Source organism: Shinella sp. SUS2 (assembly GCF_001262505.1).
Taxonomy (GTDB): Bacteria; Pseudomonadota; Alphaproteobacteria; order Rhizobiales; family Rhizobiaceae; genus Shinella.
Window position 1 is genome coordinate 440,777 of the sequence record NZ_KQ410724.1, and the last position, 42,291, is coordinate 483,067.

Below are 42,291 nucleotides of genomic sequence, written 5' to 3' on the forward strand. Positions count from 1 at the left end.
CCGCAAGGGGGCCGGCAAGGGCGAGCGTGGGCGCGAGCGCGGCGACAAAGGTCATGCGCAACAGGGACTTCGACACGAACATTCCGTCTTCCTCCGGGCGGTTGGCGGCAGGATGCGAAGAAGCATGGCAACAGTCAAGAACGCCGCGCGGCTCGTCCGCAATCAGCTCTTCCAGAAGAGCGGGGTGAGGATGACCAGCACGGTCAGGATTTCGAGGCGGCCGAGCAGCATCAGCAGGGAGAGCACGTAGAGCGCCGCATCATGGAACCCGGCGAAGGTGCCGGCCGGCCCGATCGCCTGCGTCACGCCCGGACCGACATTCGACAGCGAGGTCGCGGCCGCCGAGATCGCCGTCAGCACGTCGTAGCCCATCAGGGCGAGCAGGATCGCGCCGACGGCCGAGATCGCGACATAGGTGATGAAGAACAGGAAGACGCTGCGCTGGAAATCGGCATCGACGGTCATCGATCCGTAGCGCACGGCGTGGATGCCATTCGGATAGATCAGGCGGTAGAGGCCGGTGCGGATGAAGTTGAAGAGGATGATCAGACGGTAGGCCTTCAGCCCCCCGGAGGTCGAGCCCGAACAGCCGCCCATGAAGGTGGCGACGAAGGCGAGCGCCACGATGAAATGGCCCCATTGCGTATAGTCGTCGCTCGAAAAGCCTGTCGTCGACAGGATGGAGGCAACGGTGAAGAAGGAATGGGCGAGCGCCTCGTGGAAGCTGACACCGTTTTCGAGCCGCTGGAACACGCTCGCCGCAATGGAGAAGAGCACGAGATAGCCGAGGAAGACGCGGATCTGCGGGTCGCGCCATGCATCGAGCCGCCCGCGCACGACGAAGAGGATCAAAACGGAGAAGGGCAGGCTGGACAGCGTCATGAAGAAGGTCGCTGCCCACAGCAGCGGCAGGCTCTTGTAGTAGCCGAAGGAGGCGTCATGCGTCGAAAGCCCGCCGGTCGCCACCGTCGACATGGCATGGTTCAGCGCATCGAACCGGTTCATGCCGAGTGCGGCATAGACGACGGCACAGAGCAGGGTGATGCCGACATAGAGGGCGAGGAAGGCGCGGGTGTAGCTTGCGATTCGGGCGAAGGGCTTGTCCGCCGTATCCGAGGATTCCAGCTTGAAGAAGGACATGCCGCCGACGCGCAGATAGGGCATGATGAACAGGCCGAGCGCCAGGATGCCGACACCGCCGAGCCAGTGCAGCAGCGAGCGCCACATCAGAACGCCCGGCGGCGCGTTGTCGAGGCCGGTAATGACGGTGGAGCCGGTCGTGCTGATCGCCGAGACCGACTCGAAGAAGGCCTGCGCGAAGGTGAGGTTCAGCGAGGAGAGCCAGAGCGGAATGGCGCCGATGATGCTGCCGGACAGCCAGAGCATGTTGACGACGAGAAAGCCCATGCGCTTGTTGAAGGGCGGCGGGCCGGACCGGGTGGCCGCGGCCGTTGCCAGAGACAGGCCGCCGGTCATGAAGGCGGAGAGGAAGAACACCTCCGAATCGGGATGGCCGTAATAGACGTCGATGAAGGCCGGGATCAGCATCGCGACGGAAAGATAGATCCCGCTGATGGCTGCGATATTGATGGCTGATCGGAAGATGGTGGCGTTCAAGTTCTGGTCTCGAAGAGGCCATGCTGGCCAGGGCGGGTGGTAACCGTCGCGTCGATATGCCATAGCCTTTGCATCGTCCAAACTCAAGGATGGCGCCCCGGCGCGGCGCCATTCCGGTTCGGACAGGTTCTGTCGCGCGGCTCTCGCGGCCGCGGGGCATCGGAAAGGTTTGAAGAATGATCGGCTTTGCCTGCCTCTGTCCTTTTCCGAAGGCAAGAAACGCAGTTTTTTGAACCCAATCTATCGAACACGGACCAGAGCATGACACCTGACGTCGACACGGCCATGGAGGCCCTGCGCGGCCTCTTTCCCGAAACGCCGCTTCAACTGAACGAACATCTTTCCGCCCGCTACGGTGCGGACATCTATCTCAAGCGCGAAGACCTTTCGCCGGTGCGCTCCTACAAGATCCGCGGGGCCTTCAACTTCTTCCGCAAGGTGCTCGCCGATGCTTCCGGTGCCCGCAGCTTCGTCTGCGCCTCGGCCGGCAACCACGCGCAGGGCTTTGCCTTCGTCTGCCGCCATTTCGGCGTGCCGGGCGTGGTTTTCATGCCGGTGACGACGCCGCAGCAGAAGATCGACAAGACGCGCATGTTTGGCGGCGACTTCGTCACGATCAAGCTCGTCGGCGACTTCTTCGACCAGTGCTACACGGCGGCCCGCGCGCATGCCGAGGCGACCGGCGCGCTGATGGTGCCACCGTTCGACCATGCCGACATCATCGAAGGACAGGCGACGGTCGCGGCGGAGTTCGTCGCCCAGCTGCCGGACGGCATGCTTCCGGACCTCGTCGTGTTGCCGGTCGGCGGCGGCGGTCTCGCCTCCGGCATAACGGGTTACCTTGACGGCCGGATCGGCCCGTCGAGTTTCATCTTCTGCGAGCCGGCGGGTGCGCCGAGCCTCCGGCGCAGCCTCGAAAGCGGCGCGGTGGTGACGCTCGACCAGGTCGACAACTTTGTCGACGGTGCCGCGGTCGGCCAGATCGGGGCGCTGAATTTCGCTGCGCTGAGCCGCTTCTCAGCCGACCAGGTGATGCTGCTGTCGGAAAATGCGATCTGCGTGACGATGATCGACATGCTGAATGTCGAGGGCGTGGTGCTGGAGCCGGCCGGCGCGCTGTCGCTGACGGCGCTCGATGCGCTTGGCCGCGAGGCGCTGGAAGGCAAGACGGTCGTTGCCGTGGTTTCCGGCGGCAATTTCGATTTCGAGCGCCTGCCCGATGTCAAGGAGCGCGCGATGCGGCATGCGGGACTGAAGAAGTATTTCATCCTGCGCCTTGCCCAGCGTCCCGGCGCGCTGCGCGACGTCCTCAACCTGCTCGGCCCGGACGACGACATCGCCCGCTTCGAATATCTCAAGAAATCCGCCCGCAACTTCGGCTCGATCCTCATCGGCATCGAGACCAAGGCGCCGGAGAATTTCGCTGCCTTGAAAAAGGCCTTCGACGGGGCGGGCCTGCGCTACCAGGACATCACGGAAAACGAGATCCTGGCCAATCTCGTTATCTAGGTCGCGTTGCCTGCTGCCCGCGCCAGTCTTCCATCAAGAGGACGTCGCGGCGGCGGGTGATGCTATCCACAGCTCTCCCCTTGGAGCGCGCCGCGGCCTGTGTTAGCAATCGGCCATGGCATCGTTCTTTTCAAAACTCTTCGGTCGCGGCGGCGACTCGGCAACTCCCGCGAAAATCGCGGAGGAAACCGAGGCTTACAACGACCTCACCTTCGTTGCGGCTCCCATTCCGGAAGGCGGGCAGTATCGTCTGGCAGGCCGGATCGAGAAGCGGGACGGCGACCGGGTCCTGACCCGCAGCTTCATCCGCGCTGATCTCTTCTCCTCGCGGGACGATACGGTCGCCTCGACCTTCCGCAAGGCGAAGCAGATCGCCGACCAGCATGGCGCCTCGCTCTTCGGCGACGGCATCGACAGCCGGCAGGTCTGAGGACCCAGGCGGATTTTTCGTCCGCCCCTGTGAAAAGTCGTACACAATTGCACGAAGGCGCTGGAGAACCGGCGCGATTGCCTGTATCCGCGGGAAAACAACTTGTTGCGACTCTCTCGGTGCGGTTAGCTGCCGGGCAGTCGAAGATGCTGCGGACAGCCCATGGGTATTGAAAACCTGATTCTGCTTCTCATCGAGGCCGGGTTCTATTTCGTCTTCATGGTGGGCCTTCTGCACCTGCGCCATCAGCTGGGCATCGGCGTGTTCATTGCCGCGCTCGGCGTCATGCACTTCCTGGAAACCTATCTGGCCGCGGTCTTTTACATCGAATTGCCCTTCGGCGTCATTTCGCCGGGCTCCTCGGTGCTGTTTTCCGGCAAGCTGATGATGATTCTCCTTCTTTATGTGAAGGAGGATGCGGCGGTGGTGCGCGCGCCGATCTACGGCCTGCTCGCCGGCAATTTCCTGACGGTCGGCCTCAGTTTCTTCCTGCGCCATCACCAGACCATCGGCGTGGTGCCCGGCCGCATCGCCGACCTTGCCTTCATCGACGAGATGGGCTGGCTGATGCTGTGGGGCACGACGCTGCTCTATCTCGATTCGTTGGCGATCATCCTGCTCTACGAGCGGCTCGGGCGAGTCTTCAAGAAGAACACGGCCCTGCGCTTCTTCGTCTCCGGCATCGTGGTGCTCACCTTCGACCAGATCGGCTTCTTCGCCGCGCTGCATTTCCTCAACGGCGCGCCGACCGAGGTGTTCTGGGGCGGCTGGATTGCTAAGATGCTGGCGGCGAGCGCCTATGCGGTGCTGATCACCGTGTACCTGCACTATTCGCGCATTTCCGCCATTCCCGTTTCACCGCGTCCGATCTCGGACATCTTTGCCGATCTCACCTTCCGCGAGCGCTACGAGGACCTGCTCGACCGTTCCGGCCGCGACGCGCTGACCGGCGTCTACGATCGCAGCCGCCTGGAGTTCGAGGCGCCGCGCATGCTGTCGGCCATGTTGGCCGAGGGAAAGCCGATGACATTGATGATCATCGACGCCGACCATTTCAAGGACGTCAACGATCGCTTCGGGCACCTTGCCGGCGACGGCGTTTTGAAGGATATCGCCGCCAGCCTGCAGCGGGCCCTGCGCACCAGCGACCGGCTGTTTCGTTTCGGCGGCGAGGAATTCGTGGTCATCTGCGAGGACATTTCCCCGGCGGTCGGCACCGAGCGGGCGCAGATGCTGCGCCAGGCCGTCGAGGCCGAAATCCGCCGGCCGGACGGCGTGCCGGTGACGGTCAGCATCGGCATCGCCAACAGCTACAGCGACGGCACGACGCTGAATGCGCTGCTCTCCGCTGCCGATGCCCGGCTCTATGCCGCCAAGAACGGCGGGCGCAACCGCGTCATCTCCAGCGAAAGCGTCTAGCGGTTTTGCATCCGGAACCGCGTGAAACCGGAACGACCTAGACCCCGACATTCGGCCGATCGATGATCTCGCGCAGGGCGAAGCTCGAATTGATCTTCACCACATGGGGAAAGGCCGACAGCCAGTCGCGGTGGATGCGCTCGTAGTCCTCTAGGTCCTTTGCGGCGACGCGCAGGATGTAGTCGTATTCACCCGACATCAGGTAGCAGACCAGCACGTTGGGACAGAGTTTGACCGCCGCCTCGAATTCCGCGAGCGTCTTGGCGAACTGGCCGGACAGCGAGATGTGCACGATGGCGATCATCTTGTAGTCCAGCGCCTTTGGCGAAATGCGGGCGTGGTAGCCGGTGACGGTGCCGGATTTTTCGAGGATGTCGAGGCGGCGTGAACAGGCCGATGGCGACAGGCCGACACGCTCGGCAAGCTCGGCATTGGAGATTCGCCCGTTCTGCTGGAGAGCCTTGAGGATCGCAGCATCGATTGCATCCAAGTGCGCCATTCGAATTTCCTTCGAAAATTCCGCTAATATCAGGAGAATATTCGACGTGTGGCCGTTTCGCAAACCGGCTTTGCAAGGACATTGCGTGCGTCCTCTGCTTCCATGGTGATCCCCGCCGGGAGCGGCGGCAATGAAAACGGGAACACACTGGGAAAGGAACGCGCATGCGTGTCGGTTGTCCGAAGGAAATCAAGAATCATGAATATCGGGTGGGTCTGACGCCCGGTGCCGTGCGCGAATATGTGGCCCACGGCCACGAGGTTCTCGTCGAGACCAAGGCCGGCGCCGGCATCGGCGCAGACGATGACGCCTATCGCGCCGCCGGCGCGAAGATTGCCGCCACCGCCGCCGATATCTTCCAGAAGTGCGACATGGTGGTGAAGGTCAAGGAACCGCAGCCCGCCGAATGGGCGCAGCTCCGCGACGGACAGATTCTCTATACCTACCTGCATCTTGCGCCCGATCCGGACCAGACCAAGGGCCTTCTCGCCTCCGGCGTCACCGCCATCGCCTATGAGACGGTGACGGACGAGCGCGGTGGTCTGCCCCTCCTTGCGCCGATGTCCGAGGTCGCCGGCCGCCTGTCCATCCAGGCGGGTGCGACGGCGCTGCAGAAGGCCAATGGCGGCCGCGGTATCCTGCTCGGCGGCGTGCCCGGCGTGCTGCCGGCCAAGGTCGCGATCATCGGCGGCGGCGTCGTTGGCCTGCACGCGGCGAAGATGGCCGCGGGCCTCGGCGCAGATGTTTCGATCCTCGACCGCTCGATCCCGCGCCTGCGCCAGCTCGACGATCTCTTCGGCGGGCGCATCCATACCCGCTATTCGACCATCGACGCGCTGGAGGAGGAGGTCTTCTCCGCCGATCTCGTCATCGGCGCAGTGCTGATCCCCGGTGCCGCGGCCCCGAAACTCGTCACCCGCGAAATGCTCTCGGGCATGAAGAAGGGGGCGGTCATCGTCGACGTCGCCATCGATCAGGGCGGCTGCTTCGAGACCTCGCACGCGACGACCCATTCCGACCCGACCTACGAGGTCGACGGCGTGGTGCACTACTGCGTCGCCAACATGCCGGGCGCCGTGCCGGTCACCTCCGCCCATGCCCTGAACAACGCAACGCTGCACTACGGCCTGCAGCTTGCCGACAAGGGCCTGAAGGCGATCGCCGAGGATCGGCACCTCCGCGCCGGTCTCAACGTGCATAAGGGCCGCGTGACGAACCGCCCGGTCGCCGATGCGCTCGGCTACGAGGCCTATGCGCCCGAAGCGGTGCTCAACGTCGCCTGATCGGGGTCACGGTACGGATAAAGGAGGCCCGGAGCGATCCGGGCCTTTTTCATGCCCGCTCGACGCGGCACTGGTAGCAGTTGTTGCGGGCCGAGCGGATGTGCAGATAGGCGACGTCCTGCCGGGCGAGCAGCACTGCGGCATAGGCCGGGATGCCGGATGTCGGCACCACGGCGCCGGTGCCGTAGAGGATGCGGTCTTCCGCCGAATAGCCGCGCACGATGTAGTCGCGGCTGGTCAGCATTGGCGGCGGGCTTTGCGAGGGCTGATGGGCCGGACAGGGCTCGGCGTGGAGGAAGATCGGTCCGGTTTCCGCATAGGGCTGCATGGCCGGGAAGGGGCGGTGCGCCAGGACGAGATAGGGCTCCCCGGCGCCGACCAGCCGCAGGCAATGGCGGCAGGGCACGCCGGTACCGTCGGAAACATGCCGTTCCGGCTCAAGGCCGTAGGCATCCTTGCCGCCGGTCCAATAGGCGGCGGCGGTTTCGGTCGGCATGGGCAGGAAGCGGATGGACATGGCACAGGGCTCCGGTTGACGTGCCGGTAGCCTCCCGTTTTTGCCACGATCGCGACACCCGTTTCCTGCGGTTCAGCCCGGTTTGCGGAAGAGTTTGTCGCAATGTTCCAGGAGATGCACGGGGTCGATCGCCGGCTCGGCGAGGCAGAGGCCGACCATGGTCCGGGCGATATGCAGATAATAGGCCTCGTTCTCCCGGGCAGAGGCGATGTTCTTGGCGATGGCCGTCCGCCGATCCTTCACCCGCTTGCGCATCGACGACGGCAGCACGCGTTCGCCGGCCGCCAGCAGGCGATCACGGATGGTGAGGTGACGAATGCGCCTCTGCCGCGCGGCAAGCAGTCGCGTCGCTGCGGCAAAGACGAAATCGGGCGCATGGCGCCGCCAGATATCGGCAAGGGCCGCGGGGCAGGCCGCGAGGTAACCCTCAAGCAGGCTCCGCCGCTGCGCGCCCTGGCGACAGAAGGGGCGCATCAGCGTGGCTGCAAGCTCGATGCCCGACACGTCATAGGTCATCAGCTCGTAATCGATGAGGCCGATCGCGTGGTGGTCCTGCTCGATGATGTTGCTGCCGTAGAGATCGCCGTGGGTCAGCTGGTTTGCGGGCAGGCGGCGCATGCGGGCAAGGCTTTCCTCGATCCAGCGCCGCTCCTCGGGTGTATGCGCCGCGCCGGCGAAGGAAAGATAGGCCTCGTGCGGCAGGACGGGCTGCCGCCGCTCGAAGAGCGCGCCCGAAGCGGCGCCTTCGATCGCGTTCAGCTTCGCCAGCGTTCCACCGAGCGCGGCGAGGGCCTTCGGATGGGCTTTCCGCGACAGCGGCGTGCCCGGCAGGAAGGAGAGCGCCAGCCAGTGGCCGCCGGCCCGCAGGGCCTCGCGCCGCGAGCCGGTGCCGGCACAGACATGCTGGGCGGAAATGCCCGACTGCTGGAGCTTGCGCACCGCCGCCTCGAAGCGGTCCTTCGTCGATTTGCGCAGGAAGAAATGCAGCACATAGGTTTGCTGCTCGAACTCTACGATGCGTTTCTGGATGCTGAGGCGCCGCTTGGTGTGCAGGACGCGCACCCGCTTGCCGAGCAAATCGCGAAGGTCGGGCGTGCGGCTGTCCATGCGAGCGAGAAGTTCCGTTTGTCTGCCGATCGATCCGTCCAGCGGATCCATCGCCCCCGGAATTGCGCGTGACAGTCATATGGCACAGCTGTGACAGCGTTTCCAGCGGCGAATTGGTCCGGACCAGTTGCCCGGAAGGCGATCACCGCGGTGTCCGGACGGCCGGTCCGCGGTGATTTTCATGTGTTTCCAGCGGGCTTCAGCGCACGAACTCATCGATGCGGCGCAGCGTCACACGCCGGTTGCGCCATTCCTCGTTCAGCGTCTGGACGAGCAGGTAGTCCTCGCCATAGCCGACGGTTTCGAGCGCACGGGAGGGAATGCCGAACTCCTGCACGAGCACCCATTTCAGCGATTCGGCGCGACGCTCCGACAGGATCTGGTTGGAAGCGGCCGACCCGACGGCGTCCGTATGGCCCTCGATCAGAAAAACGGCGCGGCGGCGGCGGTTCAGCAACTGCTCCATGGCGCGGGCGATCTGGCGCACCTTGCGGTATTCCGAGCGCGGGATATCCGCGGAGCCGAAGGCGAAGTTGATCGACTGGATGTTGATCGACGGTGCCGCGCTGCGCAGGTCCGGCCGGCGCTTGAGTTCTCGCACCGTCACCCGTTCCTCTTCGCGCAGGCGGCGTGCCGGCGCCGCATCGAGCCGGCGCAGGATGATTTCCGAGGACGGGGTTTCCTGTGCGACGGCGAGGCCTGAAAAGGCGGGAACGGCGAGGGCGGTGGCGAACGCGGTCAGAAAGGCGCGGCGTTGCATGGCGGTGTTTCCTTGCTCGGTTGATCGTCTGTTGGCTGGAAAGTGCCACAGGCGATCTGAAGCGGACCTGAACCGCCTGTTAGGTTCCGTTCAGAGTGATTAACGCACCTCGCCGGGCAAAAGACAGTCGCGCTTGGCAAGCGCAAGCAGCTCGGCGTCCGACAACGGCACGAGGTCGGTGTCCCGCGTGCCGACCGGCGAGAAGCCGAACATCTGGTAGAGCTGCAACGCGCGCGGATGATCGAGATTGTTGGTATCGACCGTGACGCGCGTCGGGCCGGGCGCCCAGGCGGCATAGAGCGTCTGCAGCAGGAACCACTTGCCGATGCCAAGACCGAGCGCCCGCTCGAACAGGCCGAAATGCGACAGTTCCACCACCGTGTCGTCCACCTGCAGAAGCTCGAAGAAGCCGGCCGGCGCACCGTTCACATAGAGCACCGTGACGCTGTTGCGCTTGTCGTGCAGCGTCGCGGCAAGCGTTTCGTCGTCCATGCGCAGCCGGTCGACCCAGTGCCAGCGCCCGCCGACCTGCCGATAGAGGAAGCGGTAGAAGGCGAGCGGGATGTCGGGCGCGCTGAGGATGGCAGTGTGCACGTTGACCGGCACCGGCAGGCTCTGCTTCGGCGGCGCGGTCATTTCCAGCGTGGTGACATGCACCGCGATCGGCGCGGGCCGGGACTTTTTTGCCATCAGTCTTTCCCCGTCGCCACGGGCGTGTCGTCCCGGCCGCCCCATTCGGACCAGGAGCCGTCATAGAGCGTGTTGTTCTCATGGCCGAGCGAGTGCAGGGCCAGCGTGATGATGGCGGCGGTGATACCCGAACCGCAGGTCGTGACGACCGGCCTGGAAAGGTCGATGCCGGTTTCCTCGAAATGCCGACGCAGACTGGCGAGATCCTTGAACCGGCCACCCTCGGAAAAGGTGCCCGACGGCATGCTTTTTGCGCCCGGCATGTGGCCGGCGCGCATGCCGGCGCGCGGCTCGGCTTCCTCGCCGGTGAAGCGGCCGGCGCCGCGCGCGTCGGCGATCTGCCTGGCGCCGGTCGTGACGATCCCGCGCATCTCCTCGAAGGAGGTGACGGCATAGGGATTGAAATTGGTGTGGAAGACGGCCGGTGCCGGTTCGGGCAGGTCGGTCTCAAGCGGCCGGCCCTCCTTCTTCCAACCGTCAAGTCCGCCGTCGAGAACGAAGACGTTCTTTGCGCCCATGGTGCGGAGCAGCCACCAAACGCGCGGTGCGGTGAAGATGCCGGGGCCGTCATAGACGACGATGGTGTCCGTATCGGAAATGCCGAGCTTGCCGACTTCGGCGGCGAAGAGTTCCGGCGAGGGCACGGTGTGCGGCAGCGTGCCCGAATGATCGGCGATCACGTCCTGGTCGAAGAACACGGCGCCGGGAATGTGGCCTGCCGCATACTCGGCCGCGCCGTTGCGGTTCTGCGCGGGAAGATACCAGGCGGCATCGACGATGCGGAACTGCGGCGCGCCGAGCTGCTTTTCCACGAAGTCCGCCGAGACGACGAACCGGCTCTTGTCGTTGGACATGGTCTTCTCCCTGTCAGGCTGGCAGTGCCCGGCAGGTGTACTCTGCGTGATGGGCACTGCAATAAATTGAATATGCTGGAAAATATCCTAGATCGATTTTGCCGCGGAGCCTATCCCGTCAGGCCTCCGGCGCCCCGAATCGGATGCGGAACCGGCGGTTCTCCTTGCCCTTCTTCTCGATCTTGGCGATGTGGATGGCACCCACTTCCTGGGTTTCGGAGACATGGGTGCCGCCGCAGGGCTGGCTGTCGATGGCGGAGTTCTCGCCGATACACACGAGGCTGACCCGGCCAAGGCCCATCGGTGGGCGTACATTCTTCGATTTCACGATGCCGGGATTGGCGGCAAGCTCCGCGTCGGTGATCCACTGCACGAAGATTGGATGGTTCTCCGCAACGAGCGCCATCAACCGGGCCGTCACCTCGTCCTTGTCGATCGTCTCCGTCATGTCGAAATCGACACGGCTGTCGTCCTCGCCGACGGCCGCGCCGGTGATCGGATAGGGGCAGACGACGGAGAGCAGGTGGCAGGCCGTGTGCATGCGCATCAGCTTGTAGCGGCGCGCCCAGTCGATATGGGCGACAACAGCCTCGCCGACGATCGGCAGCGCCTCGCCCTCCAGCGGCCGGTGGAGGATGATGTCCTTGGTCGCGCCGGTCACCGCCGGACCGAGCGTGATGCGGCTGCCGTCGGCGCGCTCCAGGAAACCGCTGTCGCCGGGCTGGCCGCCCGACGTCGCGTAGAAACAGGTCTGGTCGAGCTCGATGCCGCCGTCCTGGTGCACCGCCGTCACCACCGCCTCGTTCGTCGAAAGATAGAAATCGTCGCGGAAGAGGGCAGTGGTGGTGAGGGACATGAGACCTATTCGACCGGCTGGTAGGGGACCTTGATCCCCGATTTCGCCTTCAGCCATCCCGGAACGGGCAGGCCCTTCGAATCGAGGAAGTCCGCGTTGAAGAGTTTCGACTGGTAGCGGTTAGCATAGTCGCACAGGATCGTCACGATCGTGTGGCCGGGGCCGAGGTCGCGGGCGAGCCGGATCGCGCCGGCAATGTTGATACCCGAGGAGCCGCCGACGGCGATGCCTTCGTTCTCGATCAGGTCGAAGACCAGAGGGACGGCCTCGGTATCGGGGATCTGGTAGGAATAGTCCGGCGTAAAACCTTCGAGATTGGCCGTGATGCGGCCCTGGCCGATGCCTTCGGTGATGGAGCTGCCGGAGGATTTCAGCTCGCCATGCGCATAATAGTTGTAGAGGGCGGCGCCATCCGGATCGGCAAGGGCGATCTTGATGTTCGGATTCTTCGCCTTGAGGCCGGCGGCGACGCCAGCAAGCGTGCCGCCCGAGCCGACGGCCGAAACGAAGCCGTCGACCTTGCCGTCGGTGTCGCGCCAAATTTCCGGCGCCGTCGTCTCGATATGGGCGTCGCGGTTGGCGACATTGTCGAACTGGTTCGCCCAGATCGCACCGTTCGGCTCGGTCTTTGCGAGCTGCTCGGCAAGGCGGCCGGAGAGTTTTACGTAGTTGTTCGGGTTCTTGTAGGGAACGGCCGGCACCTCGACGAGCTCGGCGCCGAGCAGCCGCAGCGCGTCCTTCTTCTCCTGGCTCTGGGTTTCCGGAATGACGATGACGGTGCGATAGCCGAGCGCCTGCGCCACGAGGGCAAGACCGATGCCCGTATTGCCCGCCGTGCCCTCGACGATGACGCCGCCCGGCCGCAGGGCGCCCGAACGCTCCGCCGCCCGGATGATCGAAAGCGCCGCGCGATCCTTGACCGACTGGCCGGGGTTCAGAAATTCCGCCTTGCCGAGGATTTCGCAGCCCGTCGCCTCCGAGGCTCCCTTGAGCCGGATCAGCGGCGTGTTGCCGATTGCATCCAGAACGGACGGAAGAATTGCCATGGGACCCGAGCCTCGCTTCATGTGCCTAGATTGGAAAGCGTCTTTTCGGCCGGCAAGCCGCGCTTTGCAAGAAATCGTGTTCCCATGGAGCGACCTTCCAGAGGGATTTTTTCCATGTCTTGCCCTCAGGCGGCAGGCCGCGTGTAGACCACCTGGCGAACGTCGATGTTTCGGGCCCGAAAGCCCGCCTCGCAATAATAGAAGTAGAACTCCCAGAGCTTGCGGAAGCGCTCGTCGAAGCCGAGCGGGACGATGCGCTCCCAGGCGGCCCAGAAGCGGTGGCGCCATTCGGCGAGGGTGCGGGCATAGTCGTGGCCGAAGCCGATGTCGGAGGCCGTCGCGAGCCCGACCTGTCGGCCGAGGGAGGCAAGGTGCTCGCGGGTCGGCAACATGCCGCCCGGGAAGACGTATTTCTGGATAAAATCCGGATTGGCCCGGTACTCGGCATAGGCCTCCTGCAGAATGGTGATGATCTGCAGGCCCGCGCGGCCGCCCGGCTTCAGGCATTCGCTGAGTTTTGAGAAATAGGCCGGCCAGTAGCGTTCGCCGACCGCCTCGAACATCTCGATGGAGACGATGCGATCATAGGTGCCGGTCTCGTCGCGGTAATCCTGAAACTTAAGCTCGACCCGGTCCGCAAGCCCGGCCTTTGCCATGCGCTCGCGCGCGAAGGCGAGCTGCTGGCGGCTGATCGTCAGGCCCGTCACCTTGCAACCGATCTCGCTGGCGGCGAATTCCGCAAAGCCGCCCCAGCCGCAGCCGATCTCCAGCACATGGTCGTTCGGGCCGATGCCGGTCGCCTCGGCCAGCGCGCGGTATTTTGCGACCTGGGCCGAGGTGAGGTCGTTTGCGCCGCGGGAATAGAGCGCGGACGAATAGGTCATCGTCGGGTCGAGCCACTGCGAATAGAACTCGTTGCCGAGATCGTAATGCGCCGAGATGTTGCGCTTCGAGCCGCGGCGGGTGTTGGCATTCAGCCAGTGACGGAATTTTTCCGCGAGGAGGAAGAGTCCGCGCGGGCCGTTGGTGTAGCTGCGGCCGACAGTCGTATTGACGAGGAAGAGTTCGAGGAAGGCGCCGGCATCCGGGCTTTCCCAGTCGCCGTCCATATAGCTTTCCGCAACGCCGATCGTGCCGGCACTGACGGCGCGGTTGACGAGATTCCAGTTGTTGAGCCGGACAGCGGCGCTGGGCCCCTGTGTCCTGCCGCGGATCAAGAAGGTCTGCCCGCCGGGGACGGTCATCGCCAGTGCGCCGGTCTCGAGGTCCAAGAGGCCCCGCAACACCATCCTGGCGCGCAAGGGCAGCCGTCTGGTGCGTTCGGCAAAATTGGCGGACGTCAGTGCATCCTGGTCTGAAAATGCCTTTTCTGAAATCATTTCAGTCGTCATCGATTGCCCCTCTGCCAACCCGACGTTGGATGAAGGCTATCGCCAATGGCGGCGTACGCCAAGACGTGAATCATGACAGGCCGGATCAGGAAGAGGCCTGTCGCCGATCGCAAAAAGCGAGGGCTTTAACGACCTGTTAGCAAACATGGTTAATTTTGCGTCTATCCGGCGCGTCGGAGGGAACGCAAACCCCGATCGGCCGTTTGGAGAGAAACTGGAGACAGCAGGATGTTTTTCGGATTTTTTCAGGTGAGCCCGGCCACGCCCGAGGACGATATTGCAACGGGCACCTACGCGGATGGGGCGATCGGAACGCCGCTCGCCGACCTTTCGGCCCTGCCGCGCGACCGCAGCCAGACCTTCCGCCGCCCGCTGCAGGACCGGGATTACGGCCTCTCCCGCAAGGCTGGCCAGTCCGGCGCCGGAATGGTTGCCTGACACGACGGGCGCCGGGAACAAAGCCATGGCCCGGCGCATTCTTCCTTGGTTCGGCTACCGAACGGAGGAGGCATCCGATGACGCATCCCATCGACAATCGCCAGTTCACGCCCCGCCAGACCCGTCATGTCCTCGACGTCATCGAACATTGCCGCAGGAACGGGCTGGACAAGGCTGAGGAGCGCAAGCTGCTCCTGCTCTTCGGCCGCTTCGCCAGCCGCCACGAACTCCAGATGAACACGAAGCGCCCACCGCTCAGCCCACGCTAGGCTGTCGGGTTTCAACGGCTGAAAGTGTCTGGTGGCTGAAAAGCAGAAGGGCTGCGCTATTCAGCGCAGCCCCTCAAAATCTGGCTCCCCGGGCCGGATTCGAACCGGCGACCTGTCGATTAACAGTCGAATGCTCTACCGCTGAGCTACCAGGGATCATCCGCTCGCTGCGGAGTGAGCGCGTAATACAAACGCCTGATCGATTTGCCAAGCGCTTTTTGACAAAAAAATGCACGAGACTTGATTGATTGTGGACAAGTCTCCAACTGGGAGATGGAAGAGCCTTGGAAAACCGGGCGTTTGCGTGAAATGGACGACGAATGACGACGCGAAAAACAAATATGCATTTTGGCATCGACCCCCGCACGCGGGAGATCGTGATCGGCTCTTTCCGGATGAAACTGCCGGAATCGCGCTGGCTTCGCACCGTGATCGGCGTGCTTCTCATCGTCGGCGGCCTTCTCGGCTTCCTTCCGGTGCTCGGTTTCTGGATGGTGCCGCTCGGTCTTCTCGTGCTTTCGCACGATTCCCCCTTCGTCCGTCGCCAGCGCCGCCGCCTCGCCGTCTGGTGGGCGACCCGAAAGGCACGGCGCAATCCGCGCTGACGGGCTTTGTTGCGTCGCTCCTGCGGACCTGCTCTAACCGGGCAGGCAATGCTTGGGCGAGGGGACTATATGGAACTGCTGTTGAAGGGCGTGGCGATCGGCATCGGCGCCACGGTATTGATGGACCTCTGGGCCGTTCTGCTCTGGAAGGGCTTTCGCCAGGCGCGGCCGAACTGGGCGCCGGTTGGTCGCTGGTTCTGGCACTTGAAGAACGGCACCGTCTTTCATGACGATATCGGCAAGGCGGACCCTTTCGCGTCGGAGCTCGCGCTCGGCTGGATCGGCCACTATGCCGTCGGCATTCTCTATGGTGTGATTCTGGCGCTAATCGTCGGCGGGGCCTGGTTCGCCGCACCGACCTTCCTGCCAGCCTGGATTCTCGGCATCGTCACCGTCGGCGCCGGCTGGTTCCTGCTCCAGCCCGGCCTCGGGATCGGCGTGGCGGCGTCAAAGCTTCCGAATGCCAACATGGTGCGGTTCCTCAATCTGGTCGCGCACACGGTGTTTGCCCTGGGGCTCTACGGGACGGCATTGCTGTTGCGGTGAGTTCAGGGGCGCCGGATCAAAGCGGCGGGCCAAGCAATCGCTCTTGAGGATGGGTATGGGGACGGCCAGCGTGGTCTCGCGGCAGCAACGTGACGTCAATCGGTCGCCCGACCCCGATCTAAAGTTATCGGCAGTCGCGTCCCGCGCCGCTTCTGACAGGTCGCAGTGCGTTCGTCTACCCGTTTGGCGTTTTTCCGGATATCGAACCGTTTATCGTCCGTTACCGAACTCGATGATGTCGATCCTGCGCCGAGAGAGCAGCTCCAGCGACCGGTCCGGCGCGATCCGGTAGACTTCCACATAGTCATCGCCGAACTGATCGCGGAAGTGGTGTTCGAACGTGCTGCCGATCGGCGCCTTGGTCAGCTTCGTGCGCGGCTGGCCCTTGTAGGTGATGCTCCCCGGGACCGGCTCAAGCGCGGAAGCGGCTGTGCAGCCCACCAGGCCAAAGGCAAGGACGATCGCCGCGAAGGTTCTGAGACTGGGCATCGGATTCTCTCCTGTTGATCTGGCGTGCATCGGCCGTATGCCGCAATCCGGTTCCGGCAGCGCATGAGGGCGTGCCCAATATATACCTGGTATATTGGGCAGTGAAATCAAGAGAGTAGATTGACGAAAGAAAGCGATTGAAGGCCGCGACGGAGCCTTCAGATCGTTGCTCTCCAATATCCTACGTCTCTCCCCGCACTTTCTCCGCGCCTTCATCGCTTGCGAGAAGTTTCATGTCGGTGCCATTCCAATGGATTCTGGCGACCGTTTCCCTTCACGCCTTGTGTCGAACAACCGGCGCAAGGCCTCCAACCGCCCGTCTGCAGCGGAAGGGACGCTTGCATCAATTGCTACGGCAGCCATCAGCACGATCGGGGCCGAGGCGAGGGACCGGGTGGGTGAAGTCGATGCGGTTCATTCCCGCCGCTCCGGTGGCGAGGGTTTCACAGCCATCCCATGCGCAACGCAGAACAGCACATAGAGGTCTTCAATGCCGTGAGCGGTTTCGGCCTGCTCCGTCGCGAAGCTGGCCAGATCCTTGAAAATGGCCGAGCCCGGCCGGCACTTCCAGCCGTGGCGGGTCCTGAAGTAATCGATGAAGCTCTCGGTCTCAATCATGCTGCGGTTCCTTCTCCAGCGCAGCCCGGCCGGTGAGGGGGATACGATCGCACTCCCGCCGTTGAACGCGGTGCGAAGACGTTCTACAAGCCATTTTTCTCAAGAACCGAAATCTTGCCGGTAGACCATCGCGCAGTGTGCCCGAGGACCTTGCCGGTCTCGGCATGTGCCCTCCCATGCTGCGCCGCCAATCGAGACCGATCGGCATGCACGATCGCCAGCGGTCAAGCCGGGAGTGTGGCCCGGCATTTTATCGATGCGGAAAGGCCGAACGTCTTGCCAGATTCATGACCTGAAGGCCGCAGGTTCGAACCGATCTGGCATGGGCGTGATGGACGCGATTGCTTGGCATGGAACGTTTGGTGCGCCCCGCACAATCCCATCGGCGCGAGCCATGATCTGTTGCCACACCGGGAAAATACACTCGTATTTTCAATCCATTACGGTGATGGTTTGAAGGGGGTGGAGGCCTCGCCGAGAACCATCAAGTCCTTATTTTACCGTATCTTACCTCACTGTCTGCCACACTTTCCAGCAAATATTCTCCAAACGAAATCAATCAGCGGCGCCACACCCTGCCACACCTTCGGCCGCTTCATCACTCACGAGCAGCTTCGTGCCGATGCCATCCCAGTTGATCCTTGCTACCGTCTGGCGCGACAGCCTCGCCCGTTCGGCGTTGCGTGTGTAGATCTTCGACGTTTTCGCATCGCGCCAGCCGAACATTGCTTCCATCATGCTATCCGTCGCCTCATTGTGAGCAACGTCTGTGGCCAGCCCCTTGCGCACTGAGTGCGATGTCAGGTGCGGCATCCCGGCCTGGCGCCACCAATCCGACACTCGATTGCCGAGCCCCTTGATGGAGAACGGCTTTCCATATTCCGTGACGAGGTAGGTGAGGGCGGTTACCTTGTGACGCGCGAGGACGCCTTCGAGGATCGGGTGGATCGGAACCACGAGATCGGTCGGTGTCCGGTTGCGGTTTTTGAAGAGCCGGAGCCGAAATTCGTCGCCGCGGCGATGCTGCGGGCCAAGTACCGATAGGTCGGAAACACGAAGCCCGGTGTACATGCCGATTGAGAGATAGAGGACGGCCCTCGAATCCACGCCGTGATGAGCGATGAAGCGCTCAAGGTCGGACGGCGTGGCGGTTTCGTGGCCGTCGGAATGGACGCCGAAAGGTTCAACCGCGCGCGCGACGTTGCTCGTGATCGGTTTCCCTTCGCGCTTGGTGTCGAACACCTGGCGCAGCACCTTGAGCCGTTCGTCGGCGGCGAATGGGACTTCTTTCTTCCGATCGCGAAGCACCTCGACATGTGCGATGTTCATTTTCGACAAAGGGATGTCAGCGAAAAGCCGATGATCCTGGGTGCTTAAAGCTTCCGCCCACATCGATTCCATGATGCTGCGCCTGCGGGCCTGAGTGGTTTTGTCGAGGCCGGTGAATGCGTGCGACCGCATGTACTCCATGCAGAGCCAGCGAAATGTATTGGGCTTCACCATCGCTGAAATGGCTTTCGGCTCGACTTTTCGCTCAAGGAGCGCCTGAGCCGAGTTTCTGGCCTTCCAGTAGGCAGCGATGAATTCTTCGGAGTTGATATCGTCCGGGAGCCGGCAAATCCGCTTCCCGTCAATGCGCAGATAGTAGCGCACCGTCTTGTGCCGGCTTTTGTTGGTTTCGACGTATGGCAGATCGATGTTGGCCACGCCTGTCACGCAGACGCCCGCCAGTCATCCCCGTCGTCAGCGCCTTCCCTATGATTGAGTAGCCCGTCGTCCGGCCAATCAGCCATCGCTGCGACGATGTCGGACACGAGCCATACCTTACGAGTATGCCATCGTCTCGGCCTCGGAAGGAAGCCCTCCTGGACCATCTGGTCGACTGTGCCGACGCTGACGCCGATAGCAACCGCGACCTCTGCACGGTTGAGCCCGAGGCGAGGGACCGGACGGGTGAAGTCGATTTGGTTCACTCTCTCGGCTCCTTCTCCAGCGCAGCGCGGCCGGCGTCTATCTCCGCCAAAACACTCAACGCCTTTTCGTACCGAGTCGTGAGGTGGGGCGCGCCCGGGCGAAGGTTGTCTCGAAGATCGGCAATCTTGACCTGGCGGGCAATAGGATTTCGGCCGACACGTACGATGAAATCCTCATAGGTCTCGCCCGGCCGGCGCGTGAGAGCATCTACGGCGTTCACGATGCCCTGCGGTAAATGTGCGTCCAGATCGCTCAGGGTGAGCGCGGTGTCCTCGACCACGTCATGCAACACAGCAATCGTCTGCAATGTTGCATCCGAGAACGTTGAAGCTACCCTGAGCGGATGGAAGATGTAGGGCGCGCCTGCCTTGTCGGTCTGACCGTCGTGTGCAAGCGCCGCCATCGTGATTGCTTCACGCAGCATTGTCATGCTCGGTCCTTTTCGGATGTCGGGAGGGCGGCCGCAGCGCATGCCTGCGTGCAAAATCTAGCTATTGCAACTCTTTGGTGATCGTGGCACGATTTTCCACGCGCACCTTGGAGGGCTTGAGATGCGTAAACATCAAGAGCAGATTCGGTTTGCGCTGGTCGTCGTCCGTGAACTTGCGGCCCGAGACGGTAGGTCCCTTCTCGTACGCCTCGCTGAGGAGGCATTGTTAGAGAACGAGGTCGGCGACACCAATTCAATGGCGCAGCGACAGGCTGATAGCGACCGCATGCATTGAGGTGCGCCGGAGATCCTTGGATTTTACCCATCAGACCGAACCCTCCGCTTCGCTGGCGGCCCGGCCAGTATCATTCTCCAACATGGCTTTGATCTCATCAGCCGCCGCCTTCGCCTCGGAGATGCCGAGATGCATTGCATTCGCGTTGTCGGAATCCTCAAGCGACAGTGCGGCTAGCGCCAGCAGGCGCAGACGGTCGCGAAGGCGGTTGATGTGGTCGATCAGATCCGTACGGTTAACCATGGTTGTCTCCTGTTGCTGTGGTGGGGCCGGGCAGCGGAGAGTGCTTCGGCTTGGCGGCCTGCTTGGCGCGGATCGCCTCGACTTTCGTCCAGACGCGCGCCAGCTCGGTTTCGCCGGCCTCGTGCATGTCGAGCGCATTGGCGAGGCAGAGCGCGGCGAGCGTGACCATAACGCCGCCGGCCTCCTGATGGGGTTCGCCTATATCGCGGCCATAGACATAATCGACGAGCTGGTGCGCTTCGCTGGCGGTGCAGCCGCAGGACTGGACAAGCTCCAGCGCCTCTTCAAGGAAGCGGTGGTTCCGCTCCTCTCGATCTCCGGCGATCATAGGGCCGAAGCATTCCATCATCCACGGCTGAACCCGGTCTTGGAATGGCTCGGCGGCTTTCGGCTCTGCCGGCGAAAGCAGTTCGGCGGCCAACTCCTTGATCAGCGGGCCGGTATCGAGCATGAACCGGCGATGGTCTATACCGCCATGGCGCGGCTTCATGTCGGCTGCATAGGAAAGGTCGGTGCTGACGAAGATGGCCAAGCCGTTCAGCGAGCCGGAAACGCCCCACTTTCGACCATCACTCACGGTCAGCTCGCCGATGTGATCGGTCATATAGAGGCTGTTCGGGCTGCACTCCGTCCAGTGGCCAGCGAAAGCCGGGCCCTGCCGGTCAGGGTTGTTGGACATGTTCAATCCTTTCCGGATGTGTTTAGGGCGACGACGCACGAGCTGACCGACGTGCCGGCCGATTTGAACGACGCATCCGGCAGCAATTCGATGGTTCCGCCATGCTCGCCGACGAAGCGCCGGAAGTCGTCGGCGAGCTTGTTTGCCCGGAACATGGTGCTGGCCGACATGATCGAGACGAGGCGACCGCCCGGTTTCAGGAATTTGAAGGCGTGAAGGACGTGACGGATGTCATCCTGCTTCGCAAAGGGCGGGTTCATCACGACGCGGTCGAAGATCGGCTCCGGGTCCACCGCGAGGAAATCGACAATCAGGAAGCCGCCTTCGAAGGCGCAACGCCCCTTCGCAATGTCGCCGCGCCGTGGGTCAATCTCATAGCCGTGGACAACCGCGCCGAAGCCCTCGGCGGCAAAGGCCAGATTGCCTAGACCGGCATTCGGTTCAAGCACGATCGCACCGGGAAAGATATCGGCTCGCATGGCGATGTCTGCTGCCAGAAAGCCGGGCGTGTCGAACTGGCCGAAGTCCTGCTTGGTGCGGCTGTATTCGCCAGTCAGGATGATCGGCTCCAGCACCTCGGCTGCGTCACCGTCGAAGACATGGGCTTTTGCCGACCGGTTCCACTTGCCGCCGGCTGCCTGAAGCACCTTATCAGTTTCGCTATAGAGCTTGCGGTCGAGCTGGCCTGTGAGGATGACCTTGGAACCCTCGACAATGGCGGCGTCGAGCACCTTGAGTACGTCTGTCGCGATCTGCGGCATGGTGAAATCCTTATTTGTCGAGGGGAGTTGCGGCGCCCGGATCGGCGCCACTCGTGTCTAGGGCGACTAGCGCGCAATGCCGCCAAGTCAATCGCGTGGGTGGGCAACGCGACATGCTAATTTTCAATGGTGAGTTATGCTCTTGCGATGCAATCGATCCGAGCGCAGAATTCTCAAGCTTCAACTTTCGGGGGATTGCTGATGCCTGGGTCCAATAAGGCGATGATTCGTTACCATCTTGGTGTTGCCCTAGAGCTTGCGAAGGAAGCAGACCAAGGGATGCTGGAATACTTGATCGCAATGGCCGGCATAGAAAACGAAAAGCCGAGTGGCGCGATCGAGCGAGCGGCGGTGCGGAACATTCCACGCGAGAACATTGCTTCTCTCGAAGAAGCGTTGAAAGCTGGATAGCGATCATTCGCCACCCCCGGTGCCACTCGTGGATAGGGCGGAACCCACCTCGGCAGGGCGGAGGGAGCGAAGGGTGGCCCAAGCTGTTGAAGCCCCGCGGTCCGCGAAGAGCTTCGCACGCTCGAACTGGTCGTAGATGTCACTGGTCTCAGTAACGCGCGGCACGCACGATATTCGGTCGAGTTCTTCAGCGGCGGCCTTCAGCGCTTCCTTCAGCCTCTCCACCACATCCGCATCGGCTTGTGCATTGACGAGAGCGGAGAGGATACGGGTCTCGTAATCCTGCTGGGCGGCGGCTTTGGCTTCCGCGACGCTCGGGTAGCGTTTCTCGGCATGATCGCGATGGAGCCATGTCCCGCTGCTGCTGGTAATCTGACGGACGGTATAGACCCCGCCGATCGCCATAGCAGACCACGCGGTCTCATCATCGCTGCTATAGCTCAGAGACCACTCCAGTGCCTTCACCTTCACCGGCTCCGTCTGTTCGATAGAGAGAGCTGCGGAGAGGGCTGCGGCAATTCCGGCCCGCCTAGCGTCTTCCGCGACGGTCGCAATCTTGCTGTAATCGCTCATGGCGGCGGAAACGACTTCCTTGTGTGCAGCCACGTATGCAGTAAGCATACCGTTAGTTACCTGCATCGGAGCCTCCATTGAGGAGAGCGCGGGCGCGGCGGTCTTCGAGCCTCGCGATGAATTTCGAGAACTGGCTGCCGTTTCCAAGCCGGAAACCAATAGCGTCGGGCTCGTTAATGTGGATGTAGCAATCCTTGTAGAAGCTGCTCTCAACGCAGGTTAACTTGAAGGACGCAGCAAAAGCGCGAAGCTCCGCCAAGTCAGCCTTGAGTTCCGCAATCTCCCGCTTCATAGCCTCCGCCTTACGGGCCTCTGCGAGGAGGGCGGACATGGCGACGGGGTTGCAGGCCGCTATGTAGGCGGCGTTGGCGGCATGGGTGCCGTGCATGGTGCGCGGCGGAATGTCCGCCACGACCGGGTGGCCTCGATCTTCGATGTTCGGCCCAAGGATTGTTGCGGCGTAAGCAATCCCGCCCTGGCTATCATCGACACGATACGACCACGGCCCCGGCGTCACGCCTTCCATTGCTTTCTCGATAGCCTCGACAGCGGATATGTTGTCGGAGGTGGTCATGCTTCCGGTCCTTTGGCTGGAGCCGGCAGGAGACCTTGCGACATGATCCTGTCGTGCACGGTCTCGCCGGTCGGGAGGAGGATTTGGCCGAGAAACGCGCCCTCGAAACTGAGAATGCCGGTTTCGACTGCTGTCAGCTGGCCCTTGATCCAGTCGCGAAGGATCGACCAAACGGCGATCTGACCTTTTTCGAGAGCGCGTTTTTCGTGCTCGACCTTGGAAAGGCGCATGCGGCTGGAATACGGGTTTTCTCGAAGCCACGCCGCCGCATAACCCTTGGCGCTTGCTGTTACCTGCACCATCCGACCGCGGTACTCGAACTGGATAATGACCGTGCCGGCGGTGAAATCTTCCATCGGGGCGAACTTCGAACAGCCGAACGCCTGGATGGTCTTACGAATATCATCCATAGCCGACCGGCCCGACGTGCTGCTGGCGTAGGGAAGGGTCATGGCTGTTGCTCCCGATAGAAGGTGCACGGCCGGTAGACGACGGCCTTCTTCGGCTTGTCGGATTTCGGGAATGGGGCGGATTTCATCTTTCCGGCCGGGCGAGCGCTACCGTTGTGGCGCATGCGGATCTTCGCCACCTTTGCCTTCTCCGCGACGTCACGGGCCGTCTTTTCCTTGTGGCACTTGACATGCGCCGGCCTGAGATTGGTTTCCCGGTTCTCTCCGCCATTGATGAGGGCCGTGACGTGGTCAAGGTCCCAGCGCTGGCCTGCCTGGATGGGCTGGCTGCACAGGTGGCAGCGGTTGTCCCGCTCGATGATGCGGTCACGGACCTTCTTCGGGGCGCGGTGATCATCGGTCTTCCCGATCCATTCAGCGACGGTGCGGGCCATCAGATAAGGCCCTCCGTTGTGCCGGCGAGCATTTCGGGCCGGGCGGCAACCCGCTCTTGAAAGCGCTGCAGCGTCTCAACGGCCTGCATGACGTCGCGCTCGACGGCTGCCGATCGGCGCCGGGCGACGAGAAGCTGGATATCCTGGTGGAAGGGGTCGAGGGGCTTGTCGGCTGTTCGGCGGTCGTGTGCCTTGACGTGGGTGATGGTCATGCTGCGCTCCGCTTCTGCTCTTTCCGCTCTTCGGGAGTCGGCGCGACGAAGCCGAATTCCCGGGCGAGCAGTTCCGTCGCCGCGTTGAAGAACGCGATCATCTCGGGCTCTTCGCACTCGCGGGTGTTGATCGCGCGCGGAACGCCAACAAGGAAGCCGTTGGCGAGCCGGATCGTGTCGACGAAGTTGACGGCCGGCCGGATATACGCGTCCAGCGCCTCCTTGCTCGGCGCGCAGCCGGTTGCATCGATGCATTCCTGCAGCGTTGCCCAATAGGCTTTGAGCCGGTCCAGATTGCGCCACTGCTTGATTTCGAGCTTGACGCGCTGGCCTTGCTGGATTCCATCGAGCGCCTGCAGGTCGTATTGCATTTCCGGCACGAGCGAATGGCCACGGCGGATGAAGGCGTATATGGGCTTTTCGGTGCGCTTCGCCATGATCAGCCCCCGTTATAGGGTTCGAGCTTGGCATAGGCCCGATCTCGGATAGCGTAGGCGGCATCGATCATGTCGGCGTGACCATTACTTTCGAGGATGGCCGGCGCGTCATAGTCGTTCCAGATTTCGGCGGCCGACGCGGAATCCTTAGCCGTTGCCAGCGACGTCTCCAGCTCTTCGAGGAATGAGCCGAGGTCGAAATCGGGTTCGGATTGGTGCTCCTCCGTTTCCGGTTCCGGCGTCGGTGCGGCTTCGATTGTCTTGGAGGTCGGCGGCGCGGGCGGGGCAGGTGGCTTCGGCGGCGCGGGGCGCCCGGCGGGCGTTATGTCGCGCATCTCCTCGGCGTCGGCGATCTCGCGCGCCTCGAATTCATCCCGGATGCCGCCGAGAACGTCGCCGAAAAGTTCGCGCAGGCAGTAGCCCGCCGCGCGCCATGCCAGCATGCGCTTTGGGAAGCGAAACCAAGGGCTGTCGTTGTCCTTTTCGTAGGATCCGCCGCCCTTGTTGTACTTTGTCACCTTCGGGCTATCGGTCCAGAGCTTCGCGCGAACCGCGTCTTCCTGGCTGAACTCGACGCGCTTGTCCTCTTCGGTGTCGTTTCGCTTAGCCTCGCACCAGCCGATCAACTGTCCGCCGATCACGTCGCATCCAGTGCGCAGATAAGCGACCCGACCCGATTGCCGGACAACGTTGATCAGCCCGTCGCCATACAATGCCGGCCGCCCGTTGATCACTGTGAAGCTTCGCAAGCTCACCATCGGCTTCAAGCCAAGCTCGGCGCCCGACATGATCGCCACGGCAACAGCTGCTGCGGCGTCATCACCAACGAGATTGTTGATCAACGCGGCGGGTGCGAGCCCAGAGGCAACGACCGCGCGGGACACCCGCATAGTCTCCTCAAAGGTCTGCGGTACAATTGCGATGACATTGCCGCCGCCGGCGAGTGCAGGAACGTGAGCGTTCATCAGGCGGCCCTCTGCTCGGAGCGAATTGCCATGCCAGCCAACTGGACGCCGGAGCGTGCCGCGCGGTTGGCGAGCGTATCGACCAGTTCGCGGATCTCGGGGCGATCCTTCAGCGCCATCAGGAGCGCATCGAAGTCGGTAATCTCGGCGAAGGTGAAGGTGCGGAGCGCGACACGCGCACCGGTACGGCCGGCGCTGGCGTTGCGAGCCTGAGCGTCGCGCTCGGCATCGGCCGCCTCTTGCGCAAGGCGATCAACCTCGGCGACACGGTTATTGTGCTCGGCGATCGCCATCGCATTGGACATGCCGTCGGCGATTTTCTTGACGGCAGCCTTTTCGGCTGCAATGCGAGCCTCTTCAGCCTCGAGTGCCTTCCGCTGCGCTTCCTCGCGCGCCTTCCGCTGGCGCTCCTGTTCGAGGCGCTGCTGCTCCTGAAGGTAGGCGTCCAAGTGCCGCTTGAGCTTTTTGCTCAGGTCGGCCGGGTCATCTTTCAGCCCGCGCCACTTGTCGTCCACGCGGCGGCCCTCGTCGAGCGACGGCTGTTTTTCGACCTTGTGCAGGTCGGTGGCCTTCCTGGAGATCGTAGCGAGCCTCTTCGACCAGATCGCGGCCTTGTCGGCCTGCTCCTGGGTCGTGATCGGCGTCTTCATGAACGCTTCGGCCTGCTCCTTTTCGGATTGATATTCGAGCGTGAGGGCTTCGAACGGATCGGACGGAAGGTTGTGGCCGATGGCCGGCGCCGGCGGCTCGTCGTCCCAACCCGCACCCTCGATGGCCTTCTGATAAGCCTCGTAGGATACGGGGTGCGTCCGGCAGAAGTTCCAGGCGTCGGCGGCGTCAACCATGCGCTCTCCGCGCTTCGCCAGCCACTCACCATCATCACCGCGCCACAGCGCCACCGGCTCCCACTGGCCGCCCTTGAAGCGCGTGCGGTAGTATCCCTGCTCGGGCTGGCCTTCGTGCATAGGGCCGAAATTGCCTTCCAGAGCGGCTTGCCACCAAGCCCATGGGTTTTCCTGAGACATGCGCTGCTCCCTAGATTGCGGCTGGCACGGCTTGCGTGCCGAAGCCGATGATGATTGCGAAAACGATGATGGAGAGGAGGATCAGCGCGCCGTTGAGATCGCGCGCCGTCTCGGGATACCCATCCAGCGGACCGGGGTGCTTCGTCCCGGTGAAGACGCCGAGATCAAGCGGGGCCTGAACCTTGCAGGGGACGTTGGAGGCGAGGCAGGAGCATTCGCCGTGGGCGTTGAGGTCGCAGCGGCTCATGCCACGTCCTCCAAATCAGCGCCGGAAAGCGTCCACTCAAGAAGGCAATCCTCGCAAAGAGCCTCGCCGTCGTCGTTGAACGCGACTGCATTCTCTGGGCATCCGCGCGCGTCGCAGACCATGTTGCCGGAGCCGCCGCAATCTTCGCAGGGGCCGACACGCCAGACGTCAGGATCGTTGCCGCCGTAGCGGCTGGCATAGATCGAACCTTCACCTTCGCACTTTGAGCAAGCCAGGATCATCGTGCGACCTCCAAACGGCGCGCGGCGTGAACCACCTCGCGATTGCGCTGGACGAAAACGCCCGTGTAGGTCTCGACGAGGAAGGCATCATCAGATGCCGACAGGATCGCGTCGGCGACGGCCTTCTGGTGTTCAGCGTGCGAGCGGATCATCGTGATCATTTCCTCGCGCGACTTCCGGCCGTGGTCAGCGAGGCCGACATGCTTAGAACCGGGGAGGCGGATGCTGGTCATACGGTCAGCCATGGCGGTCACTCCGCAGCTTCGAGGAAGCGAACCGGTTCGACAGCCGGGCGGTCGCGGAGGAAGTCAGAGACGCCGTACCACTCGCGCGCCTTGCGCCGGGTCTCGGACAGACCGACGAGGTCGGTGATGTACGGAAGGGGCGACAGATTTTCGAAGGCGGAGACATCCGCGCCAGCCAGCTTGCCGGCTGCGAGGTTCGCGTAGTTCCGGCGAAGCTCCTGGAGATATTTCGCAGCCGATGCGCTTGCGTCCCGGCCGCGACGGTTGTGACCACGCACGTTGCAGATGAGCGTGCCGATCTTGTTCGTCGTCAGCTGCAAGCCTTCGGAGATGCGGTCTGCTTCGGTCTGCATGGTGGGTGATCCTCTTCGGTCCCGGTGTCGTCCGGCTATGAAGAGAACGTACATTATGTACGATGCAATGTAAAGCCAAAATCGTACGATTTGTACGATAAGAGGGATTGTCCCGAATCGAAAGAATCGACTCGACTCACGTCCCCCATTCTGGCCTCATAAGAACGAAAGGAGAACAGAATGGGTTATGCAGTTCTGAAATCGACGGCGCCGTTCACGCTCCATCTGAGGTGCGACAACTGCATGAGGGAGAGCACGCGAGACATTGAATTGCCCGTCGGGGACGACATCCCGCGGGACGCTGACGAGCTTATCGAGAGCGCTTTCCTCGGAAGCCTAAAGTTCAACTGCCGCCCGTGTGGCGGCGTCATCGGCCGACTGATCGGCATCGAAGGAGGAAACCCCTATGGGTATTGAGCGGGAAGTTCTGGAATTCATCATCGTTCCGTCGTCCGCAAAGCGTGCGGAGGTGCTGGCGGCAAAGGAGAGGATGGAGGCCTATCTGGGCAACCGGTTCCCTGGCTATAGCTTCAAGGTTGCGCAGTTCGCACCGGTCGGCGACGAGGAGGAGTTTTGCATCCTGCCGGTCATGAACTTCCTTGACGGGGAGGGTGTATCAAGGATGTGCACGCCGCCCTAGTCGTGGTTCGTTGCCGAGATCGGGGCGGCGTGTCGTGAGTTTGATGCGGCGGGGCGGCGGTCATTCGCCGCCTGATAGGGCGCTCGTCAACCATTTACTAGCGTCCCGGCCTTTCGAGCCCCCCGGATCACGGCCGGATTGGCCGTTACCAATTCCAAGCCGCATGTCGAAAAGTCACCATCATCTGAAACGAGAATGTATCCACTACGAGCGCAATGCTCCCGGATAATTATGTCTGACAGATCAAGATCACCTAACGCCGCCTCTTTAATGTGCTTCGGTATTGGGCATTGCGCTGTAACTGCACTTTCGAATGTGCAGTCTGTCAGAATATCAATGCATATGTCACGAACAGCGCTCATGTATGCATTCAAAGCGCCAGCTTTTCGGCGTGACTTGTAGCGCTTGCCGCGATCTGTTTCAGTAGCATATTTTATGTCGTATTGAATCTTGCACGCTCTGTTAAAGTATTCTGATATGACATAGTCATTTGTGACTAGTTCGTTGTCGCTCTTTAATATTTCCCCGAAAAGATTGCTGTAGTTTATGTGGTGTGGACGTGGATCGTTGCCATCGATGGCGATCCATATATTTGTATCGAAAAGTATCTTACGCTTGTTGAATGCAACACCCTTCGACGCGTCGTATATTTTTGTCATCTACGCCGTCCTGCATGATCGCCGAGAATGCTTTCAACGTTCTCCTGATTACGGAAGTACACCTTTGCTCTATCAACTACCATTTTGAGTCTCGCGAGGTGCCATTCCTCAAAGTCAACTGGTGGGGCCAGCCTCTTTCGCAAAGTACCTTCGGAGAATTCACCGTATAGCTGTCCGACTGCCGCATTAAGAAATGCAGTGGTCATCCTTGATACGCCAGAAAAACTCAACGTAACCCTGTCTCCGGATTGCACGGCTTTCTGGACATGCTCATAAACTTTCTGGCCATCACTTGCGGAGACGCATATCCCGCCACCGACGATGCTTGAAATAGAAATCTTGGTTTCCTTCATTGTTCATCACCAAATGTTGCGAGGATCGGTAACCTGCTTGAGATCATACCGCTTTTTATCCGCTGTGTTTATCTCGAGAATGACCGAGGTGCCGGGAAAGGGGTTCCGCAGCGATCCTTTAACGACGTCGCTCCCGGATTGGATCCAAACGCCTTTCGTCGATGCGACCGTCAACTTCCCATTGTTGGCTTCCACAAACTCACGGAGGAGCCTCAGTCCGAGCCCCCCTGGTATGTCGCCCTTTCTTGATGTGTTATTCGACTGCATCGCCCAATCGATAGCGTCGGCCGCTCTTGCAAAATTGTATCCCGCGTTACGAAGTGAACCCGCGATACCAATGCCGCCATCCGATACGGTAAATGATAACTTTTCAGTCCGAGGGAAAAACTGCCCACATACGCATACCTCGACTGTAGATTTTGAGTGAAGTGAACAGTTCGCGAAGAGCTCATCAATCCCTTCGTAAAATTTACTTCTAAGTGGGCTGGACATATTAGGCATTTCTGGTCGGTCGATATGATCTCTCGTGTATTTTGCGAAATCCACCTCCTTATGCAGGCCGAAGCGAGTTAGAGGCATAGTTGTATGATGAGTGTCTTCTTCTTTTTTCTTAAGCGTGTTGTTCTTCCTAAGAATATGCCGAACTTTTTCGTTTAGTTTGTACATCTGATGATTGTTTCGTTTCGCCCTACTGTGCTCAATCACGGTCATAAGCGGTGCGGCCAGATGCGCGTCAAGCCAATTCAACGTACTGCAATCAATATGGATCTCTTCATCTTCATATTGCTCTAGAGCGTTGTGCAAATCGGAAAGAACTCGAAACCCGGCGAGGTTGGAGCGAAGCTCGTAACATCCAATGGGGAGAGTGATTGCCATTCTAAAAACCAGGCATCTCGTTGGTGATCCGCCGCACCAGCGCAATTACCTGAACCGTCACGCCATCGTCGGCATCATGGTCACGCTGGATGACGATCGGCTTGTGCTTCTGGTTCGTCGATCGCGGGTGGAATTCTGTCCGATCCGGGTAAAGCTCGATCTGCTTCACGGACCACTCGCGGAAATGTCCGCCGTCGCGCTCGCGCTGGACGACGACCACCATACCGGATTTCAGCTCAACCAGGTGCTCGACATCGTCATATGCGATGCAGACAAGGCGATCACCTTCCAGGATCGGCCGCGGCTTCAGGTCGTTCATGCTGTCGCCGCTGCAGTCGAAAAGAAGCTGGCGAGCGTTCGGGAATTTCTCGTCGCGCGGGATGGCGACCATTTCCTTTTCGGATTGATCGAATTCGTCTACCTCGCGGAAGATGCCGGCCGCGACCACGCCGGCGATGAGGCCGGCACCCATGCCGACGCGTGAGAGGACGACCTCGCTCGCGGCGGGCATCCCGTCGTCCTCGCCGTCATTGAACAGTATCCAGCCAGCGGCGACGCCAAACAGCTCGCCGTATTTCTCGGCGGCCTTCTTTGAGATCGGGCGGTTGCCGTTCTCGTGGCTGATCAGCGTGTTCTTGTTGATGTCCCTTGGGAACGCGGCGGCTGCCTCGGTCGGGCTTTCAAACCCAGCCGCTGCTCGCGCGCGCTTCAATCTGTCTTTAGGCATTTCCATTCGTACATTATGGCCGATAATCATCGTGCGAAGTGTACGAATAAGGCTTGCTCTTTTGTCGTACCTTTTGTACGATAGCTTTCATGAGCAAAACACCCACCTCCATTTCAGCCCTTATTGATGCATGGGAAACCATCGGCGAATTCGCGACCGACGTAGGTTGCGGATACGAGGCAGCCAGGCAGATGCGGCTCCGCGAGAGCATTTCGCCTCGGCACTTCGATGGCGTTATTGCGGCGTCAGCTCGGAAAGGGCTGAGAGGCATCGACTGGAAGTGGCTGTCAGCTCGCCATGCGTCCTCGCGGAAGGCGGTGTCCGCATGAGCGCCGATATCGTCGCCGCCGACCAGCTCAAGGCCATCGTTCAGCGCGTCGAGCGTCTCGAAGCCGAGATTGCCGACCTGAACGCGGACAAGTCCGAGATCTACAAGGAAGCCCGCGCCAACGGCTTCGACGTCAAGGTCCTCAAGAAGGTCGTCTCGAAGCGAAAGATCGATGAGCACGAGCGCGTCGAGCAGGATCATGTCTTCGACATCTACTGGGATGCGGTTCACGGGCTCAACCTCGTGCATGCACACGCACGAGAAAACATTGAGGAATTTGACGCGGAAACCGGCGAGGTGTTCGGCAACGACGTCAGCGCCAAGCTGGTCGCGACCGTCGCCACCGGCTTGCAGACCGAGACCGGTCGCAAGGCACTGGTGAAGGCTCTCGACATCATGATCGAGCGTGAAGAGGAAGATGAGCGCCGTTCCGACCTCGGCCTCAACATCCTCACCAAGCACGAAGACATCAGAACAGCGCCGGAGACGGCAGAAGAGATTAGCCGGCCCGCGGCCTCGGCCGTTTCCGGTGGCGAACGGAGCGTACCAAGTCCCGATGCCGGTAGCGTAAAAATGGATGGTTGCAGCCATCCTGGCCGGTCCGACGAACAGTCGGCTCATCTGAACGCCAAATCGGGGCAAGCCACCAACATCAATTCCGAGAAAGCCACCGTCGCCACTCAAGGCGAAGCGACGGCACCAACCAGCGACGAGCGCGTAAGTCTCCCGGTTGACGATAGGAGCGATGCCGCCGCCAACGCAGGAGGCGACGATGTAGAGAGCAGCGCACCGCGCGCGGGCATTGAGACCCAGACCTCGAACACAGGGGAGGGTGCCGCATGCGCTCTCCCCAATCCAGACCGGTTCATCGAAGACGTTCCGCCGACGCCAATGAAGCGGCTGCACTATGCCCATTGCTTCCCGGAACTCACCAAGGCCGAATACGGGCGCCTGGAATTCAGCATCATCGGCATTGGTGTCTCCAGACCGATCATTCGCATGGGCGATGTGATTGTTGACGGCTGGGCTCGATACAACATCTGCCGGGCTCTCGGCATCTCGTACCCGATCAAGAACTACAGCGGAAACGACGTGCTCCTCGACGTGATCGAGTGGCAGCGCGCCGCCCGCAATTTCACCCCGGCACAGGAAAAGAAGATCGCCGCCGAACTGGCGAAAGAAATCCCGCATCGTGCCGGCGACATCATGGCCGCCTTCGGGCTGGTCGAAGCTCTGGAGGCAGCAGAATGATCCGGAAATCTTCATGGTGGTCTCGCGCCTCGATTGAACAGAAGCTCGCCCAGATCGACGGCGGCATTGAATGCGGAATGAGCGGCCGCTTCATCGCGATGAACGTCGGCACGACGCGCGCGGCGGTCCTTGAGTTCGGGCGCAGGCATGGCCGGAGGTTCATCGCCCGTGCCTCCGCCGCGAACAACCGATGGGCCGGCCGGATCTCTGGCGTTGAGCGTGCTCGCCGCCTCGGAAAGATGGATTGCGAAATTACCTCAGCCTTCACGATCTTTGACGACCTGCCGGCCGAGCGTCCGTTCATTGACGAGGTGCCGGCATGAGCGCGCCTCGTTCCATCATCACCACCGAAGATGGCACCACCATCATCGTGGACCCTGATCTCGGCGCGGTCTCTGGCCGAAACCGCGAAGCCGCCGAACGCGAAATCGCGCGGCGGAAGGAGGCGAGGGAAGCGGCATGATTGAGATCGGCCTGGGCATCCTTGCCATCCTCATCGCTGGTGCCGGTGTCGCCTTGATGATCATCGCGCTCAACGCCGATCGCCGCTTGGAGGCGGCAGATCACGATTCCTGTTTCGGTCAGCCCGGTTCCCCCTCTTCAACCGGCTGACTGAACGGCCGGCGCGCTCGCACCTCCTCCCTCGGCGCGTCGGCCAACACTTTAACTCTCGGAAAGCCGCCTTGCAGCCGCAGGATAACCGGGCTGATGGCGCTTCCCAGGCTGACGAATGACGAGGACGCCGAAGCCGGGGGAACCCCGGCGTCCTCTCTGGCCCCAGCGAGTTTTGCGGCGGGGCTGGGGAACTGGATGATGGCTTCGCTCTGCGGCGGACCGAGCGGAGAGGTGGATACGCCGGCAAGCGCGCCCGTCTCTCCGCCGAATTTTGAAGGTCGCTTCATGTGCAACTCCTTCGGGCTTGAACAATCCGAAGATCACATAGAGGCGACGGAATGTACGGAAATAATATTGGCAAATCCGGAAAGAATGTCTCCGAGGATGAAATGAGCAGCGTCGCATTGATAGAGGCGAAGAACTGGGCAGATGATCTTATGTCGCGCGAATTTAAAGGCCGCGGCGACAAGGAGTATCTGGCTCGCTACCGCCTATCTGAGCGCACTGGCGTATCCGAGAGCTATCTATACCGTCTCCAATACAAGACGCGCGACATGAAGGACGTGGCCGGATCTGTCTACCGGGCGCTGAAACTCGCCTACGACGAGGCGTGCCGCAGGAACGAGGAAGCGGCGGACAGGCATCGTGCCGAACGCCTCAGCATGGACGGTCATCATGAAGCGGCTGACGAAAAGCTTGGCGCGGCGGCTGTGGGAGTGGCTTCGGCTTCTCTGGAAGCGCCGAAAGAGGCGGAGAGATAGGTGATGCAGCAACTGGAGCTCAGTTTTCGTCCTCTCCGTATTCTCGTCGGATGCGAGACGAGCGGAATAGCTCGCCGGGCATTCGCGGACCTCGGCCACGATGTTTGGTCCTGCGACATTCTCCCGGCGGAAGATCGCTCCAATAGACATATCATCTGCGACATCCGCGGCGGCGTCCTAAGAGACGGCTGGGATCTGCTCGCCGTCATGCATCCCCCATGCACCCGCCTTTGCCGATCCGGCCGGCGCTGGATGTCGGGCCCCGGCAAATGGACCGAACCGAAACAGCTCCCGAAGGGTCGCACCTGGCAGGACATGAAAGACGAGTTCGAGGAAGGTGTCTCGATCTTCGAAGCCTGCTGGAACGCGCCGATTGATCGTATCGCTGCCGAGAACCCAGGAATGAACGATCTGGCTCGCGAGCGGATGCCTGAAGACCTCCCTGAGCCTCAGATTGTCCAGCCGTTCTGGTTCGGCCATCCCGAGTACAAGGCCACCGGCTGGTATCTGCGGAACCTCCCGAGGCTTGAGCCGACTGATATGTTGCTGGAGCCCGAGCGGGGTTCTCCCGATTGGATTGCATGGAACCGTGTCCACCGGATGCCGCCCGGACCCGAGCGCGCCCGGCTGAGAAGCAGATCCTTCCCCAACATGATGAAAGCGGCGGCAGCTCAATGGGCTGGATATGCCGTGGAACACTTGAGGACTGCAGCATGATCGATTCCGCCGGGATGATCTCACGCCACGACGGCAACATTTGCCTCACGAGCGGCAGCAAGGAAGGCCAGCCTCGCACGCGACGGGGAGCATTTGCCCTCGATAGCACGAGCGCAGAAAGCAAGGGCTCGCTGGAAGGCCCGGCCGTATGTGACCGGCCATTTCTCAGCCAGGACGAACATGGCGTTTCGAACGTCTTTGATCTCCATCGCGCGGGGCATACCCGGAAGCAAAACGGCAAGAGCGCGGTCCCAAGTCACAGAAAGCATTTCGTATTTCCCTGTCTATCCGGGGCCATGAATGCAGATCGTGCGCGGGTGGTTCCGTGTCATTCCGATGAAATTTCGCCGTTCTCATTCTCGACGAGCGCTACCCATTCTAGGGAGTTAGCATAGCCATGGCGCAGCACCTGTTGTTCAGCGAGCACCTGACGGCGATGGAGGCCCACAAGCCCATTGCCGACACCTATCTTGGACAAGCGCATATCGCCGGCACAGGCCCGGAAGGCCGAACCTGCCGCGAATGCCGCTTCTGGCACGCCTGGAAATGGCGGAAGCTGGTAGGGGGGGGCAAAGAGCTTGTGGCCGGAGACCCCGGCTACTTCGGAAAGCGGCACAAGCTCCAGCCGCTCGGCCTCAAAAAGGCAAAGTGCAATCGACCTATTCTAAACAAGGCGAACCGGCTCATCCCGCACTGCGCCAAGGCGTGCCGCCTTTTCGAGCCGGCCGAGCGTCCGTTGCCAGAGCGGAGGCCGGATAATTGACCGACGCGGAACTTCTCCGAGAAGAAATCGCTGAGCTCGAGGCGCAGATTTTCCGCCTTAGGGGAAGCATGGGTAAGGCAGACAATGGCGTGAAGCTTCAGCGGCTCGCCATTGTCACGCGCCTTTGCAACCGCTGCAAACGCGCGCTGGCGAATCTGTCGGCGCGCGGGGAGGCGGCATGACCTCAGCGGATCATCTTCGACGGAATTTCCTCGCCCGGTATGGGCGTGACATCCGGTGCCTCTTCAGGAACGACATCTGGTCCCGGTTCCTCGATCGGACGTTCCGGAATGTCCGGCAGATCGTCTGGAGTCTCTTCCGGAGGAACTTCCAAGGGCTTCTTCGGATCGTTTGGGTCATTGGCCATATCGCTCTCCTCTACGCATGTGCAACCGGGGTAGGTGGTCGAATGTTCCGTGAGGTGACGACATGAGCCAGAACACCTCATCGGCCGTGATGCAGCAGCGCACCGAGGCGCATGACAGCCTCGACGATTTCCCGACCCAGCCGTGGGGTACGCGGGCGCTCTGCACCCATGTGCTTTCCGGTTGCTACCTCAAGAGCAAGACCGCGTGGGAGCCAACGTGCAATCGCGGTCACATGGTTGACCCTCTTGGCGAATTCTTCTCCGCGGTATGGGCGTCTGATATCCACGACTACGGCTTTGAAGGCGCATTCCAGCACGATTTTCTGATGCCGTTCCTGCCGCAGGTCTTCAAATGGTGTGGCGATGGTCCTGACTGGATCGTCGCGAACCCTCCATTCCGCCTCGCAGAGCAGTTCATCGCCCGCGCGCTGGACGTTGCCACCGAAGGCGTGGCGATGATCGTCCGCACCTCGTTCCTTGAGGGCGTCGGCCGATACGAAAACCTCTACAGCAAGCGCCCGCCGAACATCGTCGCGCAGTTCTCCGAGCGCGTCCCGATGGTCAAGGGCAGGTTGACCGCAACCGGCTCGACGGCAACGTCCTATTGCTGGCTGGTCTGGCTGACCGGCGTGACAGGCACGAAGCTGGTGTGGATCCCGCCATGCCGCAAGCAGCTTGAGCGCCCCGAGGACTACGCGGCCTATCGCAAGGTGGCGGCATGATCTGTCCAAATCGAAAGAGAGGCCGCAATCGCCGCCTCTCCAGATCGCTAGAGGTTCTACGCGGACAAGCGTCCGCCACCGGATCGCGAGCGGATCATCCACGGCATGATGCCAGCAGATTTCACCAGAATGCCCTTCTTCTCCCCAAAGGAGCGGATGGCGTCGCGTCCGACCTTTACAGGTTTGAGGCCGTCAAAGGCCATGTAGCAGGTCTTCAAGGTCGCATCGTGAATTATGTCACGATCGCGCTCAGGCCACTCTTCCAGAAAGTCGATGGCGTCTTCCAGACACGTTATCTCCCGGATCAGCTCTTTGCGTTCCTTCAGATATACGGGCCTATCAAATACCTTCGAGTTCATCTCTACCTCACTGAAAACGTTGGTGATCAACAAGGATGGCGTCGGAATCGGACGCCGACCACCAATCTATTTTCGAGGTTTTCTGGTTTCAAGAATGTACCGGCCGCCAACCTCAAAAAATTTGGTGAGGTGGCGGCATGACCATCACCTTCCTCGAGGCCTACGCCCTTCATGGCCGGAACAGCATGGCGATCGCCGAGGCTTGCGGCATCGACGAGAGCGATGCGTACAATCTCATGGCTGCCCGCGCTGATCTTGATCATGGCGTGACGCCCTCAAGCACCGCCGTTGGAAAACGTCGCAGCGCGCCGGCTTTGCTCCGTAGCGGCGGCGATACCGCGGCTCCCTCCCAATCGAACGCGAGAGGGGAGTTTCAGTGAGCCGTTGGGTGCGCATCCAGGTCGATATCCACGAGCATAGCGTTTTCGCGCCGGAACCCTTCACCGAGCGCGAGGCCTGGCAATGGATGATTTGCCGGGCAGCGTGGAAGGAGACCGCTCACCGGGTCGGCGCTTCGGTCCACAAGGTGCCCGTGGGCAGCTTCTTTGCGACCGTCCGCGAGATGCAGGCGGTGTGGAAATGGACGTCCACGCGGCGCGTAGCGCAGTTTCTCAACCTGCTTTCCGAGCAGAACATGATTGAAACACGCTCTGAAACAGGAAAGACGCTCGTAACTGTCTGTAATTACAACAGATATCAGAATGTTGAAACACCTTCTGAAACACCACAAGAGCCAAATCCGAAACAAGAACGAAACACTAAAGACACCAGTTTACCAGAACACCAAGGTTCTCCTGGGCTGCTTAGCGAGCGCGAGGATTGCGATCTCGATCCGACGACCCTCGAAAGCAAATTGCGGGATGCTGCCGGCGAGAAGATGCAGCCGCATGGCGGGTTCGTTGTCGGCCCGGTGATGGAGCTCGTCCGAGCCGGCGCCGATATCGACCTCGATGTCCTGCCCGCCATCCGCGCCGTCGCCGCCCGCCTTAACCGGCCAGCCCGATCCTGGGATTACTTCGTCCCGGCGATTCAAGACGCGATGGACAAGCGCAAAGCCGCTGCGACCTGGGAGCACCGCGCTCAAGCGCCGCCAGGGTCGAAGCCGCCCAGCGCGGCGATGCAGCGCCACGAGCGCCTACGGCAGAACTTCAAACGCGAAATCAACGGTGATGAAAATGCAGACAGCGCCAGCCCTATCATCGACCTTTCAGAGCGAGATTACCGCCCTCACTGAAAAGCTGTCCCCGTCCGGCGCCGACGAGGTGGCGAAGTGCATCAACGCCCTGCTCGACGCCGGCCTCATGATCCCGTCGGCGGTAAGCGAGAACGACGCGATCGACCTCTACCGCGAGGCGCTGTCAGCAGCGCCGATCGACGGCCTGCGCAAGGCGTTCATCAAGCTCAAGCGCGGCGGCTACTCGAAGTATCTGGCGTTCCTGCCGAACCCGTCGGAACTGGCCGCTCTGGCCAATGGTGAGGCCCAAAGCCTTCGCGACGACCGCGCCCGGATTTCCGAGCGGGCCAGGATGGTTCGCGAAAACGCGCAGATGAATATCAGATCGGGGAAGTATGCCCTGCTGAAGAACCTCGGCGACGACGCGCGCCGGAAAGCCGAGGAGCTTTCGCTCGACGGCTGGTATCTCTTCGAAACCTGCCCGTCTCAAGAGGCATGGGTGGGTCGCGTCAAGAAGGGCCTGCCGGTTGGCGCGATCTTCCTCTACGCCATCGGTGAAATCTGGGCGCCGCCGGCCGCCACCATGGCGGGGAGGGCCGCGGCATGAACATCCAGGTGTCGGCCAAGACTTTCACGAGCTCGGCCGCGCTTCTGGCCGACCACGCTGCGGTGCGGCGCCGGCTGTTTGGCCGGGCACCGGTCAGCCCTGTAGGTCCCGAGCCGGTGGACGCGGAACGTCTAATCACCGTTCGCCGCCGGCTGCCGGCCGTGAACCTGCATTTTCACGATGCCCATGTCAGGGCTTTCCGCCGGTGGCAGATGATCGCAGCAAACGGGCCCTGCACGGCGCATATCCTGAAACGCTGCGCAGAGGCGAGGGTGTCGTTCGAGGCTGTCATCGGTCCCTGCCGCAAGCACAGGGTCGCTCAGTTCCGGCATCTCCTCATGTGGGAGATCAAGACCATGGTGAAACCATCGATCAGCTACCCGGAACTTGGGAGGCTCTTCGGCGGGAGAGACCATACGACGGCGCTGCATGGCGTGAGGGCGCACGCGGAACGCATCATGAGCAAGGAGCGGTAGTTCAATGGCAAGACGAGGACGGAAGGCAAAGGTCGGCGCGATCACTTTGGCGGGAATCGGGCATTGCCGAGCCGAGCCAGCACTGAGCGAGATCGATAACCCGCTCTACAACCGGGCGCATGACGGCGAGACATGGAACCCGAAGAAGACCATGGCGGTGAAGAACATGAAGGAAAGTGCGCTCGTCGTGCTTGAGCAGCGGAAGCTTATCGACGAAGCGCAGGCCAAGGCCGGCGAGCGGTTCCGTCGGATTTGGGAGGCGCTTGGCGGCGCTGGCGCCGGATCGTTCGATTACAGCCGGGAGCCGGTTGATGGTGGCGGTCCGCGATCGGCGCTGTCCGACCGACAGATCCAAGCGGGCATTGACCTTGCCGATTGCCGGCGCGTCCTTGGCATCGGCTATGACGTCATGGTGAAGGTTGCGGGTGAGGGAAGGGCGGTTGCCGACCTGACCCAGAGCAAGAATCTTCAGCGCGCCTATGTAGAAATGCTGAAGCAAGGGCTTACCGCGCTTGCTATCCATTTTGGCTATGAAAATCACGGGAAACTGCGGAAAAGTGCTTGATCCGGGATTCCACTCGAAACCCGAATAAGCTATACGAAATCTATAGTGGTGATTTGCGCTCAAGGGCGACTTAACCATCAGGGCGCGGATGACAGTTAGAGCGTAATCGCTGCTGAAAGCCGGTTCGCACCGGTCGCGCCCGAAAAGAATTCAGCCATACGAGGGGAAGCCGCTGCGCCCCGCACTACTAGGAGCCATGGCCACCTGAGGGTGACGACGCCAAGGCCCAGCGGCCAAGCCGGGAGGCTAGCCCGGCATCTTGTCGGTGTAGAGCAGCCCGGTAGCTCGCTTGGCTCATAACCAAGAGGCCGCAGGTTCGAATCCTGCCACCGCAACCAATTCATCTTTCGCGGCAAATTGTGCCAGCGACCCCGTCGCGGTCTGTCACCCGAGGCGGGGCCGCTTCCCTCACGCAGTCGGCATCGGCGCCGCGCCATCATAAGACTTGTTGGCTAGCCATTCATCTCGGTGGTGGCTTGCTCCGCATTGGCACTCGACGACTTCATCATCGTCAGCGTCCCATACCGCCGGCTCTTCGGCTCGACAACTCGGGCAGCTAGGCAGGTAAATGCTCAGTGACACGCGCATAGGCTATCTCCTTCAATCAGATTGGGGGGGCGCCCGCTCCTGGTAGCGATGAAAGCGATAGCAGCTGATAGGCATGGCATCGCGGGCACAACAAGTGTGAGCCTAAGCGCGCAGATTTTCAACCCAGCAGAAAGGAACCAGCATGCGCATGATCCGAAGTCTTGTCTGTGCCGGCCTCGCCCTCGCGGCCATGGCCCTCACAATGTCGGCGCCCGCGGTCGCGGCCACGCCCACCGACCCCGGTATCTACGAAGCCGTCAAGGCATCGATCGACGCTCCGGCCATCCTCCAGGTTCACGAAGACGCCGTCGCGCTGACCTGCGAAGCCCCCGCCGCCACGCTGAGCCGCGCCGACGGGCGAAGTTCGTTCCCGGGCGAAACGATGAACGTTGCCGATGCCACCGGCGCCCGCCTGCACTTCGTCGAGGTGCGAAGGCGTTGCTGATCCCGCATGCCTGAAACGAGAGCCGGGCTTCGGCCCGGCTTCTCAAAACCAATGCCACGCGATCCAGAAGCAGGCGTAGGCAATCACCCCGATCACGAAGAGCCAAGCGATCTGTCGAGCGGCCATGAACGCCTCCTTCGGTTTGAACGACTGTTACCGGAACGCAACCATAGATGATAGGTTCAGATGCTTCCCTCTGTATCCTCGGTGAAGGGTAGAGGCAGGTCTTCAGTAGGTTTCGAGTTCTTCCTTGGTTTCGTAGCCACATTTATGGCAGCGCCAAGTGATGAAAGCCCCAACGGCCAATCCGCCCGCCTCCCATCCCGGCGAGCCATTTTGTTTCATTGCGCTGTCATGCCCAAAACGCTTGGTGACCATTTCCATCTCGCCATGTCCTTTTGGGCAACTCCGCTCGCTCATCAAATCCTCCCAAGGTTAGCCCATGCCAGTCCTGAAAAATGTCCGGCATGAGAAGTTCTCGCAGCGCCTATCCGAAAGCAAGCCATGATTGAGCGCCCACAGCCGCCAGAAAGCATGTTCGGTGTCGACGGCTCGCCGTTCACGCCAGCCCTCGACATGTCGGAGTGGGTGCGCGTCACTTTCCTCGATGAGGCGTCTCCCGTCTCTAATCCCGAGCATGCTCATCTGGCAGAAGCCCATATCGGCTATCTCTGGGCAGCCGTGGAGAACACTCGCAAGGGCAAGCGCGTCATAGGTCAGTGCGAGACCGGAACGCCACAAGGCGCCATGGGTAAGTGGGCAAAGGCTCGCGTCGAGCAGCAGATCACGGAATGGTTCGGCTCAGTGCCGGATTTCATCATCACGCTCGATGCCCATTACTGCGCCCAGTGTGGTGATGCCGAGTTCATGGCGCTGGTCGAGCACGAGCTTTATCACGCCGCCCAGGATTTCGATTCATTCGGCGCTCCGAAATTCAACAGCCAGACTGGTCGCCCGGTCTTCACCATTTGCGGGCACGACGTAGAGCAATTCATCGGTGTCGTCCGTCGCTATGGGGCAGATGCTGCCGGTGTTCGCGAGCTTGTAGACGCCGCCAGCCGGCCGCCGGAAATTGCCCGCGCGCACATCGAGCATGCATGTGGCACCTGCAATCTGCGAGTGGCCTAGCCGACGACGATCTGGCCTTTCTGAACTTGCTCCGTAACATCCAGATCAAAGCGTTCTGCCTTGGCGGGATCACGGCCAAAGCGCGGTGGTACGAAGTGCAAGAAGTAGGACGCATTCCGGCTCTTTGAGCGTTCGATCTCAGTGTCGGACAGCTTTTGCCCGACATAGATCCCGCCTCCGATATGATGGCCCTCGACCACAACCTCTCTTTTCAAGGTGAACTTCACGGGGGTGATGGTCATCGCTTTCCTCCATTTGACTGGACTTTGACACGGCCATGGCGAAAGCGAAACTCTCGGACGAGATAAAGACGTACATCGTGCAGGCTCTGGCATGCTTCGATAGTCCTTCGATCGTCGCTGCTGCGGTCAAGAAGGAGTTTTCCATCGAGGTCAGCCGGCAGCTTGTCGAGAGCCATGACCCGAACAAGAAGGCTGCTTCCGGCCTGGCGCCCAAGTGGCGCATTCTCTTCGAGGAGACCCGGAAGACATTTCTGGAGGATACCGCTTCCATAGGGATCAGCCATCGGGCCGTTCGCCTTCGCGCGCTTCAGCGCATGGCCGACAAGGCGGAGGGGCAGGGCAACATGGTCCTGGCATCCTCCCTCCTAAAGCAGGCGGCGGAAGAGGTCGGTGGGAGCTGAGAGCGGCGGTGGAAAAGTCGGCCACGGTAGCGGCGGAATAGTCCAGCCGCGGGCGGAGTAAAAACCGGCCACCT

66 protein-coding genes, 2 tRNA genes and 2 pseudogenes (1 of these 70 running past the window's edge) are annotated in these 42,291 nt (G+C 61.5%); 30 read left to right on the top strand and 40 right to left on the bottom strand.

All coding sequences use genetic code 11. The features are described 5' to 3' along the window. A protein-coding gene (locus AKG11_RS04855) for a hypothetical protein (RefSeq protein ID WP_050743092.1) crosses the window boundary here: on the bottom strand, positions 1-82 show its 5' portion. The gene continues 497 nt to the left of window position 1, outside the view; only the first 82 of its 579 coding nucleotides appear in the window; the start codon lies at positions 80-82; its stop codon lies beyond the left edge, outside the window. An 80-nt stretch (positions 83-162) separates the two neighbouring features. Next, the gene (locus AKG11_RS04860; RefSeq protein ID WP_023516135.1) at positions 163-1,617 is read right to left on the bottom strand and encodes a TrkH family potassium uptake protein; all 1,455 of its coding nucleotides are present in this window, start codon (positions 1,615-1,617) and stop codon (positions 163-165) included. A 261-nt stretch (positions 1,618-1,878) separates the two neighbouring features. Here AKG11_RS04860 and ilvA point away from each other — a divergent pair, with 261 nt between their 5' ends. The 3 genes from ilvA (at position 1,879) to AKG11_RS04875 (ending at position 4,975) form a co-directional block, all read left to right on the top strand. After that, positions 1,879-3,126, top strand: coding sequence for a threonine ammonia-lyase (gene ilvA / locus AKG11_RS04865; protein ID WP_050743093.1), 1,248 nt, complete (start codon positions 1,879-1,881; stop codon positions 3,124-3,126). Between the two features lie 115 nt (positions 3,127-3,241). Continuing rightward, positions 3,242-3,556: an HlyU family transcriptional regulator gene (locus tag AKG11_RS04870; RefSeq protein WP_050743094.1), complete on the top strand. Its 315-nt coding sequence runs from the start codon at positions 3,242-3,244 to the stop codon at positions 3,554-3,556. Between the two features lie 162 nt (positions 3,557-3,718). Continuing rightward, complete coding sequence (locus AKG11_RS04875; RefSeq protein ID WP_050743095.1) at positions 3,719-4,975, top strand: GGDEF domain-containing protein; 1,257 nt, start codon at positions 3,719-3,721, stop codon at positions 4,973-4,975. 37 nt (positions 4,976-5,012) lie between these two features. Here AKG11_RS04875 and AKG11_RS04880 read toward each other — a convergent pair whose 3' ends face one another. After that, positions 5,013-5,474: an Lrp/AsnC family transcriptional regulator gene (locus AKG11_RS04880; protein ID WP_023516139.1), complete on the bottom strand. Its 462-nt coding sequence runs from the start codon at positions 5,472-5,474 to the stop codon at positions 5,013-5,015. A 164-nt stretch (positions 5,475-5,638) separates the two neighbouring features. Between AKG11_RS04880 and ald the strand changes: the two genes are divergently transcribed. Beyond that, entirely contained in the window at positions 5,639-6,757 is a 1,119-nt protein-coding gene (gene ald / locus AKG11_RS04885) for an alanine dehydrogenase (RefSeq protein WP_024270452.1), read from the top strand. Positions 6,758-6,806: 49 nt separating this feature from the next. Here the strand turns inward: ald and AKG11_RS04890 are convergent, their stop codons facing one another. The 8 genes from AKG11_RS04890 to AKG11_RS04925 all read right to left on the bottom strand — a co-directional run bounded on the left by AKG11_RS04890 (position 6,807) and on the right by AKG11_RS04925 (position 13,978). Further along, entirely contained in the window at positions 6,807-7,274 is a 468-nt protein-coding gene (locus tag AKG11_RS04890; protein ID WP_050743096.1) for a DUF1203 domain-containing protein, read from the bottom strand. A 72-nt stretch (positions 7,275-7,346) separates the two neighbouring features. Beyond that, positions 7,347-8,381, bottom strand: coding sequence for a phosphotransferase enzyme family protein (locus tag AKG11_RS04895; protein WP_157255811.1), 1,035 nt, complete (start codon positions 8,379-8,381; stop codon positions 7,347-7,349). Between the two features lie 199 nt (positions 8,382-8,580). Further along, a complete protein-coding gene (locus AKG11_RS04900; RefSeq protein WP_023514342.1) occupies positions 8,581-9,141 on the bottom strand; it encodes an OmpA family protein in 561 nt (186 codons plus the stop codon). A gap of 99 nt (positions 9,142-9,240) precedes the next feature. Continuing rightward, the gene (locus AKG11_RS04905) at positions 9,241-9,831 is read right to left on the bottom strand and encodes a GNAT family N-acetyltransferase (RefSeq protein ID WP_050743098.1); all 591 of its coding nucleotides are present in this window, start codon (positions 9,829-9,831) and stop codon (positions 9,241-9,243) included. Further along, entirely contained in the window at positions 9,831-10,685 is an 855-nt protein-coding gene (gene sseA, locus AKG11_RS04910) for a 3-mercaptopyruvate sulfurtransferase (protein WP_050743099.1), read from the bottom strand. The genes AKG11_RS04905 and sseA overlap by 1 nt, the downstream gene beginning before the upstream one ends. 118 nt (positions 10,686-10,803) lie before the next feature. Continuing rightward, complete coding sequence (locus AKG11_RS04915) at positions 10,804-11,541, bottom strand: alanyl-tRNA editing protein (RefSeq protein ID WP_050743100.1); 738 nt, start codon at positions 11,539-11,541, stop codon at positions 10,804-10,806. 5 nt (positions 11,542-11,546) lie between these two features. Beyond that, positions 11,547-12,587, bottom strand: a complete 1,041-nt coding sequence (locus tag AKG11_RS04920; protein WP_023514346.1) for a cysteine synthase A — start codon at positions 12,585-12,587, stop codon at positions 11,547-11,549. 125 nt (positions 12,588-12,712) lie between these two features. Then, positions 12,713-13,978 carry an SAM-dependent methyltransferase gene (locus tag AKG11_RS04925; protein ID WP_050743101.1) on the bottom strand — a complete coding sequence of 422 codons (1,266 nt, stop codon included), beginning with the start codon at positions 13,976-13,978 and terminating at the stop codon, positions 12,713-12,715. Between the two features lie 228 nt (positions 13,979-14,206). On the opposite strand from AKG11_RS04925, the gene AKG11_RS04930 reads away from it, so the two are divergent. Continuing rightward, positions 14,207-14,416, top strand: a complete 210-nt coding sequence (locus AKG11_RS04930) for a hypothetical protein (RefSeq protein WP_023515544.1) — start codon at positions 14,207-14,209, stop codon at positions 14,414-14,416. A gap of 77 nt (positions 14,417-14,493) precedes the next feature. Continuing rightward, a complete protein-coding gene (locus AKG11_RS04935) occupies positions 14,494-14,685 on the top strand; it encodes a hypothetical protein (RefSeq protein WP_023515543.1) in 192 nt (63 codons plus the stop codon). A gap of 81 nt (positions 14,686-14,766) precedes the next feature. On the opposite strand, the gene AKG11_RS04940 is transcribed toward AKG11_RS04935, so the two are convergent. Continuing rightward, positions 14,767-14,841, bottom strand: a tRNA-Asn gene (locus tag AKG11_RS04940). A 185-nt stretch (positions 14,842-15,026) separates the two neighbouring features. On the opposite strand from AKG11_RS04940, the gene AKG11_RS04945 reads away from it, so the two are divergent. Both AKG11_RS04945 and AKG11_RS04950 read left to right on the top strand, forming a co-directional pair. Further along, positions 15,027-15,290 carry a hypothetical protein gene (locus AKG11_RS04945; protein WP_245290098.1) on the top strand — a complete coding sequence of 88 codons (264 nt, stop codon included), beginning with the start codon at positions 15,027-15,029 and terminating at the stop codon, positions 15,288-15,290. Positions 15,291-15,359: 69 nt separating this feature from the next. Then, a complete protein-coding gene (locus tag AKG11_RS04950) occupies positions 15,360-15,836 on the top strand; it encodes a DUF2938 domain-containing protein (protein WP_050743102.1) in 477 nt (158 codons plus the stop codon). Between the two features lie 210 nt (positions 15,837-16,046). On the opposite strand, the gene AKG11_RS04955 is transcribed toward AKG11_RS04950, so the two are convergent. The 7 genes from AKG11_RS04955 to AKG11_RS04995 all read right to left on the bottom strand — a co-directional run bounded on the left by AKG11_RS04955 (position 16,047) and on the right by AKG11_RS04995 (position 21,325). Beyond that, the gene (locus tag AKG11_RS04955; protein WP_050743103.1) at positions 16,047-16,325 is read right to left on the bottom strand and encodes a hypothetical protein; all 279 of its coding nucleotides are present in this window, start codon (positions 16,323-16,325) and stop codon (positions 16,047-16,049) included. A gap of 414 nt (positions 16,326-16,739) precedes the next feature. After that, positions 16,740-16,943 carry a hypothetical protein gene (locus tag AKG11_RS04960; RefSeq protein ID WP_023515539.1) on the bottom strand — a complete coding sequence of 68 codons (204 nt, stop codon included), beginning with the start codon at positions 16,941-16,943 and terminating at the stop codon, positions 16,740-16,742. Between the two features lie 555 nt (positions 16,944-17,498). Continuing rightward, positions 17,499-18,650, bottom strand: a complete 1,152-nt coding sequence (locus tag AKG11_RS04965; RefSeq protein ID WP_156334059.1) for a tyrosine-type recombinase/integrase — start codon at positions 18,648-18,650, stop codon at positions 17,499-17,501. A gap of 262 nt (positions 18,651-18,912) precedes the next feature. Beyond that, a complete protein-coding gene (locus AKG11_RS04975; protein WP_050743106.1) occupies positions 18,913-19,347 on the bottom strand; it encodes an HD domain-containing protein in 435 nt (144 codons plus the stop codon). A 325-nt stretch (positions 19,348-19,672) separates the two neighbouring features. Beyond that, positions 19,673-19,885, bottom strand: a complete 213-nt coding sequence (locus tag AKG11_RS04985; RefSeq protein ID WP_050743108.1) for a hypothetical protein — start codon at positions 19,883-19,885, stop codon at positions 19,673-19,675. Then, positions 19,878-20,564, bottom strand: a complete 687-nt coding sequence (locus AKG11_RS35355; RefSeq protein WP_245290099.1) for a hypothetical protein — start codon at positions 20,562-20,564, stop codon at positions 19,878-19,880. Before AKG11_RS35355 ends, AKG11_RS04985 begins: the two co-directional genes overlap by 8 nt. Positions 20,565-20,566: 2 nt before the next feature. After that, positions 20,567-21,325: a hypothetical protein gene (locus AKG11_RS04995; RefSeq protein ID WP_050743109.1), complete on the bottom strand. Its 759-nt coding sequence runs from the start codon at positions 21,323-21,325 to the stop codon at positions 20,567-20,569. Positions 21,326-21,526: 201 nt separating this feature from the next. Here AKG11_RS04995 and AKG11_RS05000 point away from each other — a divergent pair, with 201 nt between their 5' ends. Continuing rightward, positions 21,527-21,736 (top strand): hypothetical protein, encoded by a 210-nt coding sequence (locus AKG11_RS05000; protein ID WP_050743110.1) that lies wholly within the window; start codon positions 21,527-21,529, stop codon positions 21,734-21,736. A gap of 3 nt (positions 21,737-21,739) precedes the next feature. Here AKG11_RS05000 and AKG11_RS05005 read toward each other — a convergent pair whose 3' ends face one another. Genes AKG11_RS05005 through AKG11_RS05060 form a run of 12 tightly spaced genes read right to left on the bottom strand, consistent with a single transcriptional unit; the run spans position 21,740 to position 27,453 of the window. Continuing rightward, positions 21,740-22,309 carry a hypothetical protein gene (locus tag AKG11_RS05005; RefSeq protein WP_197283956.1) on the bottom strand — a complete coding sequence of 190 codons (570 nt, stop codon included), beginning with the start codon at positions 22,307-22,309 and terminating at the stop codon, positions 21,740-21,742. A 52-nt stretch (positions 22,310-22,361) separates the two neighbouring features. Beyond that, on the bottom strand, positions 22,362-22,883 hold the full coding sequence (locus tag AKG11_RS05010) for a hypothetical protein (protein ID WP_050743112.1): 522 nt from the start codon (positions 22,881-22,883) through the stop codon (positions 22,362-22,364). After that, entirely contained in the window at positions 22,880-23,335 is a 456-nt protein-coding gene (locus AKG11_RS34405; RefSeq protein WP_050743113.1) for a hypothetical protein, read from the bottom strand. Before AKG11_RS34405 ends, AKG11_RS05010 begins: the two co-directional genes overlap by 4 nt. After that, the gene (locus AKG11_RS05020) at positions 23,332-23,727 is read right to left on the bottom strand and encodes an HNH endonuclease (RefSeq protein WP_050743114.1); all 396 of its coding nucleotides are present in this window, start codon (positions 23,725-23,727) and stop codon (positions 23,332-23,334) included. The genes AKG11_RS34405 and AKG11_RS05020 overlap by 4 nt, the downstream gene beginning before the upstream one ends. Beyond that, a complete protein-coding gene (locus tag AKG11_RS05025) occupies positions 23,727-23,939 on the bottom strand; it encodes a hypothetical protein (RefSeq protein WP_050743115.1) in 213 nt (70 codons plus the stop codon). Before AKG11_RS05025 ends, AKG11_RS05020 begins: the two co-directional genes overlap by 1 nt. Next, a complete protein-coding gene (locus tag AKG11_RS05030; protein WP_050743116.1) occupies positions 23,936-24,376 on the bottom strand; it encodes a hypothetical protein in 441 nt (146 codons plus the stop codon). Before AKG11_RS05030 ends, AKG11_RS05025 begins: the two co-directional genes overlap by 4 nt. 2 nt (positions 24,377-24,378) lie before the next feature. Further along, on the bottom strand, positions 24,379-25,341 hold the full coding sequence (locus tag AKG11_RS05035) for a recombinase family protein (protein ID WP_050743117.1): 963 nt from the start codon (positions 25,339-25,341) through the stop codon (positions 24,379-24,381). Continuing rightward, on the bottom strand, positions 25,341-26,366 hold the full coding sequence (locus AKG11_RS05040; RefSeq protein ID WP_050743118.1) for a hypothetical protein: 1,026 nt from the start codon (positions 26,364-26,366) through the stop codon (positions 25,341-25,343). The genes AKG11_RS05035 and AKG11_RS05040 overlap by 1 nt, the downstream gene beginning before the upstream one ends. Before the next feature lie 10 nt (positions 26,367-26,376). Beyond that, a complete protein-coding gene (locus AKG11_RS05045; RefSeq protein ID WP_050743119.1) occupies positions 26,377-26,613 on the bottom strand; it encodes a hypothetical protein in 237 nt (78 codons plus the stop codon). Next, positions 26,610-26,855 carry a hypothetical protein gene (locus tag AKG11_RS05050; RefSeq protein WP_050743120.1) on the bottom strand — a complete coding sequence of 82 codons (246 nt, stop codon included), beginning with the start codon at positions 26,853-26,855 and terminating at the stop codon, positions 26,610-26,612. The genes AKG11_RS05045 and AKG11_RS05050 overlap by 4 nt, the downstream gene beginning before the upstream one ends. Beyond that, a complete protein-coding gene (locus AKG11_RS05055; RefSeq protein ID WP_050743121.1) occupies positions 26,852-27,100 on the bottom strand; it encodes a hypothetical protein in 249 nt (82 codons plus the stop codon). Before AKG11_RS05055 ends, AKG11_RS05050 begins: the two co-directional genes overlap by 4 nt. A 5-nt stretch (positions 27,101-27,105) precedes the next feature. Further along, positions 27,106-27,453, bottom strand: coding sequence for a hypothetical protein (locus AKG11_RS05060; RefSeq protein ID WP_050743122.1), 348 nt, complete (start codon positions 27,451-27,453; stop codon positions 27,106-27,108). A 180-nt stretch (positions 27,454-27,633) separates the two neighbouring features. Here AKG11_RS05060 and AKG11_RS05065 point away from each other — a divergent pair, with 180 nt between their 5' ends. After that, positions 27,634-27,870, top strand: a complete 237-nt coding sequence (locus tag AKG11_RS05065; RefSeq protein WP_050743123.1) for a hypothetical protein — start codon at positions 27,634-27,636, stop codon at positions 27,868-27,870. After that, positions 27,860-28,093 carry a hypothetical protein gene (locus AKG11_RS05070; protein ID WP_245290298.1) on the top strand — a complete coding sequence of 78 codons (234 nt, stop codon included), beginning with the start codon at positions 27,860-27,862 and terminating at the stop codon, positions 28,091-28,093. The genes AKG11_RS05065 and AKG11_RS05070 overlap by 11 nt, the downstream gene beginning before the upstream one ends. 86 nt (positions 28,094-28,179) lie before the next feature. Here the strand turns inward: AKG11_RS05070 and AKG11_RS34410 are convergent, their stop codons facing one another. From AKG11_RS34410 to AKG11_RS05080, 4 genes are read right to left on the bottom strand one after another with little or no spacing between them, the layout of a single operon-like run. After that, the gene (locus AKG11_RS34410; protein WP_156334061.1) at positions 28,180-28,752 is read right to left on the bottom strand and encodes a PIN domain-containing protein; all 573 of its coding nucleotides are present in this window, start codon (positions 28,750-28,752) and stop codon (positions 28,180-28,182) included. Beyond that, positions 28,749-29,105 (bottom strand): STAS-like domain-containing protein, encoded by a 357-nt coding sequence (locus AKG11_RS33605; RefSeq protein WP_082342332.1) that lies wholly within the window; start codon positions 29,103-29,105, stop codon positions 28,749-28,751. The genes AKG11_RS34410 and AKG11_RS33605 overlap by 4 nt, the downstream gene beginning before the upstream one ends. A 6-nt stretch (positions 29,106-29,111) precedes the next feature. Then, positions 29,112-29,981, bottom strand: a complete 870-nt coding sequence (locus AKG11_RS05075) for an ATP-binding protein (RefSeq protein WP_050743124.1) — start codon at positions 29,979-29,981, stop codon at positions 29,112-29,114. Position 29,982: 1 nt separating this feature from the next. Continuing rightward, on the bottom strand, positions 29,983-30,714 hold the full coding sequence (locus AKG11_RS05080) for a helix-turn-helix domain-containing protein (RefSeq protein ID WP_050743125.1): 732 nt from the start codon (positions 30,712-30,714) through the stop codon (positions 29,983-29,985). Positions 30,715-30,797: 83 nt separating this feature from the next. Between AKG11_RS05080 and AKG11_RS33610 the strand changes: the two genes are divergently transcribed. From AKG11_RS33610 to AKG11_RS05105, 7 genes and pseudogenes are all read left to right on the top strand, one after another. Further along, positions 30,798-31,037, top strand: a complete 240-nt coding sequence (locus AKG11_RS33610) for a hypothetical protein (RefSeq protein ID WP_082342333.1) — start codon at positions 30,798-30,800, stop codon at positions 31,035-31,037. Next, positions 31,034-31,264 (top strand): annotated as a pseudogene (locus AKG11_RS35360) (DUF2312 domain-containing protein); the annotation flags it as partial. The gene AKG11_RS33610 and the pseudogene AKG11_RS35360, both read left to right, overlap by 4 nt. Positions 31,265-32,283: 1,019 nt before the next feature. Beyond that, complete coding sequence (locus AKG11_RS05090; protein ID WP_050743126.1) at positions 32,284-32,610, top strand: hypothetical protein; 327 nt, start codon at positions 32,284-32,286, stop codon at positions 32,608-32,610. After that, the gene (locus tag AKG11_RS35090) at positions 32,607-32,750 is read left to right on the top strand and encodes a hypothetical protein (RefSeq protein ID WP_197283957.1); all 144 of its coding nucleotides are present in this window, start codon (positions 32,607-32,609) and stop codon (positions 32,748-32,750) included. Before AKG11_RS05090 ends, AKG11_RS35090 begins: the two co-directional genes overlap by 4 nt. Next, positions 32,747-32,899 (top strand): hypothetical protein, encoded by a 153-nt coding sequence (locus AKG11_RS34415; protein ID WP_156334062.1) that lies wholly within the window; start codon positions 32,747-32,749, stop codon positions 32,897-32,899. The genes AKG11_RS35090 and AKG11_RS34415 overlap by 4 nt, the downstream gene beginning before the upstream one ends. 341 nt (positions 32,900-33,240) lie before the next feature. After that, on the top strand, positions 33,241-33,663 hold the full coding sequence (locus AKG11_RS05100; RefSeq protein WP_088016595.1) for a hypothetical protein: 423 nt from the start codon (positions 33,241-33,243) through the stop codon (positions 33,661-33,663). 3 nt (positions 33,664-33,666) lie between these two features. Further along, positions 33,667-34,380 (top strand): hypothetical protein, encoded by a 714-nt coding sequence (locus tag AKG11_RS05105; protein ID WP_050743129.1) that lies wholly within the window; start codon positions 33,667-33,669, stop codon positions 34,378-34,380. A gap of 20 nt (positions 34,381-34,400) precedes the next feature. Here AKG11_RS05105 and AKG11_RS35830 read toward each other — a convergent pair whose 3' ends face one another. Beyond that, positions 34,401-34,649 carry a DUF982 domain-containing protein gene (locus AKG11_RS35830; protein ID WP_050743130.1) on the bottom strand — a complete coding sequence of 83 codons (249 nt, stop codon included), beginning with the start codon at positions 34,647-34,649 and terminating at the stop codon, positions 34,401-34,403. Positions 34,650-34,777: 128 nt separating this feature from the next. Between AKG11_RS35830 and AKG11_RS05115 the strand changes: the two genes are divergently transcribed. Both AKG11_RS05115 and AKG11_RS05120 read left to right on the top strand, forming a co-directional pair. Then, complete coding sequence (locus AKG11_RS05115; RefSeq protein ID WP_050743131.1) at positions 34,778-35,143, top strand: hypothetical protein; 366 nt, start codon at positions 34,778-34,780, stop codon at positions 35,141-35,143. Further along, positions 35,140-35,325: a hypothetical protein gene (locus tag AKG11_RS05120; protein ID WP_050743132.1), complete on the top strand. Its 186-nt coding sequence runs from the start codon at positions 35,140-35,142 to the stop codon at positions 35,323-35,325. The genes AKG11_RS05115 and AKG11_RS05120 overlap by 4 nt, the downstream gene beginning before the upstream one ends. Positions 35,326-35,327: 2 nt before the next feature. Here AKG11_RS05120 and AKG11_RS05125 read toward each other — a convergent pair whose 3' ends face one another. Continuing rightward, a complete protein-coding gene (locus tag AKG11_RS05125) occupies positions 35,328-35,510 on the bottom strand; it encodes a hypothetical protein (RefSeq protein WP_050743133.1) in 183 nt (60 codons plus the stop codon). A 62-nt stretch (positions 35,511-35,572) separates the two neighbouring features. Between AKG11_RS05125 and AKG11_RS05130 the strand changes: the two genes are divergently transcribed. Further along, entirely contained in the window at positions 35,573-36,232 is a 660-nt protein-coding gene (locus tag AKG11_RS05130; protein WP_050743134.1) for a class I SAM-dependent methyltransferase, read from the top strand. 56 nt (positions 36,233-36,288) lie between these two features. On the opposite strand, the gene AKG11_RS05135 is transcribed toward AKG11_RS05130, so the two are convergent. Further along, positions 36,289-36,591 carry a DUF982 domain-containing protein gene (locus tag AKG11_RS05135; RefSeq protein ID WP_050743135.1) on the bottom strand — a complete coding sequence of 101 codons (303 nt, stop codon included), beginning with the start codon at positions 36,589-36,591 and terminating at the stop codon, positions 36,289-36,291. A 137-nt stretch (positions 36,592-36,728) separates the two neighbouring features. On the opposite strand from AKG11_RS05135, the gene AKG11_RS05140 reads away from it, so the two are divergent. The 7 genes from AKG11_RS05140 (at position 36,729) to AKG11_RS05170 (ending at position 40,446) form a co-directional block, all read left to right on the top strand. Then, positions 36,729-36,971 carry a hypothetical protein gene (locus AKG11_RS05140; RefSeq protein WP_050743136.1) on the top strand — a complete coding sequence of 81 codons (243 nt, stop codon included), beginning with the start codon at positions 36,729-36,731 and terminating at the stop codon, positions 36,969-36,971. Further along, positions 36,968-37,825, top strand: a complete 858-nt coding sequence (locus AKG11_RS05145) for a hypothetical protein (protein WP_050743137.1) — start codon at positions 36,968-36,970, stop codon at positions 37,823-37,825. The genes AKG11_RS05140 and AKG11_RS05145 overlap by 4 nt, the downstream gene beginning before the upstream one ends. Further along, positions 37,767-38,372, top strand: a complete 606-nt coding sequence (locus tag AKG11_RS05150; RefSeq protein ID WP_156334063.1) for a hypothetical protein — start codon at positions 37,767-37,769, stop codon at positions 38,370-38,372. Before AKG11_RS05145 ends, AKG11_RS05150 begins: the two co-directional genes overlap by 59 nt. Then, complete coding sequence (locus tag AKG11_RS05155) at positions 38,369-38,848, top strand: helix-turn-helix domain-containing protein (RefSeq protein ID WP_050743139.1); 480 nt, start codon at positions 38,369-38,371, stop codon at positions 38,846-38,848. The genes AKG11_RS05150 and AKG11_RS05155 overlap by 4 nt, the downstream gene beginning before the upstream one ends. Before the next feature lie 4 nt (positions 38,849-38,852). After that, a complete protein-coding gene (locus AKG11_RS05160) occupies positions 38,853-39,413 on the top strand; it encodes a hypothetical protein (protein ID WP_156334064.1) in 561 nt (186 codons plus the stop codon). A 260-nt stretch (positions 39,414-39,673) separates the two neighbouring features. Further along, positions 39,674-39,751: transfer RNA gene (locus tag AKG11_RS05165), tRNA-Met, on the top strand. Between the two features lie 398 nt (positions 39,752-40,149). Beyond that, complete coding sequence (locus tag AKG11_RS05170) at positions 40,150-40,446, top strand: hypothetical protein (protein WP_156334065.1); 297 nt, start codon at positions 40,150-40,152, stop codon at positions 40,444-40,446. Between the two features lie 228 nt (positions 40,447-40,674). Here AKG11_RS05170 and AKG11_RS34420 read toward each other — a convergent pair whose 3' ends face one another. Beyond that, on the bottom strand, positions 40,675-40,830 hold the full coding sequence (locus tag AKG11_RS34420) for a hypothetical protein (RefSeq protein ID WP_197283958.1): 156 nt from the start codon (positions 40,828-40,830) through the stop codon (positions 40,675-40,677). A gap of 120 nt (positions 40,831-40,950) precedes the next feature. Here AKG11_RS34420 and AKG11_RS05175 point away from each other — a divergent pair, with 120 nt between their 5' ends. Continuing rightward, positions 40,951-41,574, top strand: a complete 624-nt coding sequence (locus AKG11_RS05175; RefSeq protein WP_050743142.1) for a putative metallopeptidase — start codon at positions 40,951-40,953, stop codon at positions 41,572-41,574. Here the strand turns inward: AKG11_RS05175 and AKG11_RS05180 are convergent. Continuing rightward, entirely contained in the window at positions 41,571-41,816 is a 246-nt protein-coding gene (locus AKG11_RS05180) for a hypothetical protein (RefSeq protein ID WP_050743143.1), read from the bottom strand. The genes AKG11_RS05175 and AKG11_RS05180 overlap by 4 nt on opposite strands. 35 nt (positions 41,817-41,851) lie before the next feature. Here AKG11_RS05180 and AKG11_RS05185 point away from each other — a divergent pair. Then, positions 41,852-42,214: pseudogene (locus tag AKG11_RS05185) on the top strand (DUF2280 domain-containing protein); the annotation flags it as partial. Between the last annotated feature and the right edge of the window lie 77 nt (positions 42,215-42,291).

Bases quoted from the DNA above. Each gene is read 5' to 3' on its own strand.
- ilvA (WP_050743093.1), top strand. From the start codon at position 1,879: ATGACACCTGACGTCGACACGGCCATGGAGGCCCTGCGCGGCCTCTTT.
- AKG11_RS04870 (WP_050743094.1), top strand. From the start codon at position 3,242: ATGGCATCGTTCTTTTCAAAACTCTTCGGTCGCGGCGGCGACTCGGCA.
- AKG11_RS04875 (WP_050743095.1), top strand. From the start codon at position 3,719: ATGGGTATTGAAAACCTGATTCTGCTTCTCATCGAGGCCGGGTTCTAT.
- AKG11_RS04880 (WP_023516139.1), bottom strand. From the start codon at position 5,474: ATGGCGCACTTGGATGCAATCGATGCTGCGATCCTCAAGGCTCTCCAG.
- ald (WP_024270452.1), top strand. From the start codon at position 5,639: ATGCGTGTCGGTTGTCCGAAGGAAATCAAGAATCATGAATATCGGGTG.
- AKG11_RS04890 (WP_050743096.1), bottom strand. From the start codon at position 7,274: ATGTCCATCCGCTTCCTGCCCATGCCGACCGAAACCGCCGCCGCCTAT.
- AKG11_RS04895 (WP_157255811.1), bottom strand. From the start codon at position 8,381: ATGGACAGCCGCACGCCCGACCTTCGCGATTTGCTCGGCAAGCGGGTG.
- AKG11_RS04900 (WP_023514342.1), bottom strand. From the start codon at position 9,141: ATGCAACGCCGCGCCTTTCTGACCGCGTTCGCCACCGCCCTCGCCGTT.
- AKG11_RS04905 (WP_050743098.1), bottom strand. From the start codon at position 9,831: ATGGCAAAAAAGTCCCGGCCCGCGCCGATCGCGGTGCATGTCACCACG.
- sseA (WP_050743099.1), bottom strand. From the start codon at position 10,685: ATGTCCAACGACAAGAGCCGGTTCGTCGTCTCGGCGGACTTCGTGGAA.
- AKG11_RS04915 (WP_050743100.1), bottom strand. From the start codon at position 11,541: ATGTCCCTCACCACCACTGCCCTCTTCCGCGACGATTTCTATCTTTCG.
- AKG11_RS04920 (WP_023514346.1), bottom strand. From the start codon at position 12,587: ATGGCAATTCTTCCGTCCGTTCTGGATGCAATCGGCAACACGCCGCTG.
- AKG11_RS04925 (WP_050743101.1), bottom strand. From the start codon at position 13,978: ATGACGACTGAAATGATTTCAGAAAAGGCATTTTCAGACCAGGATGCA.
- AKG11_RS04930 (WP_023515544.1), top strand. From the start codon at position 14,207: ATGTTTTTCGGATTTTTTCAGGTGAGCCCGGCCACGCCCGAGGACGAT.
- AKG11_RS04935 (WP_023515543.1), top strand. From the start codon at position 14,494: ATGACGCATCCCATCGACAATCGCCAGTTCACGCCCCGCCAGACCCGT.
- AKG11_RS04945 (WP_245290098.1), top strand. From the start codon at position 15,027: ATGCATTTTGGCATCGACCCCCGCACGCGGGAGATCGTGATCGGCTCT.
- AKG11_RS04950 (WP_050743102.1), top strand. From the start codon at position 15,360: ATGGAACTGCTGTTGAAGGGCGTGGCGATCGGCATCGGCGCCACGGTA.
- AKG11_RS04955 (WP_050743103.1), bottom strand. From the start codon at position 16,325: ATGCCCAGTCTCAGAACCTTCGCGGCGATCGTCCTTGCCTTTGGCCTG.
- AKG11_RS04960 (WP_023515539.1), bottom strand. From the start codon at position 16,943: ATGATTGAGACCGAGAGCTTCATCGATTACTTCAGGACCCGCCACGGC.
- AKG11_RS04975 (WP_050743106.1), bottom strand. From the start codon at position 19,347: ATGACAATGCTGCGTGAAGCAATCACGATGGCGGCGCTTGCACACGAC.
- AKG11_RS04985 (WP_050743108.1), bottom strand. From the start codon at position 19,885: ATGGTTAACCGTACGGATCTGATCGACCACATCAACCGCCTTCGCGAC.
- AKG11_RS35355 (WP_245290099.1), bottom strand. From the start codon at position 20,564: ATGTCCAACAACCCTGACCGGCAGGGCCCGGCTTTCGCTGGCCACTGG.
- AKG11_RS04995 (WP_050743109.1), bottom strand. From the start codon at position 21,325: ATGCCGCAGATCGCGACAGACGTACTCAAGGTGCTCGACGCCGCCATT.
- AKG11_RS05000 (WP_050743110.1), top strand. From the start codon at position 21,527: ATGCCTGGGTCCAATAAGGCGATGATTCGTTACCATCTTGGTGTTGCC.
- AKG11_RS05005 (WP_197283956.1), bottom strand. From the start codon at position 22,309: ATGAGCGATTACAGCAAGATTGCGACCGTCGCGGAAGACGCTAGGCGG.
- AKG11_RS05010 (WP_050743112.1), bottom strand. From the start codon at position 22,883: ATGACCACCTCCGACAACATATCCGCTGTCGAGGCTATCGAGAAAGCA.
- AKG11_RS34405 (WP_050743113.1), bottom strand. From the start codon at position 23,335: ATGACCCTTCCCTACGCCAGCAGCACGTCGGGCCGGTCGGCTATGGAT.
- AKG11_RS05020 (WP_050743114.1), bottom strand. From the start codon at position 23,727: ATGGCCCGCACCGTCGCTGAATGGATCGGGAAGACCGATGATCACCGC.
- AKG11_RS05025 (WP_050743115.1), bottom strand. From the start codon at position 23,939: ATGACCATCACCCACGTCAAGGCACACGACCGCCGAACAGCCGACAAG.
- AKG11_RS05030 (WP_050743116.1), bottom strand. From the start codon at position 24,376: ATGGCGAAGCGCACCGAAAAGCCCATATACGCCTTCATCCGCCGTGGC.
- AKG11_RS05035 (WP_050743117.1), bottom strand. From the start codon at position 25,341: ATGAACGCTCACGTTCCTGCACTCGCCGGCGGCGGCAATGTCATCGCA.
- AKG11_RS05040 (WP_050743118.1), bottom strand. From the start codon at position 26,366: ATGTCTCAGGAAAACCCATGGGCTTGGTGGCAAGCCGCTCTGGAAGGC.
- AKG11_RS05045 (WP_050743119.1), bottom strand. From the start codon at position 26,613: ATGAGCCGCTGCGACCTCAACGCCCACGGCGAATGCTCCTGCCTCGCC.
- AKG11_RS05050 (WP_050743120.1), bottom strand. From the start codon at position 26,855: ATGATCCTGGCTTGCTCAAAGTGCGAAGGTGAAGGTTCGATCTATGCC.
- AKG11_RS05055 (WP_050743121.1), bottom strand. From the start codon at position 27,100: ATGGCTGACCGTATGACCAGCATCCGCCTCCCCGGTTCTAAGCATGTC.
- AKG11_RS05060 (WP_050743122.1), bottom strand. From the start codon at position 27,453: ATGCAGACCGAAGCAGACCGCATCTCCGAAGGCTTGCAGCTGACGACG.
- AKG11_RS05065 (WP_050743123.1), top strand. From the start codon at position 27,634: ATGGGTTATGCAGTTCTGAAATCGACGGCGCCGTTCACGCTCCATCTG.
- AKG11_RS05070 (WP_245290298.1), top strand. From the start codon at position 27,860: ATGGGTATTGAGCGGGAAGTTCTGGAATTCATCATCGTTCCGTCGTCC.
- AKG11_RS34410 (WP_156334061.1), bottom strand. From the start codon at position 28,752: ATGACAAAAATATACGACGCGTCGAAGGGTGTTGCATTCAACAAGCGT.
- AKG11_RS33605 (WP_082342332.1), bottom strand. From the start codon at position 29,105: ATGAAGGAAACCAAGATTTCTATTTCAAGCATCGTCGGTGGCGGGATA.
- AKG11_RS05075 (WP_050743124.1), bottom strand. From the start codon at position 29,981: ATGGCAATCACTCTCCCCATTGGATGTTACGAGCTTCGCTCCAACCTC.
- AKG11_RS05080 (WP_050743125.1), bottom strand. From the start codon at position 30,714: ATGGAAATGCCTAAAGACAGATTGAAGCGCGCGCGAGCAGCGGCTGGG.
- AKG11_RS33610 (WP_082342333.1), top strand. From the start codon at position 30,798: ATGAGCAAAACACCCACCTCCATTTCAGCCCTTATTGATGCATGGGAA.
- AKG11_RS05090 (WP_050743126.1), top strand. From the start codon at position 32,284: ATGATCCGGAAATCTTCATGGTGGTCTCGCGCCTCGATTGAACAGAAG.
- AKG11_RS35090 (WP_197283957.1), top strand. From the start codon at position 32,607: ATGAGCGCGCCTCGTTCCATCATCACCACCGAAGATGGCACCACCATC.
- AKG11_RS34415 (WP_156334062.1), top strand. From the start codon at position 32,747: ATGATTGAGATCGGCCTGGGCATCCTTGCCATCCTCATCGCTGGTGCC.
- AKG11_RS05100 (WP_088016595.1), top strand. From the start codon at position 33,241: ATGTACGGAAATAATATTGGCAAATCCGGAAAGAATGTCTCCGAGGAT.
- AKG11_RS05105 (WP_050743129.1), top strand. From the start codon at position 33,667: ATGCAGCAACTGGAGCTCAGTTTTCGTCCTCTCCGTATTCTCGTCGGA.
- AKG11_RS35830 (WP_050743130.1), bottom strand. From the start codon at position 34,649: ATGCTTTCTGTGACTTGGGACCGCGCTCTTGCCGTTTTGCTTCCGGGT.
- AKG11_RS05115 (WP_050743131.1), top strand. From the start codon at position 34,778: ATGGCGCAGCACCTGTTGTTCAGCGAGCACCTGACGGCGATGGAGGCC.
- AKG11_RS05125 (WP_050743133.1), bottom strand. From the start codon at position 35,510: ATGGCCAATGACCCAAACGATCCGAAGAAGCCCTTGGAAGTTCCTCCG.
- AKG11_RS05130 (WP_050743134.1), top strand. From the start codon at position 35,573: ATGAGCCAGAACACCTCATCGGCCGTGATGCAGCAGCGCACCGAGGCG.
- AKG11_RS05135 (WP_050743135.1), bottom strand. From the start codon at position 36,591: ATGAACTCGAAGGTATTTGATAGGCCCGTATATCTGAAGGAACGCAAA.
- AKG11_RS05140 (WP_050743136.1), top strand. From the start codon at position 36,729: ATGACCATCACCTTCCTCGAGGCCTACGCCCTTCATGGCCGGAACAGC.
- AKG11_RS05150 (WP_156334063.1), top strand. From the start codon at position 37,767: ATGCAGACAGCGCCAGCCCTATCATCGACCTTTCAGAGCGAGATTACC.
- AKG11_RS05155 (WP_050743139.1), top strand. From the start codon at position 38,369: ATGAACATCCAGGTGTCGGCCAAGACTTTCACGAGCTCGGCCGCGCTT.
- AKG11_RS05160 (WP_156334064.1), top strand. From the start codon at position 38,853: ATGGCAAGACGAGGACGGAAGGCAAAGGTCGGCGCGATCACTTTGGCG.
- AKG11_RS05170 (WP_156334065.1), top strand. From the start codon at position 40,150: ATGATCCGAAGTCTTGTCTGTGCCGGCCTCGCCCTCGCGGCCATGGCC.
- AKG11_RS34420 (WP_197283958.1), bottom strand. From the start codon at position 40,830: ATGGAAATGGTCACCAAGCGTTTTGGGCATGACAGCGCAATGAAACAA.
- AKG11_RS05175 (WP_050743142.1), top strand. From the start codon at position 40,951: ATGATTGAGCGCCCACAGCCGCCAGAAAGCATGTTCGGTGTCGACGGC.
- AKG11_RS05180 (WP_050743143.1), bottom strand. From the start codon at position 41,816: ATGACCATCACCCCCGTGAAGTTCACCTTGAAAAGAGAGGTTGTGGTC.